The following is a 56628-nucleotide window of genomic DNA, read 5'->3' as shown; positions in this document are numbered from 1 at the left end:
TACCATCAATTTGGCTATTGGGAGCGAAAGTATCGGGAAGAAATAGCTTCATCCAAATTAGTACCGATTCAATTAAATAAGCTGACACAAAGAGCTCCAGAGACAGTATGCACCTTGGTATTGAACAATGGGCATGAGCTAAAAATTCACGACCAGACTTTATTGCCAATGTTGTTGTCCTTGTGGGGTTAGCCATGTTTTTATCATTTAATGCAAGCATATGGCTCTATCCAAAGCCTATTGATTTTAGGCGACAAATTGATGGACTGGTGATGTTGATTTCCGACCATCTTCAGTTGAACCCCACATCAGGGCAAATTTTTCTTTTCAGAAACCGCCAAGCCAATAAAATAAAAATGCTGTGGTGGGAGCGAAATGGGTTTTGGCTCTGTTATAAGCGATTGGAGCAAGGAAAACTAAAATTTCCCAAACACGATGACGCGGTCATGAGCCTTACCAATGACCAATTAAGCTGGCTGCTCTCAGGATTGGATTTTGCAAAACACACATTGTTGCCGGAAGTATTGGCTACGAATTTCTATTAGAAATAATTTACAAAAAACGATTAATTTGTTTTTAAAATCAACGTAATGTGATATAATTGACTCAGCAAACAGGTGCCATTTCAACATGATGTACGAAGAAAAAATAGAGCAATTAAGTAACGAAATACTCGCATTAAAAGCAGAGCTTGCTCTATCTCAAGCACGCAATGAACACTACGCGGAAGCCTATGATTCTTTAAAAGCACAAATCATGGAGCTACGCCGTCACCGTTTTGGCAAGCGCTCTGAGCGTTATATTGACCCTGAAAATCCTCAGCTGTCTTTGTTTGAAAATAATCAGAGCATTTTTTCTCAGGCTGAAGCAAGCGGTGAGCAGACCGAAGAAATGACACCAGTGGCTGCCCATACAAGAAAGAAGAATAAAAAAGCGCAGAAAGAACTACCCCGTCGCATTGAAATTATTCCGGTATCTGATGAAGACAAGCAATGTGCCTGTGGTGCATGCAAAACAGTGATTCGTTATGAAACCAAAGAGCTACTGCATTACCAACCTTGCGTCATCGAAATTGTGGAGCAACGACGTGAAGTAGTTGCTTGCACTAAAGGATGCGAGAATCAAATCGTAACCGCAGCAGCGCCCAAACAAATTCTCCCCAAAATTAAAGCAACAGAAGAGTTTTTATCATTCCTGGTGGTCAGCAAGCTGGATGACAGGCAACCACTGTACCATCTGGAGCGACAACTCAGCGAACGACATGGTATTGATTGCTCACGCCAAACCATGGCGCGCTGGCTCATTGAGTTAATGACACCACTGCGTCCCATTTATAATCTGTTGAAAGACAGTGTGATTGAGTATGATGTGGCCAGTTGTGATGCAACGACCTTGCAGGTCTTGCATGAGCCTGGAAGAAAAGCAGAAACCAAATCCTATGTGTATTGCATTCGGGGTGGACCACCGGATAAATCCGTTATTCTTTATGACTACAACGATGTGGAGCACAAACAATTTATTTACGATTGGTTTGTCGGATTCAATGGCTATTTACATGTCGATGGTGACAATTTTTTTGAACTTGTGGGTAGCAGCAATGCGCACATTGTCAATTGCAACGCGCATGCGCGCAGAAAATTTGAACCTATTGCCCAATCTAATAAAGGCAAAGGCATTGCCAAAGAAGCCATGCGCTTTTTTAAAGAGCTTTATAAAATAGAGCGTGAGGCTAAAAATAATCAACTGAATCCAGACCAACGTCACCAGTTGCGTCAGGAAAAATCCAAACCACTCATGGAAGCCTTTAATACATGGGTTGATAAGGTCTATCCTACAACTTTGCCCCAATCACCGCTTGGGAAAGCACTCAATTACTGTGTTAAATATAGAGATGGACTGATGCGCTTTTTAGATGATGGGCGTCTGGAAATCGATAACAATCTTACTGAACAAGAAATCAAACCCTTGGTCATTGCTCGAAAGAACTTCTTGTTTTGCGCCTCTGTTGAAGGTGCTGAGGCCTTGTGTTTACACTTCAGTATCATCAGAACGGCTAAATTACACAATCTCGACCCTTATCATTACTATGTCATGTTGTTAAAGAACGCTCCTCTTTGCAACAGTGTTGATGATTATGAAAAACTGTTGCCTTGGAATATTGGCTTAGATTATACCCCTAAGTTGTAAATTGTAAGCCTGTGGTTCTTGGAGCGCTTACGCATATCTCCTCGTTCAAGCGTGATGTCATACCCTTCTGCCTGGTTTAATCGTGGAAATTGTTTCGATAATAAATCCCATGGCTGGCCGAATTCCACCAAACTGTCACCAACGAAAGGAAGCTTATAAATAAAGTGGCTTTGATCTTGAGTGAATAATAACAATTGTTTTTTGCCACTTAAGCATAAATGAAGATTACAACAATGCTCTCTATCAAAGTGGATTTCTGTATGTGCCCCTCTACCGCCAAAAAAATAAATAACTTTCAGTTTCTTATTAAAGTATCTAGGCCGAAGTGGAATTTTTTGCCAAAGAGGTACATGTCGTTCTATTGCTTTAGAATGTAGCGGAAAAGTCTGGCCAAAAATTCGATACGGCATATTCTTTTTAATTTGTGACATGACCGTAGTATAATCGCCGCTAATATAGGATTTCCAAGTATCGTTTTCATAAATATCATAGGTTATTATTCCTTCAAGAAGGTTTTCAAAATAATCTATAGAAAACTTGTCGGTAAAATTTTTTATTTTTATTAAAATAGGTTCTTTTGATCGATAAATAAGATGCTTAATGTATTCTTCTTGGCCATATTCGTACTCAACTTCTTGTATTTTTTTTATTTTCATCTTTTAACCTTTTGAATAAGATAATAAAAATAATACTTTTTCCCCCAGAATTTTTCTTTGCGGGCGTATTTTGCAACGTAATTAAGTGCGGGATTTTTAAATCTAATTTTCCACCATGGAAGAAATATTAATCCACAGACCGCTGCAATAGTTGGAAGTTCGGAGATAAATTTACTTACATCATCCCCAACAATAGACAAGGCTTGCCTATAAAATGCTTCTTCATTAACAATTAAACGTTGATAAAGAGAGGCTTGTACTTGCTTGGTAATATTAGTTTTTTGAATTATTTTTAATTTGCCGCTGTTTTTAATAAATCGTTCTAATTTGTTTGATTGATCTTTATTTTTGAAATAATGATCTGCATAACAAAAAAATCCCCCTAAAGACAAGACGCGTTCAACTTCAGAAAAAAATTCGTCAATTCGAGGATAAAGATGGTAAGCGCTCCAAGAACCACAGGCTTACAATTTACAACTTAGGGGTATAATCTAAGCCAATATTCCAAGGCAACAGTTTTTCATAATCATCAACACTGTTGCAAAGAGGAGCGTTCTTTAACAACATGACATAGTAATGATAAGGGTCGAGATTGTGTAATTTAGCCGTTCTGATGATACTGAAGTGTAAACACAAGGCCTCAGCACCTTCAACAGAGGCGCAAAACAAGAAGTTCTTTCGAGCAATGACCAAGGGTTTGATTTCTTGTTCAGTAAGATTGTTATCGATTTCCAGACGCCCATCATCTAAAAAGCGCATCAGTCCATCTCTATATTTAACACAGTAATTGAGTGCTTTCCCAAGCGGTGATTGGGGCAAAGTTGTAGGATAGACCTTATCAACCCATGTATTAAAGGCTTCCATGAGTGGTTTGGATTTTTCCTGACGCAACTGGTGACGTTGGTCTGGATTCAGTTGATTATTTTTAGCCTCACGCTCTATTTTATAAAGCTCTTTAAAAAAGCGCATGGCTTCTTTGGCAATGCCTTTGCCTTTATTAGATTGGGCAATAGGTTCAAATTTTCTGCGCGCATGCGCGTTGCAATTGACAATGTGCGCATTGCTGCTACCCACAAGTTCAAAAAAATTGTCACCATCGACATGTAAATAGCCATTGAATCCGACAAACCAATCGTAAATAAATTGTTTGTGCTCCACATCGTTGTAGTCATAAAGAATAACGGATTTATCCGGTGGTCCACCCCGAATGCAATACACATAGGATTTGGTTTCTGCTTTTCTTCCAGGCTCATGCAAGACCTGCAAGGTCGTTGCATCACAACTGGCCACATCATACTCAATCACACTGTCTTTCAACAGATTATAAATGGGACGCAGTGGTGTCATTAACTCAATGAGCCAGCGCGCCATGGTTTGGCGTGAGCAATCAATACCATGTCGTTCGCTGAGTTGTCGCTCCAGATGGTACAGTGGTTGCCTGTCATCCAGCTTGCTGACCACCAGGAATGATAAAAACTCTTCTGTTGCTTTAATTTTGGGGAGAATTTGTTTGGGCGCTGCTGCGGTTACGATTTGATTCTCGCATCCTTTAGTGCAAGCAACTACTTCACGTCGTTGCTCCACAATTTCGATGACGCAAGGTTGGTAATGCAGTAGCTCTTTGGTTTCATAACGAATCACTGTTTTGCATGCACCACAGGCACATTGCTTGTCTTCATCAGATACCGGAATAATTTCAATGCGACGGGGTAGTTCTTTCTGCGCTTTTTTATTCTTCTTTCTTGTATGGGCAGCCACTGGTGTCATTTCTTCGGTCTGCTCACCGCTTGCTTCAGCCTGAGAAAAAATGCTCTGATTATTTTCAAACAAAGACAGCTGAGGATTTTCAGGGTCAATATAACGCTCAGAGCGCTTGCCAAAACGGTGACGGCGTAGCTCCATGATTTGTGCTTTTAAAGAATCATAGGCTTCCGCGTAGTGTTCATTGCGTGCTTGAGATAGAGCAAGCTCTGCTTTTAATGCGAGTATTTCGTTACTTAATTGCTCTATTTTTTCTTCGTACATCATGTTGAAATGGCACCTGTTTGCTGAGTCAATTATATCACATTACGTTGATTTTAAAAACAAATTAATCGTTTTTTGTAAATTATTTCTAATAGAAATTCGTAGCCAATACTTCCGGCAACAATGTGTGTTTTGCAAAATCCAATCCTGAGAGCAGCCAGCTTAATTGGTCATTGGTAAGGCTCATGACCGCGTCATCGTGTTTGGGAAATTTTAGTTTTCCTTGCTCCAATCGCTTATAACAGAGCCAAAACCCATTTCGCTCCCACCACAGCATTTTTATTTTATTGGCTTGGCGGTTTCTGAAAAGAAAAATTTGCCCTGATGTGGGGTTCAACTGAAGATGGTCGGAAATCAACATCACCAGTCCATCAATTTGTCGCCTAAAATCAATAGGCTTTGGATAGAGCCATATGCTTGCATTAAATGATAAAAACATGGCTAACCCCACAAGGACAACAACATTGGCAATAAAGTCTGGTCGTGAATTTTTAGCTCATGCCCATTGTTCAATACCAAGGTGCATACTGTCTCTGGAGCTCTTTGTGTCAGCTTATTTAATTGAATCGGTACTAATTTGGATGAAGCTATTTCTTCCCGATACTTTCGCTCCCAATAGCCAAATTGATGGTAGTTTAATTGATGCTTTCGACAGTACGTTACTCGCGACAAACCACTTTCTTTTTGATGCGTTACATGCTCCATCCATCTCTGTTCTTTCGTGCCATCTGTTTCTTGGGGGGATATAATTTGTGGGGATATATTCATCGTACTCTCCTCTCTAAATTGATGTTGCAGAGTATGACGAAACGGAGATAATTATTAAATTATGTAGTTGCTGGCGCGCTTACAAATGTCGATTGGAATTGATTACTAAGCGGTTAACCAAATCGATACCTAATGCATAATCAGTTTTTAATAGTTGAGAACTTGCTTTAAGACCAAGACCATTACCACTCCCTATTTCAAGTAATCTCCTATTAAAAAATTGAGTTTTTATTAATGGTCTAATCAGGGTGTAAAGAAGCAATTGTGAATAAATATCTTGTACCTCAGATATTTTAGAAAAATCAAAATTTAATTCTTTATATTCTTCATGGATTTTTGTATCCCATAAACCTAAGTTCAAAAATACTTTATTATGATGTAATTGACCAAAAGTGTTATAACTGTCTTGAATCAGTTTTTTCATTAATTTGATTTCCGAGAGATCTAGGTAATGATGTCTCATTACAAAGCCAATTTGCCTGGCCGCATGGCTATAACTTGGGGTTTCTTCATCCATTTATATCAAGTAGTTATGTCAGTCATACAATAAGTATAAACGATTTTATTCAAGAGAAAGGATTCCATAGAAAGTCGTGAATCTTTTGGCGCAATATAAATACAATCTTTCGTTTATCCTGCTTTTATGATAGAACACTCCTTTTGAAGAATTTATGAGGTTTTTACTGTGTCGATCAAATCAGATAGATGGATAGAAAAAATGGCGCTGGAGCATGGAATGATCTCTCCATTTCAACCCGGACAAGTGCGTGAAAATAATAATGGAAGAATTATTTCCTACGGTGTGTCCAGCTATGGATACGACGTTCGTTGCGCTAATGAATTTAAAATTTTTACTAATATTAATTCTGCTATCGTGGATCCTAAAGCGTTTGATGAAAACAGCTTTGTCGATGTGCAATCGGATGTATGCATCATTCCGCCTAACTCGTTTGCCTTGGCGAGAACGGTAGAGTATTTTCGAATTCCACGTAATGTTTTAACCATTTGCCTAGGCAAATCGACGTATGCACGTTGTGGAATTATTGTTAACGTGACTCCTTTAGAGCCGGAATGGGAGGGGCATGTCACTTTGGAATTTTCAAATACTACTACATTGCCTGCCAAGATTTATGCCCATGAAGGCGTAGCACAAATGTTATTTTTAGAGGCCACAGAAGTGTGTGCTGTTTCATATCGCGATCGTGGCGGCAAATACCAAGGGCAAACGGGTGTTACTTTACCGCGGACTTAAGGATACGTTATTCTGAGGATATGGGGATCTTCAGCATGGAACATGAGTAGGATGATAAGATGCTCAAAAAGGAGATCCATCATCCTAAACGCCTCAGGATAATGATGTCTTGCGTCGCCCCGTACAATGGTCTGCGTCCTTCGCTGTGGTCTCAATTGGAGGCCATAGCGAGCAAGAAACAAATTCACCTATTCTTCATCAGGTAATTTATATTTATCTCGTGATGCATCAACGCGTTCACGTAATTCTTTTCCTGGTTTAAAGTGCGGACTGTATTTCGCTTTAGTCACAACTTTTTCACCCGTTTTGGGATTATGAGCATTTCGAGGAGGTCTATAATGGAGAGAAAAGCTGCCAAATCCCCGAATTTCTATTCTTTGATTTTTAATAAGTGCTTCACTCATTAATTCCAATATCTTATTTATACCATCAGCAACTTGCTTTTCAGTAAGATGCGTCATTCGAGCAGCGATTTGTTCAATGAGTTCCGATTTGATCATACCCACCTCGTGTTGTCGCGTGTTTCAAAGTCTGCTACCAATAAAGATTAGGCGCTGACAATTGTCCCTTGTTTTATTAGTATAGACCGGGAAAAAAATTATTCAATGTTTTCAAGACAGTTAGTCGCGGTAGTTTTTCTAGAGTGGATGTAGGCAAAAACAACTCCCCAACTCATTTCAACTTTAGTACGTTTTATCAAAGTAAAATGGGTGGAGGATAATGCTCTGCTGGTGGTAATGATCGTTTTAAGATGCGATAAATGATCAAGCTTAGCGCAGAGCTTTTCCCATAGAGGTCCAAAAAAAGCAGTGGAATTTATAAAAACAAGCGTTGCCTCGTTTAAATTCACTTCAAGAAAATCACCTAAAATGAATTTAATTTTTTTTGCCTGCATTGCATAATTTGCTATGTGTGCTAATTTTTCGGCTTGTTTGCATGCTGCAGAATAGAGTTCGGGAAACAATTCAATTCCTACACTTTTGCATACAGGAAAGACCATGCTACAAGCCAGGACGGCTTTACCTGTTCCGGAACCTAGATCATAGAATACGGTAGTTTCATCGGGGTTAGTTAAGGATAAAAGAGCGATGAATGATGAAAATTCGATTTCTCCATAAGCATATTCCATTGCATCGTTTGCTTGACGTGCATTCTGTGACAGTATAAACCCATTGACATTTGTGTAGAGTTGGTGGAACACTTGAGCGTGTTTTTGTAAATTTAATGATTTTTGCCAGCGAATTACATGGAATTGCCCTCTTCGGAGCCGCACATGAATGAGCAGGGTAAAAAGTATAAGAAGTAAGCAAAAAAAATAGGGTATCCAGTGGTTCAAAATAATCCTTTAATTATGTGCCATTCCAAATTAGGAATTTTTAATACACCTGGTTTATTTCGTTTTATAATGCATTTCCTATGAAAGTAAGCCGCTTTGATAGAAAAAGATTATAAAGGATGTACGGAACTTTCCTTAATGTAGTTTGCCGAAATTTCATATAAACGCAAAGTATAAAAGACATTGATCACTGTCTTATTATTGTGTAATCGAGTAAAATTACAGCATCTAGTATAGAATTATAATGTTAAGTCTAATTTTATTACTATAATTTTATTTTAGAAAAGTGAGCACCATTGTAAATTTATGCTCATGAGGTTTGTAAGTTAATATTTCCTTAATTTTGATTCATTAGAATGAAATTATATTGAGGGGTGGGAGAGTATTATGGCGGGTTTTTTTAGTACCAGAGCTTATGTGCATCATGAGCCAAAGCCACGTGCAGAATACAATTTTATCAACGTGGGTACAGAACAATTTCATGCTGTTGCGGTGGCGATGATCGATTCGTTACAAAGTACTTCCCAACGGGGTAATGATGCTACCTTGAAAAAAATTTTGGAGCGTTTTTATCTACACTTTCCCAAATACATTAGCAACCAACCTTATTTAACACTCCCGGAACGGATGGGGATGTTACTCAATAGTTCTCGTAAGTCAGAATTAGTCGAATGTATGGCTTATGTTTTGCGGCAATTGGCAGTGGACGAACTCTATACCCATCCATTGATGTATCGTGAGGTGTTTGATGGATTAAGTGCGGAAACTCCCAAAAGTTATTTGCGTGATCCCACAGTGCAATTACCAGCGAGTGCTTTAAATGCCCTGGCGCAGACACTGGGGATTAGTATTACATTATCTTTTAAAGAACTCGGAAAGGAACTGAGGAAAAAAGAAGTATATGATGGAGAAGCATAATGCATAAAATGAATTTAGTGATTCAAGTTCAAGGGGAAGGACAGCAAGAACGGTATTTCCCTGCGGTAAAGCAAGGACATGAAAAGGATTTTGCCTATGTCGGGCAATTAGCAATTAATCCCCCTGAACCTGTTGAAAATACAAAGGAGCAGGGGGAAACTCTCCATGACATAATTCACTTAATCGAAGAGGACAATAAACAGCTGTTGCACTCTTATGATACCTATCGCACCGCCATTTTTAGCACGGCTCGAGATGAAGAATTAACCCCCGAACTGTTACACAAGCGGTTAAGAGAACTCTACATCAAGCATTTACCTCAAACGAACAATACTGTATCTGTGGCCGCTTTAGAGCAGTCCATAAGAAAGCCGGTTATTGCTGATGCCCCCGAGAAAGGGGAACAACAAGCGATTAAGCTATTGGTAAACGCTTTATCAGACTGGATTACCACAAAGCAAGTTGATCCGGATACCATATTTGATGAGCTAGAAAAGCGCTCTACTGTTGGATTGAGTAGGTAACTTAGCCCGGGTTAGACGCAGTCGTAATCCGGGGTTAAGACCATTTCCGTACTAATTAGTAAAGTTTATAAAAATCCCTGTTCTTTCATCCATTCATCATGGGCAAATTTAGACATATAATTGCGAATGGAGTCAGGTAAAATAACCAGACATTTTTGTCCTCTACTTAAAGATTTTGCAGCTTGCAGTGCGGCCCACATTGCTGCCCCGGAAGAGCCTCCTACCAGTAGCCCCTCTTCACGAATTAAATCCCTTGCAGTTCGAAATGAATTAAGATCATTTGTTTTAATATATTTATCAATTAAATCATTATCTAAAACCTCTGGAAAGAAGTCATAGCCTATGCCCTCTACTGCATAGGATTTAATTTCGGTTCCACCACCAAGAATAGAGCCCTCGGGGTCAACGCCAATGATTTTAATCTCCGGATTATATTCCTTAAGGCGTCTAGCAATACCAGTAATTGTGCCGCCAGTTCCTACTCCGGCAACAACCATGTGTAAGTCCTTGCCAAAATCATCAATAATTTCCTGGGCGGTACCATGATAGTGCGCATTAGGGTTATTCGGATTGGCATATTGATCAAGAATATAGGAATTAGGGATATCCGCATTCAGTCTTTTAGCTAAAGAAATATGACTTTCCGGATCATTATAAGCTGCCTCTGTTGGGGTACGGTAGATCGTCGCTCCGAGGAGCTCAAGAACGGATTGTTTTTCCTGACTCATTTTCTCAGGCATAGTAATTATTACTTTGTAACCTAATATCGCACCTGCGAGGGCAATACCTATTCCTGTATTCCCAGAAGTAGGTTCAATCAGTGTATAACCTGGCTTAATATGCCCATCTCGTTCTGCATTAACAATCATTTCATACCCGATACGATCTTTAACGGAACCACCTGGATTAAAAAACTCACACTTTGCATACAACTCACAATCGAGCTCACGGCCAAGACGATTAATTTTTACTATGGGGGTTTGTCCTATGGTGGCAAGAATATTCGGATAGATCATATTAGTCCTTTATTGAAGAGTAATTTGCTTTTGATTATATGGGTTTTAATCAAAAAAAAAAATTCTTGTATGATTTGGGTGGTGATTTTAAAGTTTTTGATTTATATTTAATTTTCGAAAACTAACAAAGCAGGGAGCTGGATATGTTTAATTTAAAATCACTTAAGTGGTGTTTTGGTATTGCTTTGTCTCTAGGCTTGTGTGCATGCATGGATATGCAACGTTCAGAACATGCTAATAATAACGCTCAATACTATGAGCAAATGAATGCCCAGAACAAACAAAAAGCAGAGAATAAGGCCAAAGCTCAAAAGACTTATGCTTCAAAAGATCCTACTCAAAAAGCAACCCCAGGACCTAAGCGAAATGCTGCGCCACAAATTCCTGTAATACAATAATGATTGTCTCCGGGTTACGGCGTGCGCCTAACCCGGCTCATGACGTAACCATCAGGTTTACTCCCTTTAAAAACTTGCAATCATCTCAATCGAGATGTTAGCTTATTTATTGTTTGTTTCTTTCAATGGACTGATTTTTACTCTATGAAAAAAGTATATCGAATTATAGGGACTGCTATAGGCACAGCCTTTTTTTTACTCACTAATAAAATTTTTGCTGTGAATCCGACGGGAATCATTACTCCTTCAGTAATCAACAAAAGCACTACTACCAATCCGAAAGAAATTCCTTTAAAAAAAGCGCTAGCAAAAGCAACATCAACTCAAGTGCCAGAAGACAGTGAAGAGGCTAAAAAATTATATAAAGAACGTCTAAAAAAAAATCCGGGTGATGAAGATGCGCGTCTTCTTTTGGCGAATTATTATATAGCAAAGAGGCGTGATTCAACTGCCCTTAGGGTGATTAAACAAGGATTGCGGCTGAATCCAAACAGTGTACTATTGCTGATGAAATTAAGCGATATCCAGACGTACCTTACCGCCTATGCTCCTGCGATCGCAACCAACAAAAAAATACTCACCTTAGATCCGGGTAATGTCTATTCGAAGCAATATTTATCCGATGTAAACCAAGTTATTCCTCGTTATGTCTACGGTGTGAATGAAGTCGGTTTTACCACAGATAACTCATATGTTACTGGTTTCCATCAGATTTGGGATTATTCTTCACTCTATTACACTCGAGATACGAGCTACGGTCGATTTGGTGGCCGTATTAATTTTGCAGCACGACAAGGATTCACTGCGCCCCAATATGAGTTGGATTTTTCACCTGTGCTTAATCGGGATGTTTCATTTAACTTGGTTGCCACGTATGCGAATCAACCTAATTTATTTTCTGATTACTCCTATGGAGGACAGGCAAACATTAGTTTGACGAGCTCTCTCCAGTTTACGGGCGGCGCAATTTATTCGAACATCGCACCTACTTTTTTTATGACCTACATTGCAGGATTAAATTATGCTGTAGGTAATTATTTATTGAGCGTTACTCCTTACTATTTTGTCCCACAAACCAATGTGAAATCAGTGTTAATGACTGGAGTGATCAAACGTTTTTTTGCCACTGAGGATCATTCCATCTCTTTAACTGTGGGTATAGGCCATAGCCCTGACTTGGCAAATTTGACGACGGTTAATTTTATTGTGCTAAAGAATGATTTTGCAAATCTGCTCTATGAATTTCCAATATTAGCACACCGCCTAGTTGTTGATTTACAGATTGGATACCAACGCTGGGAATTTCCTACAGGCGAAATAAATAATTTTTATGATACCTTAGTTGGTTTGAAATATCGATTTTAAGTCGCTTGCATAAGTTGGACCTGACGGCCCAACTCTTACATTCTAAATTGACTAAAAGGAACGCTGGTGTTTATTTCTTCTTCTCTTGCTTGGCGCTCTTCTGCCATTTCTGTCTGAATTTGCATTAATTCCAGCCCATCTTTAATCATTTCATCTCGCACCGCTTGTCGGGAAGCACGATTTCCAAAGAAGCTGACTTTTTTCTTACTCGCCTTTTCGATTAACTGATGAGATGTTCGTGCATTTTTGTGATCTTGATCGATTGATGCAGATTTTTGAACCACAGGGATTTCTCTTTTATGTTTCATACTTGAACCTTATTTTCCTATAAGTTTTTTATTAGTTTCATCCTTACATTACTTTTGAAAGCAAAGTCCATTTCTACTTCAAATCAGTTAATTGAATGACCTAGGTTCTCTCTTTATAAAGAGATCACGCCTTCAAATTAACAGGGGGGCAAACTATGCAACAGATTGGCATCGATTTTCAAGTGATTTTTCTAGGTGCTGCTGACAATTCTAATCTCTTGGCTAAAGTGAGATGGAATTTATGTGCTGTCAACAGCCCCTAATGAATTACTGCGGAGCGATCATTTCTTCGGGTCTTACTAATTCCGCGAAACGCTCAGCGGTCAAAATTCCAAGTTTAACTGCTGCTTCTTGTAAGGAAGAATTGTCTTGGTGTGCCGTTTTAGCGATTTTTGCGGCTTTATCATAGCCAATGTGTTGGTTAAGTGCCGTGACGAGCATTAACGAATGATGCAGATAATAGTCAATCACTTGATGATTGGCCTCGATTCCCTCGGCACAAAACGCTTGGAATGAGTGACAGGTATCGGCTAACAAATTGAGAGAATGCATTACGTTAAAGATGATCACCGGTTTAAACACATTCAATTCAAAATTACCTTGGCTATCAGCGATACCCACCGTTGCATCATTTCCCAGCACTTGCGCGCAAACCATAGTCATGGCTTCGCATTGGGTAGGATTGACTTTTCCAGGCATAATGGAAGATCCAGGTTCATTTTCTGGAATGATCAATTCCCCAATACCGCAACGTGGGCCAGAAGCTAACCAACGAATGTCATTCGCAATTTTCATTAAAGCACAAGCCAATGCTTTCATGGCACTGTGGGCATTAACTAATGCTTCGTGTGAGGCCAGTGCAGCAAATTTATTCTCTGCGGTAACAAAAGGTAATTGGGTTATCTGCGCGATGTGTTTGGCAACCTTTGCGGCAAATTGTGGATGAGTATTTAAACCAGTTCCTACGGCAGTTCCCCCTGCAGCTAATTCGTAAAGTTCAGGCAATGCCCCTTCAAGACGTTGCAGGCAAGAATCCAGCTGGGCAACATAACCAGAAAATTCCTGCCCTAAAGTGATTGGCACGGCATCTTGTAAATGAGTTCGGCCTATTTTGACTATATCTTTGAATGCTGCCATTTTAACCGCCAAGGCATCACGCAAACTTTTTACTGCGGGGATTAATTTCTTATTAAAAGCAATGGCTGCGGCAATATGCATTGCTGTCGGGAATGTATCATTCGAAGATTGAGACATATTCACATGATCATTAGGATGAATAGGCGATTTACTACCCATGGTTCCGCCAGCCAGTTCAATTGCACGATTTGAAATGACCTCATTGGCATTCATATTTGATTGCGTGCCGCTTCCTGTTTGCCATACATGCAAAGGAAAATGCTCGTCTAGCATTCCTTTACTCACCTCATCTGCAGCCTGAATAATTAAATCTGCTTTCTCTTTGGGTAACTTGCCTAAGTCCAAATTGGTCAATGCGGCGGCTTTTTTTAAGATACCAAAAGCGTGAGTGACTTCACGCGGCATAATGTCTTTGCCTATATTAAAGTGATGTAATGATCGTTCAGTCTGTGCACCCCAATATTTGTCGGCAGGGACAGCGATTTCACCCATGCTATCAGATTCTATGCGTGTTTTGCTCATGGTTTTTAATTTCCTTAGACCCTAGTGAAATAAAAAATTCTAACACATAGGGCAAAAATAAGTAATTTTTGTTATAGTATTGGCATAATTAACGATATGTAGCCTGGGTTAGGATAAGCCGTAACCTGGGAACAGTGATAGAAAAACCAGGCTCTTTGCCTATAAAACCCGGATTACTTTATGCTAATTCGGACTTACAAAGCCTCCAGGCAACATAAGAGAACCACCAGCACATGAGAGCAGTACGTATTTATCAACCTGGAAACTACCATACAGGCCAACATTTAGAATTATCTCCCGAAGCCAGTCAACACGTTGGGGTTGTTTTGCGTATGCAGATCGGCGAAAAGATCACTTTATTTTCTGGTGATGATCGTGAGTTTGACGCGACTATAGTTGCTGTGAAAAAAAAACAGGTCACTGTCGTAATTGGCTCGGTAAATAAGGTGAGTCGTGAATCACCATTGGCTATCCATTTGGCTCAAGCTATTTCCAAGGGGGAACGCATGGAGTTCGTCATGCAAAAGGCAGTCGAACTCGGTGTGACCAGTATTACTCCTCTTATTACGGAACGTTGTGTCGTCAAATTAGATAAGGAGCGAATGGCAAAAAAACTCCATCAATGGCAGGCGATTATCATTGCCGCATGTGAACAATCAGGAAGGAATCAAGTTCCTGCAGTAAATCCACCTATCACTTTAGAACATTATGTCCGTGAGATTGAAGTTGGATTAAAATTGATCTTGCATCCAGGTGAGAATAAAAATTGGCGAGATTATATGATTGGATCTGCTGCGATTGCATTGCTTATTGGCCCGGAAGGAGGATTAAGTGAGCACGAGGTTCAATTGGCGTGTCGGCATGGATTTCAACCTTTATCCCTAGGGCCAAGAATTTTACGCACAGAAACCGCTGCGATTACAGCACTAAGTGTGTTGCAAGCGATAGGCGGTGATCTATAATAGTACTTGTAGTCAGTCTCTCTCAATGCGAAAATCTAAAAGCATAATGGTACTAATAAATATATTCCTTGATGCAGAGTGAGTTTGGCGATTAACTTATTTTAAACAACAGAGGTTGACTCATGAGTGATCTTATTAAAACAATATCAGATGCAAGTTTTGAACAGGATGTAATCCAAGCCAATAAGCCTGTTTTAGTTGATTTTTGGGCAGAGTGGTGTGGGCCATGCCGTGCATTGACCCCTATATTGGAAGAAGTGGCTGCTACTCATGGTGAGCAGGTAACTTTTGCCAAGATTAATATCGATGAGCATCCACAAACACCGGCAAAATTTGGTGTGATGAGTATTCCAACATTGATTTTATTTAAAAACGGTCAGGTTGAAGCTGTTAAAATGGGTTTGCTTTCAAAATCTCAATTAAGTGCTTTTGTTGAGAGCCACGTTTAATTTTTTATTTTTCTATATAAAAAATGTTGTATCTTTTAGTAAAGCTGTGATAGCCTGTTGCAATATGTGATATAATGTAAATATATCACATAGGCAGCAGAATCCTTAGCTGCTATTCTTGAATAATATTTTTCCCGGATATCCAATTCGAAATTAATCAACCAATCAAGTGAGAAGTATGAATCTTAGTGAACTTAAGCAATTGCCTATTGCCGATCTCTTTAACATCGCACAAGAGATTGGTGTCGAGAATCCTTCCCGTATGCGCAAACAAGAAATTATTTTTGCCATTCTTAAGGCTCACGCCTTAAAAGGTGAAGACATCCATGGTGATGGTGTTTTAGAAGTCCTGACTGATGGTTTTGGTTTCTTGCGTTCTGCCGATGGCTCTTATTTGGCAGGCCCTGATGATATTTATGTATCTCCCAGCCAAATCAGACGTTTTGGTTTACGTTCTGGTGATACGATTTCAGGTAAAATTCGTCCTCCCAAAGATAGTGAGCGTTATTTTGCTTTATTGAAAGTTGATGAAATCAATTACGATTCACCTGATAGTGCCAAACGAAAAATTTTATTTGAAAACCTTACTCCTTTATTTGCTACCGAACGCTTGGTTATGGAGCAAGGAAACGGCAGTACCGAAGATTTGACGGCGCGAGTTGTTGACTTGTGTGCTCCTTTTGGTCGAGGACAACGTGGTTTGATTGTTTCTCCACCCAAAGCAGGTAAAACACTAATGCTGCAAAACATCGCACGTTCCATAGAAAAGAATTATCCTGAGTGTTACCTCATCGTGTTATTGATTGATGAGCGCCCTGAAGAAGTAACTGAAATGCAACGTTCTGTAAAAGGAGAAGTGGTCGCTAGTACTTTTGATGAGCCTGCTAACCGCCACGTTCAGGTTGCTGAAATGGTTATTGAAAAAGCCAAGCGCTTGGTTGAACACAAGCGTGATGTGGTTATTTTGCTTGACTCAATCACTCGTCTGGCGCGCGCTTACAATACGGTGATTCCTTCATCTGGTAAAGTACTTACTGGGGGTGTTGATGCCAATGCGTTGCAAAGACCTAAGCGTTTATATGGTGCTGCACGTAATATAGAAGAAGGTGGTAGTCTGACTATTATTGCTACAGCTCTGGTAGACACAGGTTCTAAAATGGATGAAGTGATTTATGAAGAATTCAAGGGAACCGGTAATATGGAAATCCACTTGAGCCGTAATATTGCTGAACGTCGCGTTTTCCCTGCGATTAATATTAACCGTTCCGGTACACGCCGTGAAGATCTGTTATTAAGTCCAGAAGATCTACAACGCACTTGGATATTGCGCAAAATTCTGCAGTCTATGGATGAATGTGATGCGATTGAATTCTTGCTTGAGCGCATGAAGAATCATAAAACCAATGCTGAATTCTTTGATGCAATGAAACGGCAAGAGTAGTACTTATCAAAAATGCAACTTGGGTGAAGGCCCAAAGAGCCGAAACCCGGGAATTATTAAGCTCCTTTCAGGACTGTCTGCCATAAGTCAAAAAGAAATCCCCTCTCCCTCTCGTGGGAGAGGGGTAGGGGTGAGGGTGATTAAACAATACCCTCATCCGCCCTGACGGGCACCTTCTCCCTCGAGGAGGAAGGGAATTTTCTTGAAATGGCAGCGAGGTTACTAGGGGATTATGAATGAAATACTCTGATTTAAGAGATTTTATTGCACAACTTGAATCACGTGATTTATTAAAACGCATCACTTATCCTGTATCACCCTATCTTGAAATGACGGCAGTCAGTGATCGAGTACTTCGCTCTGGTGGCCCTGCTCTTCTCTTTACTAATACGCCAAACCATCACATGCCTGTTTTAACCAATTTATTTGGTACTGTTGAACGTGTGGCGATGGGAATGGGTGAAGACAGTATCAGTGCGTTGCGGGAGGTTGGCAAATTATTGGCTGCCTTAAAGGAGCCTGATCCACCTAAAGGATTTAAGGACGCGTTTAATAAGCTCCCTTTGTTAAAACAGGCATTAAATATGGCACCAAAATATGTGAGTGGTGCAGAATGTCAAAACCATGTTTGGGAAAAAGATGAAGTCGATCTGACTTCATTACCTATTCAAACCTGTTGGCCTAAAGATGCTGCTCCATTAATCACTTGGGGGCTCGTAATCACCAAAGGACCTGATCAAACGCGTGAAAATATGGGGATATACCGACAACAGCTGTTGAGTAAGAATCAATTGATTATGCGTTGGTTGTCCCATCGAGGCGGTGCATTGGATTACCAGGCATGGCAAAAAGCTTATCCTGGTGAACGTTTTCCAATTGCAGTGACGCTTGGTGCTGATCCTGCAACAATACTCGCAGCCGTAACCCCTGTTCCTGATACTTTATCTGAATATGCTTTTGCTGGATTATTACGCGGCCAACGTACTCGTTTGACAAAGTGTATTGGCAATGAACTGCATGTCCCTGCGAGTGCGGAAATTATCTTGGAAGGTTATTTAGAGCCTGGGATTGAGGCGCCAGAAGGGCCTTATGGTGATCACACGGGTTACTATAATGAAGTACAATCTTTCCCGGTGTTTACTGTGGAGCGCATAACGCACCGAGACTCCCCCATTTATCACAGTACGTATACTGGCCGGCCACCTGATGAGCCCGCCATTTTAGGTGTTGCATTAAATGAAGTATTTATTCCCTTGTTACAGAAACAGTTTCCAGAGATTGTTGATTTCTATTTGCCACCAGAAGGTTGTTCCTATCGTTTAGCCGTAGTGACTATCAAGAAGCAATATCCTGGACATGCGAAACGAGTTATGATGGCGGTATGGTCATTCCTAAGACAATTTATGTATACCAAATTTGTAATCGTTTGTGATGATGATATTGATGCGCGTAATTGGCAGGATGTGATTTGGGCGATGACGACCCGCATGGATCCTGCACGTGATACCGTAATGATGGAAAATACCCCCATTGATTATCTGGATTTTGCTTCGCCCGTTTCAGGTTTAGGCTCAAAAATTGGCATGGACGCAACAAGTAAATGGCCTGGAGAAACTCAAAGAGAATGGGGAGAGCCCATTGTGATGGATGAAGAGATTATAAAAAAGGTCGATGGCTACTGGTCTTCTTTAGGGTTGGACAAATGAAGGAAAAAACAATTAAAGCACTTGTAGAAGATATTTCACCGTTGACAGACAGTATTATGCGCTTGGTTTTAACTCCAGAGACTTACATAGATTATCAAGCGGGACAATATTTACAAATTCTTTTTAATGAAGATGCTTTTAGCTATTCTATTGCTAATGCGCCATTAGGATCGCATAAATACGAACTTCATATTCGACATAGCTTGGATAATCCCTACAATCAGCGGTTATTTGCCCAAATCAAAGAATCGGGGGCGGTGAATATTCGTTTGCCTTTTGGTACATGTTCCGTTGATCATTTGCATCCAAACCGCCCTATATTATTTATCGCTGGTGGAACCGGATTTGCGCCGGTAAAAGCAATGATCGAGCACTTATTAGCGACATCAGATAATCGGCCTTTTGAGTTATTTTGGGGTGCTCGTTTGCAAAATGATTTATACATGGATGAAAAGGTAATGACTTGGCAAGCTCATGTGAGCCGCTTTAACTATTTTTCTTCGGTATCAGAAGACAATGGTGTGCCTCTAGCCTCCTTGGTACTCGCCAAACATCCACAGGATCTTGGTGAATGGCAAATAGTGATTAGCGGACCTTTTGATATGGTGTACAGTACCCGTGATGCATTGGTCAATAGTGGGGTTTCACCTGCTCATTTATTCTCAGATGCATTTAGTTTTGAAGCAAAATAAGGAAGCATTTTATGGAGACTTTGTACCAAATCCTGGGTCTTATTGGTGCCGGATTGATTATTTTTATTTTATACCGCGCGATAAAAGGAAGCCCTGAGCAATTTAGCAAAGAAAATTTAAATAAAAGTTTCTTTACTATGGGGGTTTTAGCGCTTGTATTGATTGGTTTTATTGCGCTGTTAGTTTTAATTTTACGAAATACGTAAAAGCCTGGGTTATGCGCAAGCCGTAACCCGGGGAATGGTGCCATCTCCCGGATTACGCTGCGCGAATCCGGGCTACAATGCACTCCGACTGCAAATAGCATTTAATGTGGGGGATGTGCATTACTATAATGCCCTCCATTTTCTTTTAAATAAAATCCAATATGCGGATTGTTAATAGGCATTCGGCTGGTGTCTGCGATTAGCATGCATTCCTCCACATAAGTGATTTGGCTGCTGTCATCAACCAATAAACGATACCAAGGATTGCGAGTAGCAAATTCGCGCTTAAGTGCTTGTGGATTATAACGACCCGAAGCCTGAAATAACGGATCTACATCCACAACAATCGCTCTGTAGCGGCTGTGTTTATGAATGACTAAATCTCCAATGTTGAATTGTGCAATTTTATCCATCTAAGCCTCTTTGTTGTGCATTTTGAATAATATATCGGTCGAAATAAAATAAGCTTGAAGGTTACTGAAATTGGAAAGAAAAATAATGATGTAAAAGGTGATAACCACCGAATCAAAAAAGCGAATTATGGGGCTACTGATTCATTGTATCGGCAAATTGTTCGTTCGGGTCTTTTCTAGTCCGTTTTACTAGGGATTCGAGCGAAAATGAGGCAATTCAATAGACGGTATTCCTTGTTCTGCATAAGCTTGCTGAACGGCTGTCCATACTTCATCATATGAGTTCATGCCTGGAATAATCAGATAGTGAACGCAGGGATCCAGTATGCATACCTTTTCTCCTGCCGCTACCAAGCCTTCAGCAGCTTGTTGTACACAAATATTTCCGCATATGCCAGTAAGCATCAGCTCGCTGTATCCTTGATTGTGAAAAAACTGGAGAAAAGTCAGGGCACACTCATCATAAATGGGGTTCCCTGTATTTAAAAAGTGAGGATCACTTAATTCAATTTCTTCCTTAAGTTTCATTCCTGCCTCAGGAGCAGAAAAATTGATTTTAGCGAAGCGATAAATCGGGATATTTTCTTTCAGATTTTTTAGCCGTTCCTCGATGGGCTGAGAAATCGCAGCACCGATGGTGCCATTAAGGCAATGGAATCCATATTGCCCCTTAAGCGGATTAAATGGCAGCAATTCATTGTGTTCAATGTTTAGTGTTTTTTGCGTATGCATTTTCCCATAACTTTTCAACATGATTTGTGCGTCGATGTTGTCGAGAGTCCGTTGGAACACATGCGCATCTTGAGTGGTAATAATCTCAAGATGATGACCAAGCATGGGATAATCGATTATTAGTTCACTAACCGCATCAAGTAATGCCATATTACGAAACAAAGTATGTTCGCCACCAGGGGCATATAAGGCAAAACCTTGCAGCACAAAGTCATTTTGAATGTCGACTAATATGAGGGCTAATTTTTTAGTTTCACTGAGTTTTTTAAGGACTATATTTTTTAATTCATCTTTTAATCTGGGATCCGCTTTATCATATTGTTGATTTATTTTTTGAAAACGAGAAGCGGCATTTTGACGTAATAATGCTTGTGCGTGTAGGTGTTGTGTCAATCTTAATTCATTAGGCATATTCATTTTATCGTAATAAAAACATTAGGCTGCATAATACAAATTTAAAATGCTTATTACTATTATAGTAGTTTTGGGTTTCAGGGAATGGATGCCGGTGTACTCTACTTGGGTTTTCATTCCGAGGGAGTGGTATGCTTTCTGAAAGAGCTTTTTGTTGCGTAAAAATTGGATCCCCGCCTTGCGCGGGGATGATATTTGATCTGGCAGATTACTCTGATTTTAATTAAATCTCGAATAGCGTTCGGATATCTTCTAAGATCTCATCAACTGGAGCTTCGATTTCTTTTTGAGCTTCCGTTTTGTCAAAGAAGGGCGTTGCTCTTCCAGTCAGAGCTTTTGAACAAACCAATTTTGCTAATGTAGCCAGGCTTAATAAGAAATTGCCTAGGGTTGCATACCAGGCTGTGTGCCCACACATCACATCATCCTGGCTGTGTAACCGTGCTTTAACTTTCATTTCAAATTGTTGGTATGCCACTTTATTGGGGATTCCAGCTTTATTTTGATAAACAAATTGATCCACATCTTTTGTAAGATCTGCAGCAAGTTTTTCGATTATTCCCTTTTCAGGCTCAGGCAATTCGTTTGCATAAGTCTCTATATCTGCAATTTTTTTATATAAATCCTGCATTTTTAGGGCATATTGCTCCTCTTTACCTTTTCTCTTTTTCAAAGCCAAAAGCGCTTGTCGTGCTTGTTCAGAAAGGTTTTCTACTGCCTCAGGTTGCGCATCGGCATCCATGAGCTTCACTACAATTCGACTAAGAGTAGCCTGCATTTTAACGCCAGGAAATTCATCGATTTGAGTCATAATTTTCTTCAGCAACGCGTCACTGTTTCCGGAGTCTACGTAGGTTTTGAATAGCCCAGTATTTTCATTAGCTAACTCGTCTATGAATTGTTCGCGAAAATCTTTATCTGTTGCGTCAAAAAAATCTTTAGCACGATAATACCTATTCTGGTTACGCTCCTTTTTATAGTTTTCAAGCATTTTTTTAAATTCAGCGGCAAGAATCACACGTGGTTGTTTTAACTCTTCTTGGCGGGCTAATTCCTCTCGCTGTACTGGTTCTTGTCTTTCTAATTCTTGCTGTTGTTCTCGGGCTCGTTTTCTTTCCTGCTCTTCTTTGTGCTCTATTTCTTTAATTTGCCGATCAAGTTCCGCTGCTTGCTCCGTAAGTTCCTTAATTGTAACAGTGTCCATTTCAGTGATTCGCAAAGACAGCTCAGTGACTTCAGCGGCTAATTTATCGCGCTCATCACAGTTGGATGTTACTTTGCTTTTGAGTTGTTCTAATACTTTTGAGGAAGTTGAGAGTGAGTCAAGATAACGTTCATCTGCGCCTTGAGCAAATTCTACAACTTCAATTTTTTTGGGAACAATAGTGGATAATTTTTTATAATCGGTACTTTTCCAAGTTAAAAAATAGTGTGATGGGTCCTCTCCTAAAATTTCCAGCATTAGGTTAAAACCAGTATTTGCAGGCTTTTTGCCACTGGGAAGACCTGATTCATTCGCAAGTCTTGCAAGTTCATTACGGTCATAAGCGTTAAAACCTAATTCAAGGTGATTTTGAACGGCTTGCAGAAAATTAAATAATTTCTGTGTTTTCGCGTAATGTACGGTTTCCTTATATTGTCTTGCTGCCTCATCTATAATAATTAATTGGGCGTCAAGATACTTTAAAACCTCGCCCTTATTTTGGGTATCCAGATGTTCTGATGCGCTTGCCTGAAGCTGAACGGGTTCTAAAGTGTCAGGGACCTTTTCTGTTATGATAGTATTATTATCTGTATTATATTTTTCAATCCGTATTTCAATGTCTAACTTCCTCTCTTGCAACCGAGCAATTTCTTCTCTTTGCGCTTTGATTTGCTTTTGTTTCTCTTCATACTGGAGGACTAATTCGTGTTTCTCTATCATTTTATGCTCACATCTACATGCTCAAAATATGGGCGTGAATTATAAAACAAAATCATTGAATGGTCATTAAGTGAGCACTAAGTTTGTTTAAAATAAATGCAAAACAGCTTATATGAAATAAATGGCCAGAATAATCCCGGTTTCGTAGAGCAGACACAGCGGAATCGCGAGCATGATTTGAGAGAAAACATCGGGGGGAGTAAGTAACATTCCTACAATAAAGGCGCCAACAATGACATAGGGTCTGATTTTTTTTAGCGTCACGACCTCAATGATTTTTAAACGGACTAGGACAAAACAAATCAACGGCACTTGAAAGCAAAATCCAAAGGTCATGAGCATTCTAGTAATAAAATCCAATGCATAACTCATATCTGGCATGTAGCGTACCCCTTTGGGTAGCGCGTGTGCAAAAAAATGGAACATAAATGGCAGGACCAGATAGAAACAAAACAAAACTCCAGCTAGAAACAGCAAGAGGCTGAAGCTTAAGGCGATGCGCAGCGTGGTTTGTTCTCTTTGATACAGGCCGGGACTGATAAACCGCCAAAATTGAAATAAAGCAATTGGAGCGCTTAGTAATAGTGCCGCATCCGCAGCCAATTTAAGTGGCGTAAATACTGGAGAGGTTACTTGGGTAGCAATTAAGCCTTCTTGTGCAGAAAGCGAGTGCAATAGTGGGCTAACTAGCGCCTGGAATAAATCATTCGCCCAAAAAAAGAAAATAAAAAATAATCCGCCAAACCAAATCAGGGTCTGTAATCCACGACGGCGCAGTTCTATAAGATGATTGAGCATGAATATTGTTTATGCATAAGTTAGAATCAGTACCTTATCATTCTCATTAAGGTAAAAGGAATCCCTTCCAAGTAGGGTTTGGTTAAGGGTGAGGGTTTATTTATCACAACCAATACCCTCATCCATCCTCACGGGCACTTCCTTCCTATGTTCCGTCATCCCGAGTTCAACAAGGGATCTCAATGCTGTAGCACTCCATCTCAATGAGGAGATCCCTTGGGATGGCGGGAGAAGGGAACATTTCCTCCCATGAGAAAAGAGGCCGTTTTAAACTTCCGCAAGTTCTTTGCTTTTAATTCCAATTTGTTCAGGTCTTATTTCTCTCAAACGATTAAATTGATCAACAAAAACCACAGTTGGAACCAGGCTTGCACAGTCCTCTTCCAATACTTGGGTAAAAGAGGCAATAATGATTAAATCACCAGGAGTGACTAGATGTGCTGCGGCTCCATTAACGCAAATTTCAGTAGATCCTGGTTTACCGGTAATCGCATAAGTCTCAAATCGAGTACCTGCAGTGATATTCCATACATTGACGGCTTCATAAGGTAATATATTTGCTGCTTTAAGAAGCTCTGGAGAAATAGTAATGCTTCCTTCATAGTCCAAATCGGCTTCAGTGACACAAGCACGATGAATTTTGGATTTTAACATTTTTCTATAAGCCATAAAGATCCTAGCCTTGTTCATAGTGGGCGAATTTTACACCAAATTGCGAAGTTTATGCTATACCCAAGTAACCCAAAATGCTAATTTTGGGTGGCTTTTTTGAGTTAACCTGGGTATCTAAATCTCATGCTTGGACTTTAAAGTCGATTGAGAGTGGGTCATGGAAAACCCGCATTCTACTTCGTTTTGCTTAGGCTACTTTTTATTGAGGATGCACGTTATAATTGGTTTTTTATTTATAGGGTGAATTAAGGTGAGGCATAGCCCACGTAAGCGGTTTGGCCAGAATTTTCTACAGAACCGGCACATCATTGAAGACATTGTAGGCGCGATCAATCCGCAAGCAGAAGATAATATACTGGAAATTGGTCCAGGCTTGGGTGCGTTAACTGAGCCATTGTTGCGTCGTTTAAATCATTTAACCGCTGTCGAAATCGATACGGATTTACAAAAATATCTGGCAGAGCGTCCTATTGCACAGGGTAAATTACATTTGGTTGCTGCAGATGCGTTGACCCTTGATTACAGCCAATTTGGCTCTCAATTACGTGTGGTGGGTAATTTACCCTATAATATTTCAACTCCATTGCTAATTCATTTGCTACGCTTTGCTTCGTACATAGAAGATATGCATTTTATGTTGCAAAAGGAAGTTGTAGCGCGTATGGCAGCACAACCGGGCAGTAAGGCCTATGGCCGATTAACGGTGATGCTGCAGTATCATTGTGCTGTGGAGCATTTGTTTGATGTACCCCCAGAAGCATTTGATCCACAACCCAAAGTAGATTCAGCGGTGGTCCGTCTTATACCCCATCGTGTTTCTCCCTTTGAAAAAATATCTGTGGCGCAGCTGGAGCGATTGGTGGCGAGTGCTTTTGCTACGCGCCGAAAAACGCTGAATAACAATTTAAAAGGAATAATAACTGTTGAGCAATTGAGTAGTTTAGGGGTTGATGGAAATAAAAGGCCAGAACAGATTTCTATTTCGGAATATGTTCAACTAGCGAAATTTATTTCCAATTAGTGTAAAATTAATCATCATGGACATAATTTTTCAATCTTGGAGTTATTAAATTATTATGGAGATGGCCTTGTTTCATCGTCAACGTCAGCGTAAAGGTTCCTTGTCCTCACAAGGTAAATCTTTAAAAGATTTAACACGCATTGTTAATGCAAACCTTATTTTGTCAGAAGATAAGAGGCAGACACTACTTAAGCGAATGAGAATGTTATCTGGTCTGGAAACGGCGCGATATGACAGTTTATGCGGCCTCCTGATTAATAACCTCGTTCACTATTGCCAAAATTTACCCGAAACGACAAATAGTTATTATTCACAGCAAGGTGGGCTTGTGGATCATGCGCTGAATCGTACGGAAGCGGCATTGAGCCTCTTTCAGGGGTTTATGGAACAAGAGCAGCCTGATCTACTCTCCGAAGAACAAAAACTTTGGCAATATGCACTGTTTTCAGCAGCAATTCTGCAAGGGATAGGCAAGTTATTCGTTGATTATCGTGTGAGTTTTTATGATGCCAATGGACAATTTTTAAAAGAATGGAACCCTCTGCTTGAAAATATGACCAGTACAGGGGTTTATTACTTTTACGAATTTGAAAAAGAGCCCGAAATCGAATTTCGACGTCGTCTCAATTTATTGTTGGCAAGAACATTAATGCCTGCGAGTGGATTTGCCTGGTTAGCGTCTAATCCCGAAGTTCTTGCAGTGTGGCTTGCCTTATTGAATGAAGATGAACGTTCTGCCGGTACTTTAGGCGCCATCTTAATTCGAGCAGAAGCGATTGCTATCCAGCGTTATTTACTTGAATTTATGGTGAGAGGTACTGCTGCTCATAGTGGCGGTCGTTACCGTGCAGGTACTTTTTCTGGTGGACAACCCGAAACCTTATTAGAAAAAGAACAAACCGTAGGTATGGACTTTATCCAATGGATGATAAAAGCCTTAGATGCTGGCCGAATTATGGTAAACAAAGCCCCGCTATTTATGGTTCCCGGGGGAATGTTGATGTGTGCAGAAATGTTTCAGCTCTTCGTTCGTGAACATCCTGAATATAAGAATTGGCAAGCGGTTCAAAATGGGTTTTTATCTTTAGGCTTACATAATCGTGCTGCTGATGGTGGGGTTCTCAGCCGATTTGAAACCAAAAATCAAATGGAAACTGGAATTGTATTTTCTAAGTATGCTCTTGCTTTACCGGAATCCGTCAAGGTTGTGCAGATGAGTAGTGGAAAAGTAGAATCGATGTCTGCAACAGAATTGATTCATAAAGCACAATTTAGTAGTCAATTTACTCAGCAACAAAGCACTGGTTTAACTCATTCATTGCAAAAATTAGATGCGGCAGGAAAATGGCAAGCCTTTGAAAATGAAGGACATGGCCTTAAGCCAGGAGCAAAAAACGGTGTCTGATTATGCAATTGGGGATGTGCAGGGTTGTTATGAACCATTGCAACGGTTATTGGAGCTCATTGATTTTGATGACAAAACGGATCGGCTGTGGTTTGTTGGTGATTTGGTGAATCGAGGTCCTGAATCTTTGGCTGTTTTACGTTTTGTCAGCTCCTTACCTGTTGCGCCCCGCGTGACCCTTGGCAATCATGATTTACACTTGTTAGCCTCCCTCTTTGGGGGTAGGCCATGGAAAGGTCACGATGATACCTTACAGGAGGTAATGCATGCTGCTGATGGTGAAAGCTTAGGCCATTGGTTAAGAAAACAATCCATTTTGTATTATTCGCCAGAACTCGATGTAGTTATGTGTCATGCGGGAATTTGTCCTTTGTGGGACTTGCCGCAGGCAATGCAGCTTGCCAAGGAGCTCGAAGAAGCCCTGGCGGGTGAATCTTATCGCGATTTTTTAGCGAATTTATATGGAAACCAGCCCGATATATGGTCAGATGAGCTCAAGGGGAGCGATAGACTACGGGTGATTACTAATTATTATACGCGCATGCGGTTTTGCGATGCAAAAGGACGACTCGAGTTGGGTTATAAAGGCACTATTGCTCAAGCACCTGCAAATCTTTATCCTTGGTATGAGGTACCGCATCGTAAAGAAATTGATGTAGATATCGTTTTTGGACATTGGGCTGCTTTAATGGGGAAATGTCCTAATCCCAAAATTCATGCAATAGATACAGGATGTCTTTGGGGTGGCCAATTAACTGCATTACGCTTGCAGGATATGCAGCGATTTGCAGTCTGGAATAATAAATGATGTTATTAAACAAGTTGAGCTTCATCGCTTCAGCCTTAATTGCCATTAAGTTAAGAATTCCCTCTCTCGCTCGTGGGAGAGCGGTAGGAGAGAGGGCTCATTGGTCAAAATCAATACCCTCATTCACCTCAATGGGCACCTTCTCCGCATGGGGTGAAGGAAAATTCTTTAACTTAATGGTCATGGGGGAGGCACGTAAGCGAGGGGTGGCCGTTATATCTTTTGTATTCTGCTTCCTGTTCGGATTTAATGCTTGGTCAATTCCAGTAAGTGACGATTTACAAGTAAAACAAGCAGAGGAAAGATTGCAAACAGCAATCAAAAATCCTGAATTTATGTTACACAACTGGATAGAGTTACCCACCTCACCAGCAGCCCGTAATAAAAAAGTTCATCAGCTGAGTCTAAGAGAGGCGATTTTATTGGCCTTACGCTACAATCCCAATATTCAAAATGCCGAGCTAGACCGTATCGTACAACGCTATCAATTACGGTTAGCGCACAATCAGTTTGAACTGCAATATGCTTTAGGTGCTTCTGGAGTGGTGCAAAAAAGTAGGTTCAACGGGGTGGGTACGGACACGACCCATACGCTATTAGCCAGTCCTGAGTTCAATTTGAAAACGAAACTCGGCACAGAAGCCAATTTATCGATAAATAATAACGTCAATGAAAATAACAATTACAATCCGGTATTGAATTTTTCTTTAACCCAGCCTTTATTGCGTGGCTTTGGAAAATCGGTAAATGAAGCTGCGCTTTTAGATGCTGAGGACAATGAGTGGTTAAACAAATTAAACTTACAACAGTCGGTTGCTGATCAAGTCACACAAGTCATTATGGCTTATCGAATGCTCATTTTGAGTGGCAATAATTTACAGAATCAACGATTGCAGTTAAAAGAAGCTAAAAAATCTTATGAAATTAATGAAAAAAAAATCAAGGCGGGGCAATTAGAACCAACAGGCAATATTCAGCAATCCTACCAAATCGAATCATTAAGTTTAATGGTGGAACAGGCTGAAAATGATTTTCAAACCGCAGCACAGGATCTGTTGCAGACTATAGGCCTTGATCCAGAAATGCATATATCAGTTCCCAGCGATGTTGCTTTAGATAAACTCGCTGTTCCCAATTTACAGCAATCCATTGATCAGGCATTGAATCATAATACCGTTTATTTAGCACAAAAAATGACATTGCGAGCCGATGAGCGAGCCTACAAGGTGGCTAAAAACCAACAATTATGGCAATTGGATGTGTCAGGTAACGTGCAAAGTGGCGTGGTGAATGATGTCACTGGGGGTAATGGTGGATTTAATGGTATTTACAATGGCAATAACATCACGGAAGCAGCTCGTGTGACCTTAACTGTTCCTTTGCATGATATTGGTCGTCGCAGCCAATTAATTAACGCTAAAGTACGCTTGGAAAAAGACCGCTTAAATTTACTGGCTACAAAACGAGCATTAATAACGAATATAACCAACACCATTAACAATATAAGAAGTTTGGCAAAACGTTATCAATTAGCACTCAAACAAGTGAAATTGGCAGAGCAATCTTATGCCTTGGAGAAGAAGAAACAGCAAGCAGGGATATCGAGTGCATTGGATGTGAACAATACGCAGAATCAGCTGATCCAGGCACAGTCTGGATTAATCAATGCAAAGATGGCCTATCTCAATCAGATATCAAATCTGCAAAGGACTTTGGGAACAACGTTGGAGCATTGGCAAATTAAATTAAGGTATGGTGGATGAATAGGTTATACAAATCAAAATTTATCATTTTATTATTGAGTGGGCTTCTTCTATCCGCATGTGGTCATCACGAAAAGAAAAAAACGGTTGCATTACACCGATATAAAGTCGAAGAACAAACCATGCACAAGACCCTACATTTTACGGGAACGGTGCAGCCTTTGCATGAAAATACCATTGCCAGTCCAATCGAAGCCGTCGTTGAAACCATGAATTTTCATTATGGCCAATTGGTTAAAAAAGGCGATATGATTTTAACGCTTAACTCAACTGAGTTACAAAGACAATTTAACGAGACTTTAACGGAATATTTAAAAGCCAAAGACAGTTATACCATAGCAAAGGCTAAATTTGTTGGGACTCAGGACTTATGGAATTCAGGTCTATTATCCAAAAATAATTACATGAGTGAAAAATCAAATGTAGATACCGGCCGGGTTACTTTAATGCAATCCACACGTAAGCTGACTGAAATGTTGGAAAAATTGGATGAAAACAGCCCCAAAAATTTATCTGCTTTAAGTTTGGCTGATTTCGATAAGATAAAAACCATTTTGGCTGCGAATCACAATCTAATTCGTTTAAAAGCCCCTGATGATGGAATACTCCTGTACCCACCGAAAGCCGGTGAGGATAAAAGTGCACGTGTTACTGTAGGCTCTACAGTAAAGTCAGGCCAAGTTATTGGTTTAATTGGTGATTTATCGGGGATCCGTATTGAAATTGATGTCCCTGAAATTGATATCACGCAAATTGAAGCAGGCATGGATGCGACGGTCAGTGGGGTTGCATTTGGTAAATATCAATTAAAAGGACAATTAGTCACAGTGAATGCGCAGGCATCCACCAACAATGGATTACCTTTTTTTACTGCAGTAGTTGAGGTTAGAAACCTGACTCCTGAACAGCAACATTGGATCAAAGTGGGCATGAGCGCATCTATAGAAATTAGTGTTGATAATGGTAAACAACTTCTAGTACCGATCGCTGCAATAAAGCGGGAGAAAGGGCAAAGTGTAGTCCACGTGCAAACTAAGCCCAATGTTACGGAAAAGCGCGTGATTACGACCGGTGCCGCACAAGCGGATTTAGTGGTTGTTGAGAGCGGTTTAAAGGCCGGCGAAGTGGTGGTTTATGAATGATCTTGTTATAAATTGCGATAACAGCAATGTCTTTGAAGAGGGTCAGGTTCTGCAACAATTGGATCCAGCATTAAAAGCGCCGGATGCCAGCAGGATTAAAAAAAATCAACAACCATTAATGAAGCTTTCTAATATTGTTAAAACGTATCATCTTGAAGGAATCAGCACCACGATTTTAAAAGAAGTTTCCCTGAATGTATATGAAGGGGATTTATTGGCGATTGTAGGTGCTTCCGGTTCTGGTAAATCGACTTTAATGAATATTATGGGGCTTCTGGATAAGGCAGATGCGGGAAGCTATTTATTAAAAAATCGAAATGTTGCCACTTTAACCGATGATGAGTTAGCCGAGCTACGAAATCAAAACATTGGTTTTGTATTCCAACAATTCAATTTATTACCAAGATTTAGTGCCATGCAAAATGTGGCATTGCCGTTAATTTATCGAGGTGTTGGTGCTGCTGAAATTAAGGAAAGAGTGCTCGTGGCTCTTGAGCGAGTAGGTATGCAGCAGTATGCACAGCACCGACCTACACAATTATCCGGTGGACAACAGCAACGCGTTGCCATTGCACGTGCTTTGGTAACCGAGCCACAAGTGATTTTGGCAGATGAACCTACAGGTGCTCTTGATTCACGTACGGGTAATGAGGTAATGAATTTATTTTTAAGTTTACATGCTCAGGGTCGTAGTATCATTATGATCACCCATGATGAGCAGGTTGCTGCATTATGTCAGCGAAAAATCACCCTTGTGGATGGTTTGGTGATGACGGAGAATGCATCATGAATTTTGCCGGACATTGTCAGCAAGCTTTAGTGAATTTGACTGCTGCTAAGTTACGCTCTTTTTTAGCAGTTTTAGGCATTTTAGTAGGTACTGCTGCCGTGGTTGCTTTAATTAGCTGTGGCCAACTTGCTACAGAAAAAGCGTTAGCTCAATTCAAGGCATTAGGTACCGATTTATTGGCGGTAGCTGTTTATCCCAAAACGAGTGAAAAATCTGGGAGCATGGAATCTATCTCCGCAGCTCAATGGGAACAATTGCCTGAGCGAATCCCTTATATTGTCGATATGGCACCTTATAGTACGGCATATCAGCCCTTGAGTTTTCAAGGCAAGCAAATGCAAGGAGCTGTTATTGGAGCGAATGAGCATTTGGCAAAAATCGTGCACATCAAATTAGCTGCCGGCCATTTTGTTTCTTTTGTTGAGTCCTATGAACATTACTGTGTTATTGGTGCCGGTTTAGCGCGACAAATCCAAGAAATCAGTTTTGATGATCCTATTGGCAAACAATTGCGTATAGGACAATCTTTATACACAATCATCGGCGTGGCTGAGCCTTGGAAAGAAAATGGTTTTTTTAATGAAGACATCAATCAGGCAGCTATTATTCCATTGGCTGGGATTAGTCTGGTGAGTAAAGATGCGAAAGTGAATAATGTGGTTCTGGAGTTGAAACCGGATAGCCCTATCGATGAGGTGATTGAAGAAATAAAACAAATTATTGGTTCAATTGCTCCGAAGCTAAGTGTTTTTTCACGTAGTGCCAAACAAATTATTGCCAGTATGGAAAATCAAGGGCATATTTTTACTTTATTGCTTGGTGTAATTGGTGGAATTTCGCTTTTAGTCGGTGGAATTGGGGTGATGAATGTCATGTTGGTTTCAGTCAGTGAGCGTAAAAAAGAAATTGGTATTCGTAAAGCAGTTGGTGCTAAAAATAGCGAGATTCAGGCATTATTTCTAGTGGAATCAGTGATGCTTTCTTTGCTGGGAGGGATTCTTGGAGTGATTTTAGGTTTAATTTTTACACGTATTTTGGCCTATTTTAGTGATTGGAATTTTTCAATCTATCTTCTTCCTCCTCTCGCGGGTTTTTTGGTCTCGGCAGCCACTGGTATTTTCTTTGGTTTTTATCCCGCACGACGTGCTGCAAAATTGGAGCCCGTAGTTTCTCTACGTAGTGAGTAATCTGATTGAGTTGTAACCTGGGTTCAACGGCGCAGAACTTTCGTCATCTCAAGTCCACGTGCATTGTGCTACAACATGAAGCTCTCCTGTTGCACTCGAGATGACGGTAAACGCTTTGCACCAGGCTAGATATTAAAGTTCAATTACCTTTCTATTGCATGGAATTTATAAGTAACTTATGATGAAAAATTATTTGTATCGCTAAATGGACTTGCATATGTTAAAAAAATCTTTAGCTGTGATGGCCTTAACGTCCAGCTTGTGTTCTTTTTCTTTTGCTGATTCTGCACCGCCACAAACTACTTCTGCAAGTAATGTGCAAGTTCCTTCAAGTTATTTACCTGTAGTCATTCATGAGACTTTTAATAGTATTTTGCAACGCATGAGTGGTGAAAAAAAAGCGATTAATGAACGTCAGCAAGAACTGTTAAAACAGCGCTATGACCTGAGTAATAACCCGTCTAAAACGGTGAAGATGTCTGGGGGAAAACCCGTACAAGAAGGGGTGCGCGTGAAGCTTGCCGAGGGGGTTACCTGGGATCAGCTCGCAAAAATGAGTCCTGAGGATATTAAAAATAAAGGCTTATTTCCACAGGGATTCCTACCCCTGCCTCATCCCAATCATCCGGAAGGCGGGATGTTATTTCCCAAATTTGTTATTGATGAAATAAAAAAACAGGAAGATAGAGATCTGAGCCGCTTTGATTTGGATTTTGATATTCCGGATCATTTTTTACCTCCTTACCCTGCTCCAATTTATCTGACGACTCGACCCGATCTTGGTGATGTTTCGCAAGGTAAAGTGGTAACGCTAGAAAACTATTATGAATTATTTAACGGACTCTTAAATCCGAAACAAATAGAGGGACTGCGTTTATTACTCACTCCATTCCCCCAACAGCAATTTAACCAAACTGAAGATCGGCGTACTGTCAGACCAAGCCGTGGTGTAGCCTGTTTTGATTGCCATACGAATGGGCATACGAATAAAGCAACGCATTTGGTTGGTGATATCAGACCCCAGGAATTTCGTCATCGTATCAATACTCCAACCTTACGCGGTGTGAACATCCAAAGACTATTTGGTTCTCAACGTGCATTAAAGACCATCGAAGACTTTACGGAGTTCGAACAACGAGCAGCTTATTTTGATGGTGATCCCGTGATTGCAACGAAAAAAGGAGTCAATATTCTGGAGCGAGGAAGCCAAGTTCATTTCATGGCTGAATTTCAAGAAATTCTTGATTTTCCTCCTGCACCTAAACTGACTTGGGAAGGTAAACTGGACCCAGCCAAAGCAAGCCCTGCTGAATTACGCGGACAAGAATTATTCTTTGGTAAGGCAAAATGCTCCGGTTGTCACACCCCACCTTACTATACCGACAATACTATGCATAATTTGCAGACAGAAAAATTCTATCAACCGCAAATGATTAACGGCATGAAAGCAGTTGGCGATGGACCTATAAAAACATTTCCTTTGAGAGGAATAAAGGATTCTCCGCCTTACTTACATGATGGCCGGTTGTTAACTCTTGCCGATACAGTTGAGTTTTTTAACTTAATCTTGCAGTTACAGTTAACTCAAACTGAAAAAGCCGATTTAACGGCATTTATGGAAGCATTGTAATACTCACGCTATAATCGCTTGTCTTTGCGAGCCAGAGTGCTATGAGGCCTGAGTGAAGGGTCCTGGAGTCTTGGTGGGTGGCAGGAGGTTCCACGTGCTTCACTAGGTTGTAAATAAGAGAACAGGCTATGGTTTTAAGAGAAATGGTCTATCTTAAATATTAAGATGGCAGTCAGATAATCAAAAAGAATCAGGGGGAAGGGCTATGAAAAAGTGGGGACTTGCGATTATCGCCTTTGTTCTAGTACATCATGTTGCCTTTGCACAGCAGAATTGGAATGATTGGGTTGCGGGTGTTAGAGCTGAAGCGTTGCAACAAGGGGTTTCGCCAGAGACTTTTGATGAAGCTTTTGCAGGAATCCATGAGCCAAGCCATCAAATTAAAGGACTTTTGCGTTCGCAGCCAGAACATCGACTTACTTTTATTAAGTACCGCAATACTCGGGTCGATGCGTATCGCATTGCGATAGGACGTAAGGAATATAAAAAAAACCAGTCGGTATTGGAAGCAGTAGCAAAGCAATATGGGGTAAATCCATGCTTTATCGTGTCTTTTTGGGGAATGGAAACAAGCTATGGTACTTATATGGGGAATTTTCCTGTAGTGAAAGCCTTGGCGACCCTTGCCTATGACTCCAACAGAAAAGATTTTTTCCGTAAAGAGTTATTTATTGCTTTACGTATCTTGAATGAAGGGCATGTCAGCTTGGCTGATTTCAAAGGAGAATGGGCTGGAGCCTCAGGTCAGCCGCAATTTTTACCCTCGAGTTGGGTTAAATATGCTGTTGATTATGATGGAGATGGTCGAAAAGATATTTGGAGGAGCAAACCCGATGTATTTGCTTCAATTGCAAATTACATGAAACAAAATGGGTGGCAAACAGGTGAGCCATGGGCAATCCAAGTCAAGTTGCCGCGTAAATTTGATATGGCCCTAGAGGGTAAAACCATCGTGAAACCAGTGAGTGAATGGAATACGATGGGGGTGCGTACAGAAGATGGCAAACCCTTACCCTATCAAAATTTGCAAGGCAGTATCGTTCAGCCATTGGGTGGCCCAACCTTCTTAACCTTCCCCAATTATAAGATGATTTTGCATTATAATAATTCTATCTATTATGCAGGGGCCGTGGGTTATTTAGCAGATAAAATTTGCCAAGGGCAACAAAGGTAAAGTCTATGGACACTTATTTAGATAAAACAGCCAGCTTAACTCCTTTAGCAAAAAGGGTGATTTGTGATAAAGCTACAGAGTATCCGCATACGGGTTCTTACAATTTTGTAATGACAAGCGGTACTTATTTGTGCAGACGCTGTGGTTTGGCCTTATTTCGTGGGTCAAGCCAATTCAGCTCGGGCTGTGGTTGGCCAAGTTTTGACGATAATATTGTCCATGCGGTACAACAGATTCCTGATCGCGATGGCAGACGTATGGAAATACTTTGCTCACGCTGTGATGCCCATTTAGGACATGTCTTTACTGGAGAATATTTTACCCAGAAGAATTTGCGTCATTGTGTTAATTCAGCTTCCATTGATTTTGTGGCAGACAGCCAGGTATTAGATACCGAAGAAGCCATTATGGCTGGTGGGTGTTTTTGGGGGGTTGATCATTTTTTAAAGCAAATACCTGGGGTTCTTCGTGTTGAAGTGGGCTATACGGGTGGGGTTACTTCAGAACCGAGCTATGAGCAGGTTTGCCAGGGCAATTCAGGACATTATGAAGCAGTCCGGGTTATCTACGATAAAGATAAAACCGACTACCACCAGGTTTTAAAACGTTTTTTTGAAATACATGATCCCACGCAGAAAACAGGACAAGGTCCTGATATCGGTCAGCAATATCAAAGCGCCGTATTCTATTACACTCAAGAACAATTGGAAGAAGCGGAAATTTTAATGCAAATGCTGCAAAAACGAGGTTATCAAGTGGCTACTCGTCTTTTTCCAGTACAAACATTTTGGCCGGCAGAAGAATACCATCAGGATTATTATGCCAAACATCATAAAGCACCTTATTGTCATCAACCAGTGAATCGTTTTGGTTAAGATTTTGGGTTGTGGAGGGGTAGGACATGGAATTTACTTTTCGAATTGCTAAGAAAAAAGATAAAGAAGAAATCCTGATTTTAGTTAAAAAATTGGCTGAACATGAGCGAAAAAAACCAGAAGAGGTTACGTTGACTTTAGACAAAATTGAGTCGCATGGTTTTGGACGAAATAGGTATTTTTATGTCTTATTGGCTGAATATAAGAAAAAACCAGCGGGGTATGCTTTATATTTTTTCACCTACTCTGCCTCGGCAGGAGCCCCTATACTTTATATCGATGAGCTGTTTGTAGATGAACTTTATCGGAGCTATGGCTTGGGTACCTTGTTGTTGTCGCATCTTGCTCGATTGGCAATTGAGAAAGAATGTTGCCGGTTGGAGGGGCACACCGTTACTTGGAATAAAAAAGGCATTGAATTCTTTGAGTTTATAGGAGCAAAACCGCGGACGGATTTACTGCAGTTTCGTTTATCAGGAGAACATTTAAAAAAATTGGCTGCGCAAACATAGGGTGGCTCATTTTTTTAGTTTGACCATCACAATCCCTAAAAAAGGAAATGCAAACAATTGGATTGCAATGGAGAAGATAACCACTGCAGAAATGGAAATGTCGTAAAGTACGCCCATGATAACGCTACCTAAAAACCAAAAAACACCAAAGCCGGTATTGAATACTCCATAAGCAGAACCCCGTCTTTCTTTAGGCACTATGCCAGCAACTATCGCACGCATCAGCGATTCATGGGCACATACGCCAATACTCCATAAAATAACCCCTGATAAAGCCATACTGGAATTGCCAAAAAAAACTAAAGGCGCAAAAAAACAAGATAAAAACGAAATAATCACCAGAATAATAAAACCATAACGATCATAAAGAGCTCCGAGTAATGGGGCGCTTAGTATATTAAAGCCTTTTGCTACAGCGTAAGAAATTGGAATCCACAGCGGAGATAAAATCCCGGTTTTCTGAAAGTGAAAAGCGATTAAAGGAAAATCGGCATAACCTGCCGCAATAAGCGCGGCTCCTGATAAGTACAACCAAAAAACGGTGTTCCTATTCATGCCCGTTACTTCAAGTGTATCGTGGTGTACCTCCAAATCTTGAGGACGTGGATAGAGCCATCGTGCGAGCCATAGAGTACTTAAGGCACATAATGCTGGAATTAAAAGTAAGGCAAAGCAGTACCGATATTCTAATTTTAAATAAAGAGCTAGGGCAAGAATCAAAGGGCCTAGCATCGCACCTGTTTGATCCAATGCTTCATGCAAGCCAAAAGCCCACCCCAGTCCTTTTTGCTGCCCAGCATGGGCAAGCATGGCATCACGAGCCGGTGTACGAATCCCTTTACCTATGCGTTCTGTAATAATGAGAACAGCAGCAATCCACCATTGACCGGCGAGTGCTAACAAAGGAACAGCTAATAAATTACAGGTATAACCTAGAATGGTAATAGTCCAATACTTGTGCGTGCGATCGGCAAGGTAGCCTGAAACCATGCGCAGCACATAACCTAATAACTCTCCAAAGCCTGAGACAAATCCAACAACAGCGGCATTCGCCCCTAATAATGCCAAGTACGGTCCGGTGATACTACGTGATCCCTCATAAGTCATATCAGCAAAAAGACTAACAATCCCCGTAAGGATAATGAATTTAAGCGCAGTATCTTTGGATAAATCCTTTTGAAAGGCCATGAGTTCGTCTTTACGAGATAGATTTCATTATTTGTAGGCCTAGGTGAAGGTCTGATTCAACCAATCACCCAGAGCATCCATAATCTATTATAAGCATCCTAAGGAGTATTTAAACAGATGTATAAGCCTTAAAAAGACAAAATATTAATTTTTTTGAAAGCAAATGCACTTATCTCAAAGTATTGAGTTAAAGGAGGATGTAAATGATAAAAATAGTGTAAAACATGGGCCAATAGTTTGAAAATAAACCTCGCGGAACTATACTATTAATTAGGTAATTTGTTACTTACCAAAAATGTTTTCATTTGTTGCAGAGGTTCATCATGTTGTATTCAAAATTATCCAAAGCATGTTTAGGAACGACTCTTTCAATCGCACTCGTTATGCCTTGCTATGCGCTTAATGTCACATCAGCTGCGCAAGCAAAGGGATTCGCGTTGGCTCCGAGTGCAACCTATAAAAATGCGCAAGTTACTAATGCTGCATTAGCACGCTATAAGATGGCGGGATTTAATACCATTGTTACGGGGAAAGGAGCTGGCAGTACGAATCTTACTACCCTACGCAGGGTTTCCACCGCGAAGACAACCGCTCCAGCTGCTGCCGTCCCAGCTGCAGGAAAGGCGGCTCCTGGTGCAGTGACTGCTCCGGCAAAGGCTGTATCTGCTACAACCGCAGTAGGTAAAGCAGGAGCATTTCGAACTGGAATTCTTGGTTTTAAAAAACGTTAATTCCAGACTTACTGTATAGACATTTATAGCATTCCTTCATATTTTAATCGATAGGAGGGAATGCTTTAATCGTCTTAACCAAAGCCAAATTTGACGCATCGACTTGCACTTCAAGTAGACTATTCCCGACAAATTTTTCTTGGAGGCTAAGAGATAGATAGCCAGTTAGGGTAGCTGGCTTGCATTATCAGTTTTCCTAAATTTAGGACGATTGTTCCTTTTTATATTGCTCGTCTGCTTCTTGAGCTTTACGTTGATTTTCTTGTAATTGAACTGCATTAAGTTGCTGTTGCCACAACGCGGCCGCTTGTGCTTTAAGCTGATTAAGTTTTCTTAGTAATAAGCCTAAATGGGTTGCCAGCATCGGAAGTTTTTTGGGTCCAAAGACAATGAGGGCAACCACCAAAATGACAAGAAGTTCACCACTGCTCATGAGGATTTATTATCCTCTTTTGCGGAATCCTGTGTTTGTTCTTCATTCAACGCTTTGCGAAAGTTTCGAATTGCTTCACCAAGATCTGTACCTATGGTTTTTAATTTAGAAGTGCCAAAAAGAGCGACAATAATGACTAGAATTAATAATAAAGAAAGAGGGCTGATGCCACTTAATCCCATGTTAGTTCCTCGCGTTACGGTTAATTAGTACAAACAGGCCCGTTAAAATGGCTCCAGTTAAAGCAAGAGGAGCAAGCTGCTTGTGGTGGATAAGATGCAAATAGTCTAGCAGGCTAACTAAAAGGAAAGAAAGTCCTGCACCAATTGCCATGCTATTCCATTGGACTGCTGGCTTTTCATTTTCTGGCAGCGCGTTGGCGCGCTCTTTATTTATTATTAATTCTTCTTTTTTAAGCTCTAGAAAATCAAAGAGCAGTTTTGGCATATTTGGTAATTGTTCTGCGAAAAAGGGAAGATTATGCTTTAATTGGGTGAAGAATGCTTTGGGTCCTATCTGGTCTCTTACCCATTTTTCAAGAAAAGGCTTGGCCGTGGCCCACAAATCTAAATCGGGATAGAGTTGACGCCCTAGTCCTTCTACGGCCAGTAAAGTCTTTTGCAATAAAACCAGTTGTGGTTGTACTTCCATGTGGAAACGCCTTGCAACTTGAAAAAGGCGCAACACGACTTGTGCAAATGAAATGTCTTTTAAAGGCCGTTCAAAAATAGGTTCACATACAGTACGAATCCCACTTTCGAATTCTTCAACACGCGTAGTACGAGCAACCCAACCTGATTCAACATGCAGTTCGGCTACACGTCGGTAGTCTCGATTAAAAAAAGCGAGGAGATTTTCAGCTAAATAGCGCTTGTCATTGTCATTTAAGGTGCCCATGATGCCGAAGTCAATGCAGATATATTGGGGTTCTTTGGGATTTTTGTAGGAGACAAAAATATTTCCTGGATGCATGTCTGCATGAAAAAAACAGTCTCGGAATACCTGAGTAAAGAAAATTTCTACGCCACGTTCAGCGAGTTTTTTTATATCGATTCCATGTGCCTGTAAACTATTAATATCTGAGACCGGGATGCCATGGATTCGTTCCAGCACCATCACATTGGAACGAGAATAATCCCAATATATTTCAGGAATGTATAAAATAGGAGAGTTCTCAAAGTTTCTTCTTAATTGAGCTGCATTCGCAGCTTCTCTTAATAAATCCAGCTCATCGAGTAAGGTATGTTCGAACTCTGTTACAATTTCCTTAGGTTTTAAACGTCTCATTTCAGGCCAATAGCGATCCGCCCATTTGGCGATAGTGTGCATAATGCTTAAGTCTTGCTCAATAATGCGTCGCATATTAGGTCGTAGTACTTTGACAATTACGTCTTCACCTGTTTTTAAGGTTGCTGCATGGACTTGTGCCATTGAAGCGGATGCCAAGGGTATGGAATCGAATTCAGCAAAGACTTCGTATGGGGACAAGCCATAGGCTTTTTCAATAATGGCCATTGCTTGCTCACTGGGAAAAGGAGGTACTTTATCCTGTAATTTGCTGAGTTCAAGGGCGATGTCCGGAGGTAAAATATCGGGACGGGTGGAGAGTGCTTGACCAAATTTGATAAAAATAGGCCCAAGCTCCTCCAAAGACTTACGAAGTGCTTCGCCATGGGTTAAATGCTCCTTGCGAAACCAATTCCAGGGATTTAAATAAACAATGAAGCGCAATGGTGCAAACAATCTTAATGACACCACTACATTATCCAGCCCGTTTTTAGCCAGAATATAGTTAATGTGAATAAGACGAATGAGCTTTTTAATTGATTTCATAGCGGCTTATTAGTTGATTGACATGAGCTTGTAGGCGCTCAACGCTTAAAGATAACTCATCGACCTCGGTAAAAAAATCTTCCAATTCATCTTGAGTGGGAATCACACGTAACTCTTCTTGAAAATACTCAGACACATTTTGCCGCATGGATTCTTCAATTTTCTTTTTGAAGGATATTCCTTTACGTACAAAAGCACCAATTTGATGTGCCACCACATCTCCGGTGAAATGAGCTAGATGTCCTTCCCAATCGATATCCATCTCATCAAATAGCTTTTTTACTTGTTGCCCTAATTCAGTATCTCCAGTCATACGAATTTTATCATTAAACAAAGATCGCGCTTTCGATGCGGGTAATAAACTTAGGCGAATTAAGCCTAAAGGATTGCTGTGAATGATGGTGTCTGCTTCTTTATCATAACAATCAAGCAAGATGATTTCACCGTCTTTAAAAAGTATAAAAAAATTAACATTTAAAGGGCTTATTATCATCTCAAGAGTTTTGTTATCAAGCGCTTTTAGCTTGACTGGCATCTGTTCATCCAATTTGGCTGCTTTATTAATGGCTATTTGGAGAGCCTTTAAGGAATATTTTTTTAACATAATGCACTCAATATTTATAGGCAATGTGCAAGGCAACTATGCCGCCGCTGAGATTGTCATAGTGGCAGTCTTCAAATCCTGCATATTCAATCATTTCTTTTAGTTTGATTTGATTGGGATGCATGCGTATCGATTCAGCAAGGTATTGATAACTGGATTTGTCCTTCGCAATAAATTCTCCTATTTTAGGTAAAATATTAAACGAATACCAGTCATAAATCGGTTTTAATCCGGGAAAGGTAGGCGTTGAAAACTCAAGAATCATCACTTTCCCGCCGGGTTTGCATACACGATACATCGAACGCAGTGCTGCTTCTTTATCGGTGACGTTTCTCAAGCCAAAACCCATGGTAATACAATGAAAGCTATTATCAGCAAAAGGAAGGCATTGGGCATTACCTTGTACATAATCAATATTTTTATATAAGCCTTCGTCTAATAAACGATTTCTTCCGACTTGAAGCATGGCCGAATTGATATCTGCAAGAACAACTCGACCCGAATCACCAACCTTTTTACATAATAATCGCGTTAAATCGCCACTACCTCCAGCCAAGTCTAAGACAGACTGTCCTGGATGTACTTGGCTTAAGGCTACAGTATAGCGCTTCCAAAGATGATGGATGCCTAAAGACATTAAGTCATTCATCACATCATAGTTTTTGGCTACGGAATGAAAAACTTCAGCTACCTTCCTTTCTTTTTCATCCCAGCCTACAGTGGAGTAACCAAAATGAGTTTTTTTTTCTTGATCAGCCATACAGAGAACACAGATTTGTTATTTAATCCTCCATATTAACCGATTTTGCAGAGGATACCCAGTCTTATATGATCCACGTACTCATTAGCTAATGTGCATGAGTACAGGAGTTTTTTTATTCAATTATTTTATTTTTAACATATTTTAGATATTATTTGGCCAAATTTCATTTTTAAACCAAAACAAGGGCAGGTACATTAAGCTAAACGCCTTTACCGTTAACTTCCAAAATGATAATTTCCAATTTATTGTCGTACCTAAAAATCTTAGTCTTTTGCAAGAAAAACTTGATAGCTTGGTGCCAAATATATCATCTACGTTGTAAAACCAACTAGAACTCATTGGCTCTCCTCAGTTGTTCGCTGTCATATCACTTTGGGGAGCTGCATGTGAAGGCAATGAAATATCAATAAATAATATATTTTTATTGTAAAACGATAAATATTTATTATAATTAAATGGTCTTAACAATGGATATTTATCATGAAAAAAATAAAAAACACCAGTCATATTTTGTATCTGCTATTTCGTACTCTTTGCTGGCTTATTCCACTCACGACCACCTGCTTAATCTTATTTAAATTCGATTGGATGTGTCATATAGGGGCCTGGTCCTCCTTAATTTCTGTAGAAAAAATCTATGAACCGTCGCATTTTTCTTGGTCGCATCGAGGTGTCTTGTTGGCGATTGAATGGATGCCCCTGACAATTACTGTCTTAATCTGCCATAAGTTGGCTAAATTATTCAGGCTTTTTGAAAAAGGGCATTTGTTTGAAGAAGAAAATATCAAATTAATTAAGCAGGTAAGTATTTATATGATTTTAGGTGAATTGGTGCAGCTATTTTATCAACCCTTGATGACAGCAGCACTCACCTTTAATAATCCTAAAGGAGAACGTATCGCCAGTATTACCTTAAATTCAGCAAACTTATCCACCTTAATTACCGCATTTATTATTTTGGTTGCTTCCTGGATTATTCAAGAAGCTCATCAGCTAAAATCAGAAACTCAATTAACAATTTAAGGAATATGCACGTGTCTATTATTGTTAATTTGGATGTGATGATGGCAAAACGCAAATGCAGGCTCAAGGAGTTGGCGGAAGCAATAGGAATTACTGAGGCGAATTTGTCTATTTTAAAAAACGGCAAAGCTAAAGCGATACGCTTTGCGACATTGGAAGCAATTTGTGCTTATCTAAATTGCCAGCCTGGAGATATTCTTGAATATCATGTGGAACAACAAGATGATTTAGCAGAGCCTAGTGACGCGTCCCCTCTCCCGTTTGCGGGAGAGGGCTAGGGTGAGGGGCCATTCGGTATAATCAGACCTCATCCCCTCCACCGGTGTACCTTCTTTCATACTGTTCGTCATCCCGAGGGAGCTCCCTCGTCCGACTCGGGATAACGGGAGCAGGGAGAACTAATTCAAAGCTCAGCTAAAGCGTGTAAGTAATGCGTTTCATCGGGAGGGAGATTATTTTTTTGTGAAAGCCATAAGCATTCGGCTAATTGTTCCATCATTAAATGCTCAACTACTAAAGAGTCATTATATTTTTTGACTAAATTCTGATAGATAAGGTGAATGCCGCTAGGGCGATCCGTAGCGATTTGCTCCCTAATTGCCAGATGAAGTCCCATGTGCAGAAATGGATTGGGCTCTCCTGATTCGGGGAAATAAGATTGTTGTTGAAATTTATCTTGATTCTCTAACATCTTGTGATATTCAGGATGGGCTAATATCACTTGGACAATCTCATTTTCTAAAGGGGACAACAATTTTTTATTCTGGTATTTTTCCCAACTGGAAAAGAAGAGTTGCCTTGTCTCTTGGATGCTATCGCCGTAAAACATGTATTGCTCATATTTTATGAAAGCTTGAGTTTAACGGAAGTGAGTTAGAACAACAATAGAGCTCTTTGTAAACCCTACTAAAGAGTTAATTACTTTGCGGATGCGGGCTTGAATGCGCCTAGACCTCCAGACAAGAGTCGCCGCCCATAGAGGATTATGACCAAAGGATGTCGATTGGAGTACCTGTTTTATGACCTGTGCATTGACTGGTGCTTAAAGCACTAGGTTGACATGAATAAATGGTTATGAGATATTCACGCTGCGAGGTTGGACTTGCTATGTGTCATTCCACTGGGTCAATTGGCGACACACTGATTGGCCCTTTCTACGAAATCGATTTTCCAATCATCTCTGAAATTAAGCCTAAACAATCGGTACCGAGCTTAATCCCTATCAACGCCATTAATAAGCCACTAAGTAACTCAATTCCTTTCCAAACATTGGCTTTAGTTAAAACATCGGAAAAATATCGCGCGGTAAATGTTAATGAGCTGAACCAAAGAAAGCTTGAGGTGAGAACACCTAATAAAAAAATATGTTCTTGATTGGGATACCCGCTGCTGCCGCCACCGATTATGACCAGAGAATCAATAATAGCATGAGGATTTAGGATGCTAAATCCTAAAGCCAGGAGAATAATTTGGGTTTTGGTGCGTGGTTGATACGTACTCTCTGTATTTTTTGCTGATTTTGAAAATGCATTCGCTAATGCTTTTGCGGAATAAAAAAGGAGAAATAATGTACCTAACAGCATCATCCAAATTTGTAGAACAGGACGAACGAGTAATAATTCATGCAAGCCTGCGATACTAGAACAAATTAAAATAAGATCACAGATAAAACAGATCACAGCCGAAAGTACCGCATGATTCTTTTGTGCGCCTTGTTTGATCAAAAAGACGTTTTGCGGCCCGAGGGCAATAATTAAAGATAAGCCTAAAAGCAAACCATCAAGATAAACAAACATAATCACAATAGAAAAATAATCAAAGATAGCAATTATAACATTGCAACTTATGCGTTGTGGAGTATAAAATGCGTCGATTACTCTGTCTCCGCAAGAGAAGCGTGCAAAATAAGAACAAATAGGAGGGAGCGTGGGCTCTTTGTTACTAAGAAAGCTAATTGTCACTGCAACTTTGGCCGTACTTGGCATGGCAGGTCAATTATTACATGCAGAAAATGCTGCACCGGCTCAACAGAAATTACAAATTCATGATGGATATTATCCTGTTTATCCACCTACGGCTCCAGCTACAGGCGAGCAACAAAGTTTAATTGAGCGCGGGGAGTATTTATCAAAGATAGGCGATTGTATTTCCTGTCATACCAATGTAAAAGCAGGGACACCTGCCTATGCTGGTGGATTGCCTATAGAAACTCCATTCGGGACTTTTTATAGCCCTAATATCACTCCAGATAAAGAAACTGGGATTGGTAACTGGACAGAGAAAGACTTTATTCGCGCCCTTAAAGAAGGTCGGGATCCTAAAGGGAGAAACTACTTCCCTGTATTCCCATATATTTATTTTTCTAAAATAACGGATGATGATGCGCGTGCTCTTTATGCGTATTTTATGAGCTTGCCGGCAGTTAATTTACCGAACAAATCATTACCTTTCCCATTTAATGTTCCGGGATCTCGGTTTACTCTGTGGGGATGGAACTTATTATTCTTCTTTCCTGAAGGTCACGGATTTCAATATGAAAAAGGCCGCTCTCCTGAATGGAATCGTGGGAAATATATTGTAGATGGTTTAGGCCATTGCAGTATGTGCCATACGCCTTTAAATCCATTTGGCGCACCGAAGAACAGATATTATTTGACCGGTGGATTTATCAATGGCTATTGGGCACCCAATATCACCAAGTATGGATTAGAGACTGCAACTCATGAGCAAGTTACCGATGTGTTCAAATACAATAAGTTGATAAATAATGCTGGTCCAGTAGCTGGACCTATGGCAGAAGTAAATCATAATAGTTTGATGTACTTAACTGATGCAGATAGGATGGCTATTGCTACCTATCTGAAAACAGTCGCCAGTGAAGAGCCTTTAGGTCTACCACCTTCTCATGAACCTCCTTCGCTCGATCGTGGAAAACAGGTTTATTACACGGCCTGTGTTATTTGTCACCAAGATGGTGTAATGGGTGCACCTTTAATTGGTAACGCAGCAGGTTGGTATGAGCGATTAAAAACAAGTGGATTAACAGGGCTGTATCACCATGCCATCAATGGTTTTAACTCAATGCCGTACAAAGGGGCCTGTGTCACTTGTTCTGATAACGACATCATTTCAGCGGTTGACTACCTACTGAATGAGTCATTAACTCGTACGGAGTTAGAAAATCTCAAGTCAGGTGGTGCAGAAAAATATCCTGCAAGTGGAGAAGCCGTTTATAACGAAAATTGTGCGGCTTGCCATAATGAAGGAAAAAATGGTGCGCCTAAAATTGGTGATAAAGAGGCATGGAAACCCCTGATCGCAAAAAATATGGATGTATTGATTGAAAATACTGTCAATGGCAAAGGCCATCCAAAAAACGGCGGCTGTAAGCAATGCACTACCAATGAAGTAATTGAGGCAATTAAGTTTATGGTCAGTAAATCTAAAACCGAAGGAAACTACTCATTGTGGTAGTGTAGTACTGATTGCACTATCCCCCACGCAAGTGGGGGATTAATTGAAATGTATAAAAACTAAATTGAAGCTAGGTAGCCTAGCTTATTGACAAGACGAGGAACGGGGATGTTAAACAGGTTAAAGATCTGTAGATTATTAACAATGCTTGGTGCCTGGGTTGCCAGCCAACCCATATTCGCAGCTGCGGATTTCTGGCAGGTAAATATGCATGAAGGGGTAACGCCTGTCAGTAGGGACGTGTACTACTTACATATGGTCTGTATGGCAGTTTGTGCCGTCATCGGGGTTGTGGTATTCGGCGTGATGATCTATTCCATGATCCACCATAGAAAATCTAAAGGATATAAGGCCGCATCATTTCATGATAACCCTCGATTAGAAATTGTCTGGTCAATTATTCCTTTCTTAATTCTTGTTGGACTTGCGATTCCAGCCACTCGTGTGTTAATCCGTATGGACGATACAAGACAATCAGAAATAACGGTAAAAATAGTGGGTTACCAATGGCGATGGCAGTATGAGTATCTTGATCAAGGAATAAGTTTTTTTAGTACCTTATCGACGCCTTTTGCACAAATTCAAAATAAAGAAAAAAAGAGCGAGTGGTATTTATTAGAAGTAGACAAACCCATGGTTTTGCCAGTGAATAAAAAAATTCGCTTTTTAGTTACCTCAAATGATGTCGTTCATTCATGGTGGGTTCCTGAACTAGGCATTAAACGCGATGCGATACCCGGGTTCATGTACGAAGCATGGGCAACAATACAAAAACCAGGAACATACAGAGGCCAATGTGCTGAACTCTGCGGTGTCAACCATGGATTTATGCCTATCGTTGTTGAAGCGGTAAGCCAGGAGGATTTTGATAAATGGGTTGCTGCTCAAACAAAATCACAAGACCAATACAACAAAGAAGAAGCAACTGCAGCAGCACAAAAAGCAATGACCCGAGATGATTTACTCACTCTTGGAAAGCAAAAATACGAACAGTTTTGTTCTCCATGTCATAGACCTGATGGCAAGGGTATTCCACCGATGTATCCTGCACTTAGAGGCAGCTCTATAGCAATAGGCGGTCCTATTTCACGACATATAGATACAATACTTAACGGTGTTCCTGGTTCAGCGATGCAGCCATATAAAGATCAACTGAACGACGAGGAAATTGCTGCTATTGTGACGTATGAGCGAAATGCCTGGGAGAATAACACCAATGATGTTGTTCAAGCTGCAGAAGTTGCGGCACAACGTCAAAAAGCTAATCAACAACCAACCATGGTTAATAAAGTTCAAGCTGGAGGTCTGCAATGAGTAGTTATACATTAGCACACGATGAAAAACATGACGATCATGGTCCTGAACAAGGCAAGGGCGTCTTAGGATTTATAAAACGCTGGTTGTTTACTACAAACCACAAAGACATTGGTACGCTGTACTTATGGCTTGCAATGATAAGCTTCTTTATAGCTGGCGGCATGGCGTTGCTTATTCGTGCAGAATTATTCCAGCCAGGCCATCGCTTTGTTGACCCTAATTTCTTTAACCAAATGACAACACTTCATGGGTTAATCATGTTATTTGGGGTGGTCATGCCCGCCTTTACTGGAATGGCGAACTGGCAAATCCCAATGATGATCGGTGCTCCAGATATGGCTTTGCCCCGTTTAAATAACTGGAGTTTCTGGATTTTACCTTTTGCGTTTACCTTATTGCTGTCCACAACGTTTCATGCTGGAGGCGGTCCTAACTTTGGGTGGACGATGTATGCACCTCTATCTACCAAATACGCCCCACCAAGTACCGATTTTATGATTTTTTCAATCCATATGATGGGTATTTCATCCATTATGGGTTCCATAAATATTATTGCGACCATACTCAATTTACGGGCACCAGGCATGACTTTGATGAAAATGCCGATGTTCGTATGGACTTGGTTAATCACTGCCTTTTTATTGATTGCAATTATGCCTGTTTTGGCTGGCGCGGTAACGATGATGTTAGCGGACCGTCATTTTGGTACCAGCTTCTTTAATGCAGCAGGTGGTGGTGATCCCATACTGTTCCAACACGTATTTTGGTTTTTTGGACATCCCGAAGTATATGTTCTTGTATTACCCGCTTTTGGGGTTATATCCGAAGTGATTCCTACTTTTAGCCGTAAGCCATTGTTCGGCTATTATTTTATGGTGTATGCGACTGTCAGTATTGCTATCTTGTCATTTATTGTTTGGGCGCACCATATGTTCACATCCGGGATACCCTTGGGTGCGGAATTATTCTTCATGTACACCACGATGCTTATTGCGGTACCCACAGGGATTAAAGTATTTAACTGGGTCAGCACGATGTTCAGAGGCTCTATGACCTTTGAAACCCCAATGTTGTTTGCGTTAGCGTTCGTCTTTTTATTTACTATAGGCGGATTTACTGGTCTGATGTTGGCATTGGTACCTGCAGACTTCCAGTATCAAGATAGTTATTTCGTGGTAGCACATTTCCATTATGTCCTGGTTCCTGGTGTAATTTTTGCCTTATTTTCTGCTACTTACTATTGGTTGCCCAAATGGACTGGCCACATGTACAACGAATGCATAGGTAAATGGCATTTCTGGCTATCTGTTATTTCAGTGAATGTAGCATTTTTCCCCATGCACTTCTTAGGACTGGCTGGTATGCCACGAAGGATCCCCGACTATGCGTTACAGTTCACCAATTTTAATATGATCTCTTCGATTGGAGCATTTATCTTTGGTTTTACCCAACTGCTCTTTTTATATAATGTGATTGCTACTGTGAGAAAGAAAGGTACTAAAAAAGACATTGCAGCTGGCAGAGCGTGGGAGGGTGCATATGGTTTAGAGTGGACCTTGCCTTCTCCACCCCCGTATCACACGTTTACAACTCCACCGAAGTTGGATTTATAGGTTCGCTGTATGAAAAAACAAAAAGGCCATCAAAAGTTAATTATAATTTTATCCGGCCTTGTGCTAGGTATGTTTGCCTTTGGCTTTGCATTGGTACCCATTTACAACAGTTTGTGTAAGTCACTGGGTATTAATGGTAAAACAAATCCCGAGGCAGTCGCTTATGATATAACTAAAGCTAAAATTGATAAAAAAAGAGAAATAACGGTTGAGTTTGTCGCTACCAACAATAGTGGTGTCCCTTGGGCATTTTATCCCAAAACTCGCAAGATTAAGGTACATCCTGGCGAAATAGCCAAACTTGCCTTTTATGCAGAAAATAAAACGGACCATCAGATGACCGTTCAAGCGATACCGAGCGTTACCCCTGGCATTGCTGCGAAATATCTGAAAAAAACAGAATGTTTTTGCTTTACTCGGCAAACGTTAAATGGACATGAGGCTATGGATATGCCTTTACTATTTCATTTGGATGCTGATTTACCCGAAAAAGTGAATACTGTTACATTGTCTTATACTTTATTCGATGTAACCGATAAGGCTTAATGCACTTTGGGATGTGTGAGGTCTGACACAGTTCATGCGATTTAATCACGCCCATCTATTGAGAGCGTATTTAGAACAGATTATTGATACAGGAGATAAAAATATAATGGGAGCACATGGTACTTATTATGTCCCTAAGCCAAGCCATTGGCCTTTGGTTGCATCATGTGGGCTGACTACTCTGCTTGTAGGTGCGGCATCTTGGCTTCATCACGATTGGTATGGCCCTTACATATTCAGTATTGGCATGGGAATTATGATTTTTATGCTATTTGGTTGGTTTGGCCAAGTAATCTATGAGAACTCAAAAGGCGTCTATGATCAACAGGTTGATCGCTCATTTCGTTGGGGCATGTGCTGGTTTATTTTTTCTGAAGTGTGTTTCTTCGGAGCCTTTTTTGGCGCCTTGTTTTATACCCGATTTTGGGTTGTTCCACTTTTAGGGGGCGATGTACATCCGATCACTCATTTTACCTTATGGCCTGATTTTAATTCCACTTGGCCTCTATTAGATAACCCCAATAATAAAGTTTTTGCGGGTGCTGAGGAAGGAATGGGAGCCTGGGGATTAGCCGCTGTAAACACGCTTATTTTATTAACCTCAGGGGTTACTATCACTTGGGCACATTGGGCCTTAAAATTAGAAAAGCACAAGCAAGTACTTATTGGAATGGTTTTAACAATTGCCTTAGGTATTTTGTTTTTGGTATTGCAAGGCTATGAGTATCATGAAGCATATACCAAGATGAATTTAACGCTTTCTGCAGGTATTTACGGAACGACCTTTTTTATGCTCACAGGATTTCACGGTCTGCACGTAACCTTAGGTACTATTATGCTGATAGTGATCGCGGTTCGTTGTAAGTTGGGGCATTTTACACCAGAGCGTCACTTTGGATTCGAAGGTGTTGCTTGGTATTGGCACTTTGTAGACGTGGTCTGGTTGTTCTTGTTTGTTTTTGTTTATTGGTTATAAATAGACCGTAAGTTGGGCCAAGGCCCAGCTTACGTCAAATTTAGAAAATTTCATTCATAAACGAGTATTAATTAACAAACCGGGCTGGAATTGAATTTCTTGTATCGTTAATTGATAGGTAAAAAATGAGTGAGCGAATTTAATTTCTTCAATAATTGCTTGTCCACGAAAGTGCTTTGCAAAAAAAGAAATCTCAATATCTTTTTCAATATACTCATCGCATTTCAGTTCTAATTTGTCTTCAGATAAACTCAGTAGCTGGCCTACAAATTCATCTTCGCCAATTTTCATTAGAACATAAACAGGTTGAACTGGCTGTATTAACATTGCAGACTCCTCGCAATATAACCAGCTTATATCTATAAGTGTAGCTTAATATAAAGCCCTTTTTTATAAATTGAATGTATAAAATCGAAACTAGCGAGAGCTTTTTTTGATTGGATGCTTATGATGGTCTATGAATGAGTACTTTAGGTGGATGTAACCAGTCCTACTTGTCAGGGGAATCCGGCTATTACAGCTATTAAGGTTTGCAATAACCTAGGAGCGCTAGGTTATTCGATTGATTGGAGGAACAAAGTCATTGATGCGTACGACCCAATTGATCAATTATCATTTGTAAAAAATGTTCATTGTCATAGTGAATAACTAATGAGCCTTTGCCTGCTTTTCCAGGTTTTAGTTTAATTGACGTTTGCAAATGTTGTGACAGATTGTTTAACTGCTCTTGGTACAGGGAATGGCCTAGCTCAGGTTGCTGTTCCTTGATTTTTCCCGATTTAATGCGCTCAACCAACTTTTCGGTTTCACGTACCGATAAATTTTTAGCGACAATCAATTGTGCTACTTGATTTTGCTGCTCTTCATCTAACATTAATAAGGCACGCGCATGCCCCATATCGAGATCACCATGCTCTAAAAGTTTTTTAACGCCAGTTGATAGGGCCAATAATCGCAGGTAATTACTGACTGCAGTCCTGGATTTACACAAGAGATCCGCAACCTGTTGATGTGTTAAAGAAAACTCGTTCGTCAATCGATGCATCGCACGTGCTTGATCCATGGCATTGAGATCTTCGCGCTGCAAATTTTCAACTAAGGCCATGGCCATAGCTGTTTCATCATCAACTTGTTTTAAAATCACTGGAACTTCGGTAAGTCCTGCTAATTGACTGGCTCGCCAGCGACGCTCACCGGCGATTATTTCATAACGCCCGCTACTCAATTCACGAACTAATAGCGGTTGCAGCAAACCTTGCTTTTTAATGGATTGGGCAAGTTCCATTAGGGGTGCCTCTTCCATTTCACCACGCGGTTGATATTTTCCTGGTTGCAAACAATCTATAGAAAGCTTTAGGCTTTCAACTGGGGGCTTCTCATTTAAAAGAATACCATTTGATTGGCTTAGTAAAGCGGATAAATTACGTCCTAAACTACTACGTTTTACTGTCATAAATTACCCCATTTATCCTACTACAGTCTGTTTATTAATTAACTCGGAAGCAAGAACCATATAGGCTGCTGCGCCGGGTGATGTTTTATCATATTGCAAGGCAGGCAACCCGTGGCTTGGTGCTTCAGCAAGTCTGACATTACGTGGTACTACGGTTCTGTAGACCTTAGTTGGAAAGTGTTCTATAAGTTGTTTGGATACCTCGGAACACAATCGATTACGCGCATCGTACATGGTCCGTAACACACCCTCAAGGTGCAAACGAGGATTTACTGAAGCTCTAACCTGCTCGATAGTCGATAGCAATGCAGCTAAACCTTCAAGTGCGTAGTATTCGCATTGCATCGGAATAAGCACTGAGTCTGCCGCTACAAATGCATTGATGGTCAAAGTATTCAACGCGGGTGGGCAATCGATCAAGACAAAGTCATAATTATTTTGAATGGGCTGTAATGCCTTATATAAGAACGTTTCACGATGATTACGTTCCATCAGACTGACTTCAGCTACGGTTAAATCATCATTTCCGGGGAGTAAATCATAACCACATGTGGTGGCAAGACATGCCTGCTCGGCAAGACAATCATGTAATAAGACATCATTAGTGGTATGTACCAATTGACTTTTATCCACGCCACTACCCATGGTTGCGTTACCTTGTGGATCCAAATCAATAAGTAAAACGTGCTGTCGATTGGCTGCTAAAGAGGCAGCTAGATTAATCGCTGTAGTGGTTTTGCCTACCCCACCTTTTTGGTTGGCAATGGCTATAACTTTTGCCATGATTTATTCCTTGGTTAAACCAGAAAAGCAGTGAACTAGAGCTTACCTTTCTACTATCTTGGCCCAAATGGCCTAATTTTCTGTGCTCCGATACTCACATACTTCGTGTATGTAGCGTTTCGGTGCTCGAAAATTAGGCCATTTGAGCTCAAGATAGCGAAATCTAAGTCCTAGTTGACCCCACTATTCTTAGGTAAATTTTCAATAATGACGCAACAGCGTTCGCCTTCAACCCCTGCGACAGTATAATGCTTTACAGTGCAGTTTTGCTTTATCTCATTCAATTCTGTATCAGGATGACGCCCTTTCATTGCCAGCCAGATTCCTTCATGAGCAATAAGATGTTGCGTCCACTGAATCATTTGTTCAAGGCTACTAAAAGCTCGACTTACTACTGTATCAAAACCTTGAGTTGGGTGGTAGTTTTCGACTCTAAATTGTACAATTTCAACATTTTTTAAATTGAGCTGTCGTTTTACTTCCTGCAGGAAGCGCGTTTTTTTACCGTTAGAGTCCAGCAAAACAAAATTAAAATCCGGTCTAGCCAAAGCGAGTGGGATGCCCGGCAGGCCTGCACCGGTTCCTACATCAATAATTTGATTTCCTTTAAGCCAAGGTAAAATAGCCAGGCTATCTAATAGATGCTTACCAACCATAGACTCAAGATCACGAATTGCTGTGAGATTATAAGCTAAATTCCACTTATTAAGTAAGAATAAATAATCAGATAAAGAGGGGAGCAGTGCCTGCAAATTAAATTGCTGCAAACCCTCTGCAAGTTGTGGTTGTATTCTTGCTATTGATTCCTTCATGCCTCAATTCGCTGTTTTTTTAAATGGACTAAAAGAAGCGACAAGGCCGCAGGAGTGACGCCAGAAATACGGCCAGCCTGGGCTATAGTAGCAGGTTTAATTTTTGTAAGTTTTTGGATTACTTCATTGGATAATCCACTGACCGCACTATAATCCAGCGACTCAGGTAATCTCGTATTCTCGTGTTTACGCATTTTTTCTATATCTTGCTGTTGTCTTTCGATATAACCTGCATATTTGTTTTGAATTTCTATTTGCTCGCTCACCTCAGTGGTTAACTCAGGCAAGTTTAAATCATCGAGCATTAACAAATGCTGATAATTTATTTCAGGACGTTTAAGAAATTCAGAGGCACGATTATCATGTTGCATGGGATTGAGCAGTATATCTTTTAAGTGCTCATTATGTCCTACACGCACCCAAGTGTTATGCAGTAGTGCCTGGGTCGATTCGATTGCTTCAGTTTTAGTAGAGAAATGTTGCCAGCGTGTTTCGCCGACTAAACCTAATTCCCTGCCCTTAGCCGTTAAGCGTAAATCTGCATTGTCCTCCCGTAAAAGCAGACGGTATTCGGCACGAGAAGTAAACATTCGATAAGGTTCTTGAGTTCCGCAGGTGATGAGATCATCAATCAACACGCCAATATATGCTTCATCACGTCGTGGGCACCAAAGTTCCTTTTCTTGAACCTGTAGGGCAGCATTCATGCCTGCAATGATTCCTTGTGCGGCAGCTTCTTCGTAGCCGGTGGTTCCATTGATTTGGCCCGCGAAAAACAAATTGGGAATGGGTTTCGTCTGCAAGAATGAAGTTAATCCACGAGGGTCAAAGTAATCATACTCAATCGCATATCCTGGACGAGTAATATGGGCGTTCTCAAAACCTTTAATCGTACGCACAAACTGTACTTGAACTTCAAAGGGAAGGCTTGTAGAAATACCGTTGGGGTAAATTTCTTCAGTGGTCAAACCTTCAGGCTCGACAAAGATTTGATGTGATAATTTATCCGCAAAACGAACAATTTTATCCTCAATAGAGGGACAATAGCGTGGTCCTACGCCTTCAATAACTCCTGCGTACATAGGTGACTGATGCAGATTATTACGAATAATTTCATGTGTGGCTTCTGTTGTATGGGTAATATGACAGGGAACTTGTTGTGGATGATCACTGACATGTCCCAGATAGGAAAAAACAGGTGTGGGTGTATCACCAGGTTGCTCCGTCATTTGACTGTAATCTAAGGAGCGACGATCAATTCGTGGCGGTGTTCCAGTTTTTAAACGTCCCACTGGTAAATCCAGATCACGTAAGCTTTTAGCTAGAGCAATCGCTGGGGGATCACCTGCTCGACCACCAGCATATTGGTTCATTCCTACGTGTATTTTCCCCCCCAAAAAGGTACCAACAGTCAAGACCACTGCGCGAGCCCGTAAGGTAAGTCCCATTTGAGTAACCACAGCGGTTACACGACCTCCTTCAATCAATAAATCATCAACGGCTTGCTGAAATAGAGTCAGATTTTCTTGCGTTTGGAGTTGTTCTCTAATGGCTTGTCGATAAAGTACCCGATCGGCTTGTGCACGAGTAGCACGCACGGCAGGTCCCTTAGAGGCATTAAGCGTTCGAAATTGAATTCCGGCTCTATCCGCTGCTTTGGCCATCGCCCCATCCAAGGCATCAATTTCTTTGACTAAATGTCCTTTTCCTATACCACCTATGGCCGGATTACACGACATTTGACCGAGCAAATCCATGTTATGAGTCAGTAATAATGTTTGTGCGCCCATTCGTGCAGCAGCCAGAGCAGCTTCTGTGCCCGCATGTCCACCACCTACTACAATAACATCATATAATTTTTCAAGATTCATGACTGCTCAATATTTGTGAAACAAAAAGAGGAATTATACACTTTTTTATTCATTGTTCCCAATATGGCCTGCTTTTTTAG

General features: G+C 40.5%; 62 protein-coding genes (1 of these 62 running past the window's edge). 33 read left to right on the top strand and 29 right to left on the bottom strand.

Features of this window, described 5'->3' with window-relative positions; all coding sequences use genetic code 11:
* The 3 genes from tnpA (OQJ26_RS09785) to tnpC (OQJ26_RS09775) form a co-directional block, all read left to right on the top strand.
* A protein-coding gene (tnpA, locus tag OQJ26_RS09785; RefSeq protein WP_265702306.1) for an IS66 family insertion sequence element accessory protein TnpA crosses the window boundary here: on the top strand, nucleotides 1-192 show its 3' portion. 135 nt of this gene lie to the left of the window's left edge; the window shows 192 of its 327 coding nt (coding positions 136-327); its start codon lies beyond the left edge, outside the window; it ends in the stop codon at nucleotides 190-192.
* A gap of 2 nt (nucleotides 193-194) precedes the next feature.
* Nucleotides 195-545 (top strand): IS66 family insertion sequence element accessory protein TnpB, encoded by a 351-nt coding sequence (gene tnpB / locus OQJ26_RS09780; RefSeq protein ID WP_265702305.1) that lies wholly within the window; start codon nucleotides 195-197, stop codon nucleotides 543-545.
* A gap of 85 nt (nucleotides 546-630) precedes the next feature.
* Entirely contained in the window at nucleotides 631-2187 is a 1557-nt protein-coding gene (gene tnpC / locus OQJ26_RS09775) for an IS66 family transposase (protein ID WP_265702303.1), read from the top strand.
* Here tnpC (OQJ26_RS09775) and OQJ26_RS09770 read toward each other — a convergent pair.
* The 6 genes from OQJ26_RS09770 to OQJ26_RS09745 all read right to left on the bottom strand — a co-directional run bounded on the left by OQJ26_RS09770 (nucleotide 2169) and on the right by OQJ26_RS09745 (nucleotide 6153).
* On the bottom strand, nucleotides 2169-2843 hold the full coding sequence (locus OQJ26_RS09770; protein ID WP_265703651.1) for a cupin-like domain-containing protein: 675 nt from the start codon (nucleotides 2841-2843) through the stop codon (nucleotides 2169-2171). The two genes, tnpC (OQJ26_RS09775) and OQJ26_RS09770, sit on opposite strands and share 19 nt — an antisense overlap.
* On the bottom strand, nucleotides 2840-3235 hold the full coding sequence (locus OQJ26_RS09765; protein ID WP_265703650.1) for a hypothetical protein: 396 nt from the start codon (nucleotides 3233-3235) through the stop codon (nucleotides 2840-2842). Before OQJ26_RS09765 ends, OQJ26_RS09770 begins: the two co-directional genes overlap by 4 nt.
* A gap of 79 nt (nucleotides 3236-3314) precedes the next feature.
* Complete coding sequence (tnpC, locus tag OQJ26_RS09760) at nucleotides 3315-4871, bottom strand: IS66 family transposase (protein ID WP_265702303.1); 1557 nt, start codon at nucleotides 4869-4871, stop codon at nucleotides 3315-3317.
* A gap of 85 nt (nucleotides 4872-4956) precedes the next feature.
* A complete protein-coding gene (tnpB, locus tag OQJ26_RS09755) occupies nucleotides 4957-5307 on the bottom strand; it encodes an IS66 family insertion sequence element accessory protein TnpB (RefSeq protein WP_265702305.1) in 351 nt (116 codons plus the stop codon).
* A gap of 2 nt (nucleotides 5308-5309) precedes the next feature.
* A complete protein-coding gene (gene tnpA / locus OQJ26_RS09750; protein WP_265702306.1) occupies nucleotides 5310-5636 on the bottom strand; it encodes an IS66 family insertion sequence element accessory protein TnpA in 327 nt (108 codons plus the stop codon).
* Between the two features lie 79 nt (nucleotides 5637-5715).
* Complete coding sequence (locus tag OQJ26_RS09745) at nucleotides 5716-6153, bottom strand: hypothetical protein (RefSeq protein WP_265703649.1); 438 nt, start codon at nucleotides 6151-6153, stop codon at nucleotides 5716-5718.
* A gap of 168 nt (nucleotides 6154-6321) precedes the next feature.
* Here OQJ26_RS09745 and dcd point away from each other — a divergent pair, with 168 nt between their 5' ends.
* Complete coding sequence (gene dcd, locus OQJ26_RS09740; RefSeq protein WP_265703648.1) at nucleotides 6322-6888, top strand: dCTP deaminase; 567 nt, start codon at nucleotides 6322-6324, stop codon at nucleotides 6886-6888.
* 188 nt (nucleotides 6889-7076) lie between these two features.
* Here dcd and OQJ26_RS09735 read toward each other — a convergent pair whose 3' ends face one another.
* Together OQJ26_RS09735 and OQJ26_RS09730 are read right to left on the bottom strand one after the other, a co-directional pair.
* Nucleotides 7077-7388 carry an integration host factor subunit beta gene (locus tag OQJ26_RS09735; protein ID WP_028382383.1) on the bottom strand — a complete coding sequence of 104 codons (312 nt, stop codon included), beginning with the start codon at nucleotides 7386-7388 and terminating at the stop codon, nucleotides 7077-7079.
* Between the two features lie 98 nt (nucleotides 7389-7486).
* Nucleotides 7487-8224 carry a methyltransferase gene (locus OQJ26_RS09730; RefSeq protein WP_265703647.1) on the bottom strand — a complete coding sequence of 246 codons (738 nt, stop codon included), beginning with the start codon at nucleotides 8222-8224 and terminating at the stop codon, nucleotides 7487-7489.
* A 387-nt stretch (nucleotides 8225-8611) separates the two neighbouring features.
* On the opposite strand from OQJ26_RS09730, the gene OQJ26_RS09725 reads away from it, so the two are divergent.
* The gene (locus OQJ26_RS09725) at nucleotides 8612-9142 is read left to right on the top strand and encodes a transposase (RefSeq protein WP_265703646.1); all 531 of its coding nucleotides are present in this window, start codon (nucleotides 8612-8614) and stop codon (nucleotides 9140-9142) included.
* Complete coding sequence (locus OQJ26_RS09720) at nucleotides 9142-9666, top strand: hypothetical protein (protein WP_265703645.1); 525 nt, start codon at nucleotides 9142-9144, stop codon at nucleotides 9664-9666. Before OQJ26_RS09725 ends, OQJ26_RS09720 begins: the two co-directional genes overlap by 1 nt.
* Nucleotides 9667-9731: 65 nt before the next feature.
* Here OQJ26_RS09720 and OQJ26_RS09715 read toward each other — a convergent pair whose 3' ends face one another.
* Entirely contained in the window at nucleotides 9732-10682 is a 951-nt protein-coding gene (locus OQJ26_RS09715; protein ID WP_265703644.1) for a pyridoxal-phosphate dependent enzyme, read from the bottom strand.
* A gap of 143 nt (nucleotides 10683-10825) precedes the next feature.
* Between OQJ26_RS09715 and OQJ26_RS09710 the strand changes: the two genes are divergently transcribed.
* Both OQJ26_RS09710 and OQJ26_RS09705 read left to right on the top strand, forming a co-directional pair.
* Nucleotides 10826-11080, top strand: a complete 255-nt coding sequence (locus tag OQJ26_RS09710) for a hypothetical protein (RefSeq protein WP_265703643.1) — start codon at nucleotides 10826-10828, stop codon at nucleotides 11078-11080.
* 144 nt (nucleotides 11081-11224) lie between these two features.
* Nucleotides 11225-12445 (top strand): YaiO family outer membrane beta-barrel protein, encoded by a 1221-nt coding sequence (locus OQJ26_RS09705; protein ID WP_265703642.1) that lies wholly within the window; start codon nucleotides 11225-11227, stop codon nucleotides 12443-12445.
* 35 nt (nucleotides 12446-12480) lie between these two features.
* On the opposite strand, the gene OQJ26_RS09700 is transcribed toward OQJ26_RS09705, so the two are convergent.
* Together OQJ26_RS09700 and fumC are read right to left on the bottom strand one after the other, a co-directional pair.
* On the bottom strand, nucleotides 12481-12753 hold the full coding sequence (locus OQJ26_RS09700; RefSeq protein ID WP_265703641.1) for a hypothetical protein: 273 nt from the start codon (nucleotides 12751-12753) through the stop codon (nucleotides 12481-12483).
* 267 nt (nucleotides 12754-13020) lie between these two features.
* Complete coding sequence (fumC, locus tag OQJ26_RS09695) at nucleotides 13021-14412, bottom strand: class II fumarate hydratase (RefSeq protein WP_265703640.1); 1392 nt, start codon at nucleotides 14410-14412, stop codon at nucleotides 13021-13023.
* 233 nt (nucleotides 14413-14645) lie between these two features.
* On the opposite strand from fumC, the gene OQJ26_RS09690 reads away from it, so the two are divergent.
* From OQJ26_RS09690 to OQJ26_RS09665, 6 genes are all read left to right on the top strand, one after another.
* Nucleotides 14646-15374 carry a 16S rRNA (uracil(1498)-N(3))-methyltransferase gene (locus tag OQJ26_RS09690; RefSeq protein ID WP_265703639.1) on the top strand — a complete coding sequence of 243 codons (729 nt, stop codon included), beginning with the start codon at nucleotides 14646-14648 and terminating at the stop codon, nucleotides 15372-15374.
* Nucleotides 15375-15496: 122 nt separating this feature from the next.
* Nucleotides 15497-15823: a thioredoxin gene (gene trxA, locus OQJ26_RS09685; RefSeq protein ID WP_058478045.1), complete on the top strand. Its 327-nt coding sequence runs from the start codon at nucleotides 15497-15499 to the stop codon at nucleotides 15821-15823.
* Between the two features lie 178 nt (nucleotides 15824-16001).
* Nucleotides 16002-17264, top strand: a complete 1263-nt coding sequence (gene rho / locus OQJ26_RS09680; RefSeq protein WP_010652211.1) for a transcription termination factor Rho — start codon at nucleotides 16002-16004, stop codon at nucleotides 17262-17264.
* Nucleotides 17265-17500: 236 nt separating this feature from the next.
* Nucleotides 17501-18970, top strand: coding sequence for a 4-hydroxy-3-polyprenylbenzoate decarboxylase (gene ubiD, locus OQJ26_RS09675; RefSeq protein ID WP_265703638.1), 1470 nt, complete (start codon nucleotides 17501-17503; stop codon nucleotides 18968-18970).
* Nucleotides 18967-19662, top strand: coding sequence for an NAD(P)H-flavin reductase (locus OQJ26_RS09670; RefSeq protein WP_265703637.1), 696 nt, complete (start codon nucleotides 18967-18969; stop codon nucleotides 19660-19662). The genes ubiD and OQJ26_RS09670 overlap by 4 nt, the downstream gene beginning before the upstream one ends.
* Before the next feature lie 11 nt (nucleotides 19663-19673).
* Entirely contained in the window at nucleotides 19674-19868 is a 195-nt protein-coding gene (locus OQJ26_RS09665) for a hypothetical protein (RefSeq protein WP_028382394.1), read from the top strand.
* 101 nt (nucleotides 19869-19969) lie between these two features.
* Here the strand turns inward: OQJ26_RS09665 and hspQ are convergent, their stop codons facing one another.
* From hspQ to panD, 5 genes are all read right to left on the bottom strand, one after another.
* Nucleotides 19970-20281, bottom strand: a complete 312-nt coding sequence (gene hspQ / locus OQJ26_RS09660; protein ID WP_265703636.1) for a heat shock protein HspQ — start codon at nucleotides 20279-20281, stop codon at nucleotides 19970-19972.
* Between the two features lie 189 nt (nucleotides 20282-20470).
* A complete protein-coding gene (locus OQJ26_RS09655) occupies nucleotides 20471-21430 on the bottom strand; it encodes an isochorismatase (RefSeq protein ID WP_265703635.1) in 960 nt (319 codons plus the stop codon).
* A 220-nt stretch (nucleotides 21431-21650) separates the two neighbouring features.
* The gene (locus tag OQJ26_RS09650) at nucleotides 21651-23351 is read right to left on the bottom strand and encodes a hypothetical protein (RefSeq protein ID WP_265703634.1); all 1701 of its coding nucleotides are present in this window, start codon (nucleotides 23349-23351) and stop codon (nucleotides 21651-21653) included.
* A 108-nt stretch (nucleotides 23352-23459) separates the two neighbouring features.
* Nucleotides 23460-24149 carry a twin-arginine translocase subunit TatC gene (gene tatC, locus OQJ26_RS09645; protein WP_265703633.1) on the bottom strand — a complete coding sequence of 230 codons (690 nt, stop codon included), beginning with the start codon at nucleotides 24147-24149 and terminating at the stop codon, nucleotides 23460-23462.
* Nucleotides 24150-24416: 267 nt separating this feature from the next.
* Nucleotides 24417-24818, bottom strand: a complete 402-nt coding sequence (gene panD, locus OQJ26_RS09640) for an aspartate 1-decarboxylase (RefSeq protein ID WP_265703632.1) — start codon at nucleotides 24816-24818, stop codon at nucleotides 24417-24419.
* Between the two features lie 253 nt (nucleotides 24819-25071).
* Between panD and rsmA the strand changes: the two genes are divergently transcribed.
* The 11 genes from rsmA to OQJ26_RS09585 all read left to right on the top strand — a co-directional run bounded on the left by rsmA (nucleotide 25072) and on the right by OQJ26_RS09585 (nucleotide 37128).
* Nucleotides 25072-25842: a 16S rRNA (adenine(1518)-N(6)/adenine(1519)-N(6))-dimethyltransferase RsmA gene (gene rsmA, locus OQJ26_RS09635; protein WP_265703631.1), complete on the top strand. Its 771-nt coding sequence runs from the start codon at nucleotides 25072-25074 to the stop codon at nucleotides 25840-25842.
* 55 nt (nucleotides 25843-25897) lie between these two features.
* Nucleotides 25898-27247, top strand: a complete 1350-nt coding sequence (locus tag OQJ26_RS09630; protein WP_265703630.1) for a conjugal transfer nickase/helicase domain-containing protein — start codon at nucleotides 25898-25900, stop codon at nucleotides 27245-27247.
* Nucleotides 27240-28055 carry a symmetrical bis(5'-nucleosyl)-tetraphosphatase gene (locus OQJ26_RS09625; RefSeq protein WP_265703629.1) on the top strand — a complete coding sequence of 272 codons (816 nt, stop codon included), beginning with the start codon at nucleotides 27240-27242 and terminating at the stop codon, nucleotides 28053-28055. Before OQJ26_RS09630 ends, OQJ26_RS09625 begins: the two co-directional genes overlap by 8 nt.
* A 176-nt stretch (nucleotides 28056-28231) precedes the next feature.
* Nucleotides 28232-29818: a TolC family protein gene (locus OQJ26_RS09620; protein WP_265703660.1), complete on the top strand. Its 1587-nt coding sequence runs from the start codon at nucleotides 28232-28234 to the stop codon at nucleotides 29816-29818.
* The gene (locus OQJ26_RS09615) at nucleotides 29815-30960 is read left to right on the top strand and encodes an efflux RND transporter periplasmic adaptor subunit (protein WP_265703628.1); all 1146 of its coding nucleotides are present in this window, start codon (nucleotides 29815-29817) and stop codon (nucleotides 30958-30960) included. Before OQJ26_RS09620 ends, OQJ26_RS09615 begins: the two co-directional genes overlap by 4 nt.
* A 118-nt stretch (nucleotides 30961-31078) precedes the next feature.
* On the top strand, nucleotides 31079-31750 hold the full coding sequence (locus OQJ26_RS09610) for an ABC transporter ATP-binding protein (protein WP_265703659.1): 672 nt from the start codon (nucleotides 31079-31081) through the stop codon (nucleotides 31748-31750).
* A complete protein-coding gene (locus OQJ26_RS09605; protein ID WP_265703658.1) occupies nucleotides 31747-32937 on the top strand; it encodes an ABC transporter permease in 1191 nt (396 codons plus the stop codon). Before OQJ26_RS09610 ends, OQJ26_RS09605 begins: the two co-directional genes overlap by 4 nt.
* A 217-nt stretch (nucleotides 32938-33154) precedes the next feature.
* Nucleotides 33155-34567, top strand: coding sequence for a cytochrome B6 (locus tag OQJ26_RS09600; protein WP_265703627.1), 1413 nt, complete (start codon nucleotides 33155-33157; stop codon nucleotides 34565-34567).
* Nucleotides 34568-34772: 205 nt separating this feature from the next.
* Nucleotides 34773-35741, top strand: coding sequence for a lytic murein transglycosylase (locus OQJ26_RS09595; RefSeq protein WP_265703626.1), 969 nt, complete (start codon nucleotides 34773-34775; stop codon nucleotides 35739-35741).
* 5 nt (nucleotides 35742-35746) lie between these two features.
* Nucleotides 35747-36616 carry a bifunctional methionine sulfoxide reductase B/A protein gene (locus tag OQJ26_RS09590; RefSeq protein ID WP_265703625.1) on the top strand — a complete coding sequence of 290 codons (870 nt, stop codon included), beginning with the start codon at nucleotides 35747-35749 and terminating at the stop codon, nucleotides 36614-36616.
* A 26-nt stretch (nucleotides 36617-36642) separates the two neighbouring features.
* The gene (locus tag OQJ26_RS09585) at nucleotides 36643-37128 is read left to right on the top strand and encodes a GNAT family N-acetyltransferase (RefSeq protein ID WP_265703624.1); all 486 of its coding nucleotides are present in this window, start codon (nucleotides 36643-36645) and stop codon (nucleotides 37126-37128) included.
* A gap of 6 nt (nucleotides 37129-37134) precedes the next feature.
* On the opposite strand, the gene OQJ26_RS09580 is transcribed toward OQJ26_RS09585, so the two are convergent.
* Nucleotides 37135-38316 carry an MFS transporter gene (locus OQJ26_RS09580; RefSeq protein WP_265703623.1) on the bottom strand — a complete coding sequence of 394 codons (1182 nt, stop codon included), beginning with the start codon at nucleotides 38314-38316 and terminating at the stop codon, nucleotides 37135-37137.
* A gap of 323 nt (nucleotides 38317-38639) precedes the next feature.
* On the opposite strand from OQJ26_RS09580, the gene OQJ26_RS09575 reads away from it, so the two are divergent.
* Nucleotides 38640-39047 (top strand): hypothetical protein, encoded by a 408-nt coding sequence (locus OQJ26_RS09575; RefSeq protein ID WP_265703622.1) that lies wholly within the window; start codon nucleotides 38640-38642, stop codon nucleotides 39045-39047.
* A gap of 202 nt (nucleotides 39048-39249) precedes the next feature.
* Here the strand turns inward: OQJ26_RS09575 and OQJ26_RS09570 are convergent, their stop codons facing one another.
* From OQJ26_RS09570 to ubiE, 5 genes are read right to left on the bottom strand one after another with little or no spacing between them, the layout of a single operon-like run.
* On the bottom strand, nucleotides 39250-39480 hold the full coding sequence (locus tag OQJ26_RS09570) for a Sec-independent protein translocase subunit TatA/TatB (RefSeq protein WP_265703621.1): 231 nt from the start codon (nucleotides 39478-39480) through the stop codon (nucleotides 39250-39252).
* Nucleotides 39477-39662, bottom strand: coding sequence for a twin-arginine translocase TatA/TatE family subunit (gene tatA, locus OQJ26_RS09565; RefSeq protein ID WP_265703620.1), 186 nt, complete (start codon nucleotides 39660-39662; stop codon nucleotides 39477-39479). Before tatA ends, OQJ26_RS09570 begins: the two co-directional genes overlap by 4 nt.
* A gap of 1 nt (nucleotide 39663) precedes the next feature.
* The gene (ubiB, locus tag OQJ26_RS09560) at nucleotides 39664-41313 is read right to left on the bottom strand and encodes a ubiquinone biosynthesis regulatory protein kinase UbiB (protein WP_265703619.1); all 1650 of its coding nucleotides are present in this window, start codon (nucleotides 41311-41313) and stop codon (nucleotides 39664-39666) included.
* Nucleotides 41300-41917, bottom strand: coding sequence for a ubiquinone biosynthesis accessory factor UbiJ (locus OQJ26_RS09555; RefSeq protein WP_265703618.1), 618 nt, complete (start codon nucleotides 41915-41917; stop codon nucleotides 41300-41302). Before OQJ26_RS09555 ends, ubiB begins: the two co-directional genes overlap by 14 nt.
* Nucleotides 41918-41924: 7 nt before the next feature.
* Entirely contained in the window at nucleotides 41925-42677 is a 753-nt protein-coding gene (gene ubiE, locus OQJ26_RS09550; RefSeq protein WP_265703617.1) for a bifunctional demethylmenaquinone methyltransferase/2-methoxy-6-polyprenyl-1,4-benzoquinol methylase UbiE, read from the bottom strand.
* 483 nt (nucleotides 42678-43160) lie between these two features.
* Here ubiE and OQJ26_RS09545 point away from each other — a divergent pair, with 483 nt between their 5' ends.
* Entirely contained in the window at nucleotides 43161-43703 is a 543-nt protein-coding gene (locus OQJ26_RS09545) for a DUF2975 domain-containing protein (protein ID WP_265703616.1), read from the top strand.
* Between the two features lie 11 nt (nucleotides 43704-43714).
* Nucleotides 43715-43981 carry a helix-turn-helix domain-containing protein gene (locus tag OQJ26_RS09540; protein WP_265703615.1) on the top strand — a complete coding sequence of 89 codons (267 nt, stop codon included), beginning with the start codon at nucleotides 43715-43717 and terminating at the stop codon, nucleotides 43979-43981.
* 125 nt (nucleotides 43982-44106) lie between these two features.
* Here the strand turns inward: OQJ26_RS09540 and OQJ26_RS09535 are convergent, their stop codons facing one another.
* Nucleotides 44107-44532 carry a DUF1841 family protein gene (locus OQJ26_RS09535; protein ID WP_265703614.1) on the bottom strand — a complete coding sequence of 142 codons (426 nt, stop codon included), beginning with the start codon at nucleotides 44530-44532 and terminating at the stop codon, nucleotides 44107-44109.
* A 325-nt stretch (nucleotides 44533-44857) separates the two neighbouring features.
* Entirely contained in the window at nucleotides 44858-45499 is a 642-nt protein-coding gene (locus tag OQJ26_RS09530) for a LysE/ArgO family amino acid transporter (protein ID WP_265703613.1), read from the bottom strand.
* A gap of 130 nt (nucleotides 45500-45629) precedes the next feature.
* Between OQJ26_RS09530 and OQJ26_RS09525 the strand changes: the two genes are divergently transcribed.
* The 5 genes from OQJ26_RS09525 (at nucleotide 45630) to OQJ26_RS09505 (ending at nucleotide 51629) form a co-directional block, all read left to right on the top strand.
* Entirely contained in the window at nucleotides 45630-47177 is a 1548-nt protein-coding gene (locus OQJ26_RS09525; RefSeq protein WP_265703612.1) for a c-type cytochrome, read from the top strand.
* Between the two features lie 108 nt (nucleotides 47178-47285).
* Nucleotides 47286-48491 carry a cytochrome c oxidase subunit II gene (gene coxB / locus OQJ26_RS09520; RefSeq protein WP_265703611.1) on the top strand — a complete coding sequence of 402 codons (1206 nt, stop codon included), beginning with the start codon at nucleotides 47286-47288 and terminating at the stop codon, nucleotides 48489-48491.
* The gene (gene ctaD / locus OQJ26_RS09515; RefSeq protein ID WP_265703610.1) at nucleotides 48488-50107 is read left to right on the top strand and encodes a cytochrome c oxidase subunit I; all 1620 of its coding nucleotides are present in this window, start codon (nucleotides 48488-48490) and stop codon (nucleotides 50105-50107) included. The genes coxB and ctaD overlap by 4 nt, the downstream gene beginning before the upstream one ends.
* A gap of 9 nt (nucleotides 50108-50116) precedes the next feature.
* Nucleotides 50117-50653, top strand: a complete 537-nt coding sequence (locus tag OQJ26_RS09510; protein ID WP_028382426.1) for a cytochrome c oxidase assembly protein — start codon at nucleotides 50117-50119, stop codon at nucleotides 50651-50653.
* 106 nt (nucleotides 50654-50759) lie between these two features.
* Nucleotides 50760-51629, top strand: coding sequence for a cytochrome c oxidase subunit 3 (locus OQJ26_RS09505; RefSeq protein ID WP_265703657.1), 870 nt, complete (start codon nucleotides 50760-50762; stop codon nucleotides 51627-51629).
* 54 nt (nucleotides 51630-51683) lie between these two features.
* Here the strand turns inward: OQJ26_RS09505 and OQJ26_RS09500 are convergent, their stop codons facing one another.
* From OQJ26_RS09500 to mnmG, 5 genes are all read right to left on the bottom strand, one after another.
* The gene (locus OQJ26_RS09500) at nucleotides 51684-51956 is read right to left on the bottom strand and encodes a hypothetical protein (RefSeq protein WP_265703609.1); all 273 of its coding nucleotides are present in this window, start codon (nucleotides 51954-51956) and stop codon (nucleotides 51684-51686) included.
* Between the two features lie 253 nt (nucleotides 51957-52209).
* Nucleotides 52210-53082, bottom strand: coding sequence for a ParB/RepB/Spo0J family partition protein (locus OQJ26_RS09495; RefSeq protein ID WP_265703608.1), 873 nt, complete (start codon nucleotides 53080-53082; stop codon nucleotides 52210-52212).
* 12 nt (nucleotides 53083-53094) lie between these two features.
* The gene (locus OQJ26_RS09490) at nucleotides 53095-53865 is read right to left on the bottom strand and encodes a ParA family protein (protein ID WP_265703607.1); all 771 of its coding nucleotides are present in this window, start codon (nucleotides 53863-53865) and stop codon (nucleotides 53095-53097) included.
* A 170-nt stretch (nucleotides 53866-54035) separates the two neighbouring features.
* Complete coding sequence (gene rsmG / locus OQJ26_RS09485) at nucleotides 54036-54677, bottom strand: 16S rRNA (guanine(527)-N(7))-methyltransferase RsmG (RefSeq protein ID WP_265703606.1); 642 nt, start codon at nucleotides 54675-54677, stop codon at nucleotides 54036-54038.
* Nucleotides 54674-56548, bottom strand: a complete 1875-nt coding sequence (gene mnmG / locus OQJ26_RS09480; protein WP_265703605.1) for a tRNA uridine-5-carboxymethylaminomethyl(34) synthesis enzyme MnmG — start codon at nucleotides 56546-56548, stop codon at nucleotides 54674-54676. The genes rsmG and mnmG overlap by 4 nt, the downstream gene beginning before the upstream one ends.
* Between the last annotated feature and the right edge of the window lie 80 nt (nucleotides 56549-56628).

Source organism: Legionella sheltonii (assembly GCF_026191355.1).
Taxonomy (GTDB): domain Bacteria; phylum Pseudomonadota; class Gammaproteobacteria; order Legionellales; family Legionellaceae; genus Legionella; species Legionella sheltonii.
This window is presented reverse-complemented; position numbering and strand designations above follow the sequence as displayed.

Bases quoted from the DNA above. Each gene is read 5' to 3' on its own strand.
- OQJ26_RS09530 (WP_265703613.1), bottom strand. From the start codon at position 45,499: ATGTTTGTTTATCTTGATGGTTTGCTTTTAGGCTTATCTTTAATTATT.
- OQJ26_RS09745 (WP_265703649.1), bottom strand. From the start codon at position 6,153: ATGGATGAAGAAACCCCAAGTTATAGCCATGCGGCCAGGCAAATTGGC.
- OQJ26_RS09705 (WP_265703642.1), top strand. From the start codon at position 11,225: ATGAAAAAAGTATATCGAATTATAGGGACTGCTATAGGCACAGCCTTT.
- OQJ26_RS09715 (WP_265703644.1), bottom strand. From the start codon at position 10,682: ATGATCTATCCGAATATTCTTGCCACCATAGGACAAACCCCCATAGTA.
- rsmG (WP_265703606.1), bottom strand. From the start codon at position 54,677: ATGAAGGAATCAATAGCAAGAATACAACCACAACTTGCAGAGGGTTTG.
- OQJ26_RS09505 (WP_265703657.1), top strand. From the start codon at position 50,760: ATGGGAGCACATGGTACTTATTATGTCCCTAAGCCAAGCCATTGGCCT.
- OQJ26_RS09570 (WP_265703621.1), bottom strand. From the start codon at position 39,480: ATGAGCAGTGGTGAACTTCTTGTCATTTTGGTGGTTGCCCTCATTGTC.
- tnpA (WP_265702306.1), bottom strand. From the start codon at position 5,636: ATGAATATATCCCCACAAATTATATCCCCCCAAGAAACAGATGGCACG.
- coxB (WP_265703611.1), top strand. From the start codon at position 47,286: ATGTTAAACAGGTTAAAGATCTGTAGATTATTAACAATGCTTGGTGCC.
- ubiB (WP_265703619.1), bottom strand. From the start codon at position 41,313: ATGAAATCAATTAAAAAGCTCATTCGTCTTATTCACATTAACTATATT.
- ubiD (WP_265703638.1), top strand. From the start codon at position 17,501: ATGAAATACTCTGATTTAAGAGATTTTATTGCACAACTTGAATCACGT.
- tatA (WP_265703620.1), bottom strand. From the start codon at position 39,662: ATGGGATTAAGTGGCATCAGCCCTCTTTCTTTATTATTAATTCTAGTC.
- tnpB (WP_265702305.1), bottom strand. From the start codon at position 5,307: ATGTTTTTATCATTTAATGCAAGCATATGGCTCTATCCAAAGCCTATT.
- OQJ26_RS09720 (WP_265703645.1), top strand. From the start codon at position 9,142: ATGCATAAAATGAATTTAGTGATTCAAGTTCAAGGGGAAGGACAGCAA.
- OQJ26_RS09580 (WP_265703623.1), bottom strand. From the start codon at position 38,316: ATGGCCTTTCAAAAGGATTTATCCAAAGATACTGCGCTTAAATTCATT.
- hspQ (WP_265703636.1), bottom strand. From the start codon at position 20,281: ATGGATAAAATTGCACAATTCAACATTGGAGATTTAGTCATTCATAAA.
- OQJ26_RS09610 (WP_265703659.1), top strand. From the start codon at position 31,079: ATGAAGCTTTCTAATATTGTTAAAACGTATCATCTTGAAGGAATCAGC.
- OQJ26_RS09630 (WP_265703630.1), top strand. From the start codon at position 25,898: ATGGAGATGGCCTTGTTTCATCGTCAACGTCAGCGTAAAGGTTCCTTG.
- OQJ26_RS09735 (WP_028382383.1), bottom strand. From the start codon at position 7,388: ATGATCAAATCGGAACTCATTGAACAAATCGCTGCTCGAATGACGCAT.
- tnpC (WP_265702303.1), bottom strand. From the start codon at position 4,871: ATGATGTACGAAGAAAAAATAGAGCAATTAAGTAACGAAATACTCGCA.
- rho (WP_010652211.1), top strand. From the start codon at position 16,002: ATGAATCTTAGTGAACTTAAGCAATTGCCTATTGCCGATCTCTTTAAC.
- OQJ26_RS09490 (WP_265703607.1), bottom strand. From the start codon at position 53,865: ATGGCAAAAGTTATAGCCATTGCCAACCAAAAAGGTGGGGTAGGCAAA.
- OQJ26_RS09655 (WP_265703635.1), bottom strand. From the start codon at position 21,430: ATGAATATGCCTAATGAATTAAGATTGACACAACACCTACACGCACAA.
- OQJ26_RS09690 (WP_265703639.1), top strand. From the start codon at position 14,646: ATGAGAGCAGTACGTATTTATCAACCTGGAAACTACCATACAGGCCAA.
- tnpC (WP_265702303.1), top strand. From the start codon at position 631: ATGATGTACGAAGAAAAAATAGAGCAATTAAGTAACGAAATACTCGCA.
- OQJ26_RS09495 (WP_265703608.1), bottom strand. From the start codon at position 53,082: ATGACAGTAAAACGTAGTAGTTTAGGACGTAATTTATCCGCTTTACTA.
- OQJ26_RS09585 (WP_265703624.1), top strand. From the start codon at position 36,643: ATGGAATTTACTTTTCGAATTGCTAAGAAAAAAGATAAAGAAGAAATC.
- OQJ26_RS09620 (WP_265703660.1), top strand. From the start codon at position 28,232: ATGGTCATGGGGGAGGCACGTAAGCGAGGGGTGGCCGTTATATCTTTT.
- OQJ26_RS09575 (WP_265703622.1), top strand. From the start codon at position 38,640: ATGTTGTATTCAAAATTATCCAAAGCATGTTTAGGAACGACTCTTTCA.
- tatC (WP_265703633.1), bottom strand. From the start codon at position 24,149: ATGCTCAATCATCTTATAGAACTGCGCCGTCGTGGATTACAGACCCTG.
- OQJ26_RS09670 (WP_265703637.1), top strand. From the start codon at position 18,967: ATGAAGGAAAAAACAATTAAAGCACTTGTAGAAGATATTTCACCGTTG.
- OQJ26_RS09600 (WP_265703627.1), top strand. From the start codon at position 33,155: ATGTTAAAAAAATCTTTAGCTGTGATGGCCTTAACGTCCAGCTTGTGT.
- mnmG (WP_265703605.1), bottom strand. From the start codon at position 56,548: ATGAATCTTGAAAAATTATATGATGTTATTGTAGTAGGTGGTGGACAT.
- OQJ26_RS09510 (WP_028382426.1), top strand. From the start codon at position 50,117: ATGAAAAAACAAAAAGGCCATCAAAAGTTAATTATAATTTTATCCGGC.
- OQJ26_RS09650 (WP_265703634.1), bottom strand. From the start codon at position 23,351: ATGATAGAGAAACACGAATTAGTCCTCCAGTATGAAGAGAAACAAAAG.
- ubiE (WP_265703617.1), bottom strand. From the start codon at position 42,677: ATGGCTGATCAAGAAAAAAAAACTCATTTTGGTTACTCCACTGTAGGC.
- OQJ26_RS09770 (WP_265703651.1), bottom strand. From the start codon at position 2,843: ATGAAAATAAAAAAAATACAAGAAGTTGAGTACGAATATGGCCAAGAA.
- OQJ26_RS09535 (WP_265703614.1), bottom strand. From the start codon at position 44,532: ATGTTTTACGGCGATAGCATCCAAGAGACAAGGCAACTCTTCTTTTCC.
- tnpB (WP_265702305.1), top strand. From the start codon at position 195: ATGTTTTTATCATTTAATGCAAGCATATGGCTCTATCCAAAGCCTATT.
- panD (WP_265703632.1), bottom strand. From the start codon at position 24,818: ATGGCTTATAGAAAAATGTTAAAATCCAAAATTCATCGTGCTTGTGTC.
- ctaD (WP_265703610.1), top strand. From the start codon at position 48,488: ATGAGTAGTTATACATTAGCACACGATGAAAAACATGACGATCATGGT.
- fumC (WP_265703640.1), bottom strand. From the start codon at position 14,412: ATGAGCAAAACACGCATAGAATCTGATAGCATGGGTGAAATCGCTGTC.
- OQJ26_RS09500 (WP_265703609.1), bottom strand. From the start codon at position 51,956: ATGTTAATACAGCCAGTTCAACCTGTTTATGTTCTAATGAAAATTGGC.
- OQJ26_RS09665 (WP_028382394.1), top strand. From the start codon at position 19,674: ATGGAGACTTTGTACCAAATCCTGGGTCTTATTGGTGCCGGATTGATT.
- OQJ26_RS09710 (WP_265703643.1), top strand. From the start codon at position 10,826: ATGTTTAATTTAAAATCACTTAAGTGGTGTTTTGGTATTGCTTTGTCT.
- OQJ26_RS09555 (WP_265703618.1), bottom strand. From the start codon at position 41,917: ATGTTAAAAAAATATTCCTTAAAGGCTCTCCAAATAGCCATTAATAAA.
- OQJ26_RS09615 (WP_265703628.1), top strand. From the start codon at position 29,815: ATGAATAGGTTATACAAATCAAAATTTATCATTTTATTATTGAGTGGG.
- OQJ26_RS09725 (WP_265703646.1), top strand. From the start codon at position 8,612: ATGGCGGGTTTTTTTAGTACCAGAGCTTATGTGCATCATGAGCCAAAG.
- OQJ26_RS09605 (WP_265703658.1), top strand. From the start codon at position 31,747: ATGAATTTTGCCGGACATTGTCAGCAAGCTTTAGTGAATTTGACTGCT.
- OQJ26_RS09595 (WP_265703626.1), top strand. From the start codon at position 34,773: ATGAAAAAGTGGGGACTTGCGATTATCGCCTTTGTTCTAGTACATCAT.
- trxA (WP_058478045.1), top strand. From the start codon at position 15,497: ATGAGTGATCTTATTAAAACAATATCAGATGCAAGTTTTGAACAGGAT.
- OQJ26_RS09545 (WP_265703616.1), top strand. From the start codon at position 43,161: ATGAAAAAAATAAAAAACACCAGTCATATTTTGTATCTGCTATTTCGT.
- OQJ26_RS09700 (WP_265703641.1), bottom strand. From the start codon at position 12,753: ATGAAACATAAAAGAGAAATCCCTGTGGTTCAAAAATCTGCATCAATC.
- OQJ26_RS09590 (WP_265703625.1), top strand. From the start codon at position 35,747: ATGGACACTTATTTAGATAAAACAGCCAGCTTAACTCCTTTAGCAAAA.